Source organism: Microbacterium sp. NPDC089698 (genome assembly GCF_044749045.1).
Lineage (GTDB): Bacteria > Actinomycetota > Actinomycetes > Actinomycetales > Microbacteriaceae > Microbacterium.
Map to the genome: position 1 here is coordinate 1 of NZ_JBIVHE010000007.1, position 55,862 is coordinate 55,862.

The window sequence follows — 55,862 nt, forward strand, 5'->3', positions numbered from 1 at the left end:
CGAGAGACCTCCGTGGACTCGAGGGAACCTAGACAGCTCCACTCGACCCCGGAGGTCTCTCCTACGTCAACAACGCACCGGGTCAGTACAGCTAGTCGTCGCGGGGGAGCTTCGACAGGATCGCGATCCCGTTCCACAGGGTCCGGAGTCGCGCCACCATGTCGATCGAGCGATCGAGCAGCCACTGCTGCTGCAGGCCGTCGGCGGTGGCGATGACGAGGTCGGCGACGATATCGGCATCGACGTTCGGTCCGAACTCGCCGCTCTCCTGCGCGACTCTCACGGCTTGCTTCGTCGACGTCCGTACCCACTCGTAGCGCTCGATGAAGAACTCGTGCGCCGGGTGCTTGCCGATGCTCGCTTCGGCGGAGAACTCGACGTACAGCTGCACGAGTCCCGGAACCGTCGTGTTGTGGTCGATCACCGCGAGGAAGCCCTCGAAGTTCGGCTCGCCGACCCAATGCGCCTCGGTGTCGCGCTCATCGCGTGCGCGGAGCACGGCCATGTACAGCTCCTCGCGGGAGCCGAAGTGGTGCATGAGCCCCGCCTGCGTCAGCCCGACCCTGCGAGCGATCTCGACGTTGGGCGCGTTGCGGCATCCCATCTCGGCGACCACTTCGAGGGCGACCTCGAGGATCTCCTGCCGCTTGGCGATGCCCTTGGCATATGAGCCGCGAATCATGGGCGCCCTCCACTACGACCTTCATCCGTGCAGCGGTGCCTTCGACACGGAACTGCCCTGGTCGGAGTCTAGGCGATGCCGCAGCCGGCGCCGGGGAGGGGAGCGGGAGCGACGACCACCGAATCGGGTGGGTTCGTCGCCCCGCGCCCCTTCGCCCGCTGCCTACCGGACCTTCTTGATGGGGAAGATCACCAGAGCGCCGATCAACGCCGCCACGCCGAGCACGGAGAACCACAGGGCGTAGTTGTTGCCCGTCGGATCGCCCACGTAGACGAGGATGCCGCCCACCATGGGGGCGATCGTCTGGGGGAGCGCGTTCGCGATGTTGAACACGCCCAGGTCCTTCCCGGAGTCATCGGGGTTCGGGAGCACGTCGACGACCAGAGCCAGATCGACGCCGACGTAGATGCCGTAGGCGATGCCCATCAAGGCTTCGAGGATGTAGAACGAGGGCACGTCCTTGATGAAGATCAGGGACACCGTGCCGATCGCGAACAGGACGGTCGAGCTCCACACGAAGATCTTGCGCCGGTTGAGCCTGTCCGAGAGCTTCCCCGCGGCAAAGGCGGCCACGACGAGGGTGCCGGTGAAGATCAGTGTGCTGAGCGAGATGACCCCCACGACGTCCGCGGGGTTCTTGATGCCGATGTGGTTCTGCAGGTAGAAGAACCGGAACGCGGTGAAGCCGAAGCTGGCGAAGGTGATGAGGAAGCGGGACCACCAGGCCAGCGCGTAGTCGGGGTACTTCCGCGGGCTCACCCAGAAGGTCTCCCACCAGTCCCGGAAGGTCGCTGCCGGCGGCTTCACGGGAAGCACCTTGTCGGGAAGGATCCAGGCGAAGAGCACCATGGCGACGATCGAGAGCAGCGCCGGGCCGACGAACATGATCACGAGATTGTTCAAGAACCATTGGGCGACGTAGACGCCGCCGACGACACCGGCGTTCTGAGCGATGCCCAGCCAGGCGGCGACGGATCCGCGCTGCACGCGAGGAACCTGGTCCGCGAGGGTCGCGATGAACGGCGCGAGAGTCATGTTCGCGCCGAGCTGGGCGATCGACCAGCCGATGGTCGCCCACAGTAGGTCCGGAGCCACCGCCATCACGCCGAGACCGGCCGTCATGATGAGCGTTCCGCCCACGATCCAGATGCGCCGACGGCCCCAGCGACTCGTCGTGCGGTCGGACAAGCGGCCGAAGACGACGTTCGCCGCGGTGGCGAACAGGGCGCCGAATCCGCCGAGGACGGCGGCGGCGCCGGTGGCGCCGTTCTCGGCGATCGCGCCGCTGGCCACGAGCGACGAGATCTTGATGCCGACACCCACGATCGCGGGTCCGAGGAGCGCGACGAAGAACACGAACTGCGCGATGAACAGCCACGCGACGTATTTCTTCGGGGCCGGATCCGTCGGCTCCTTGAACCAGTGATGCTCATGGGAAACGACGGTGCTCGCCGCCGTCATCCCCGACGGATTGCCTGCGGCTGACCCGCTGACTGAACTCATCTCTGCCTCCATTGGCTCCAGCGGTGTCCGCTGTGCTCACCGTTGAGCACGAGCCGGTGGCACCGTTGTCGCCTGAAAACCTAGATGACTCAGGTTTTCCGTGCAAGGGTTGTTACGTCGGCGTCGCCGATGAGGCGTGAAGAGGCCCGGAACCGCGGGCGCAACTCCGGGCCTCCTCCGCAGAGGCGCCTTCAGCCGGCGTTCTGTTCCGTCGCGACGTCGAGGATCCAGGTCACGCCGAAGCCGTCGGTCAGCATGCCGAAGCCGGGGCTCCACGCCGAGGCGGCCAGCGGCTCGATGATCGACGCACCTGCGGAGAGCTTGTCCCAGTGCTGCACCGCCTCCTCCAGGGTCGTGCTGCGCACGGAGACGAAGAACGGCTGGTCGGTGAGGGTCACGCCGTTCTCGCGCCGCGTCGTCCCGCCGGGAACGGAGTCGGCGGGAGCGCCGGGGATGTCGTAGGCCATGACCCGGAAGCCGCCCTCGGATTCGAGCTGCCCGAAGACGACCTTGTCGGCGCCGGGGGCGTCCTTCGGCATCCCGACGTCGCCGTAGGTGGCGATGCTGACCAGGCCGCCGAACGCGGCCTGGTAGAACTCCAGCGCCTGACGCGCGTCGCCGCGGAAGTTGAGGTGGGTGGTGGTCGTGATGCTCATGAGTGCTCCTTGATGAGGCGTTTCCCCGGCTCTTCCGGGCGCGATCCAGCCTCACAGCTGTATAGGTCAGTTCCTGTCCTAGATGGAAAGTAGTCTGCATTCATGACCGCTCCCACCTCGCGTCTGCTCACGCTGCTGTCGCTCCTGCAGTCGAGGCGCGACTGGCCGGGTTCGACGCTGGCTGAGCGCCTGGATGTCAGCCACCGCACGGTCCGTCGCGACATCGACCGGCTCCGGGAGATGGGGTATCGGATCCGGGCGACGAGGGGTCCGGACGGCGGATACCGCCTGGACGCCGGCGCCGAGCTCCCGCCGTTGCTGTTCGACGACGAGCAGGTCGTCGCGCTCGCCGTGGCGCTGCAATCGGCGACGGCCTCCGGCGCCGGCATCGAAGAGGCTTCGCTGCGCGCGTTGACCACGATCCGTCAGGTGATGCCGTCCCGGCTTCGGCACCGACTCGATGCGCTGACCTTCACCACCCTCCGGCCGGGTCCCGGAGACGACGCAGAGTATGCTGTCCCGACGGGCGTCCTGATCGCCATCTCCGCCGCGGTCCGCGCTCGCGAAGTGCTCCGCTTCGACTACGCGAGCCCGGCTCCTCACGCGGGCGAGGCCCCGGTGCCGCCGCGGCGGGCGGAGCCGCATCACCTCGTGACCTCCCACGGGCGCTGGTATCTCGTCGCATGGGATCTCGACAGGGGCGAGTGGCGTCTCTTCCGTGCCGACCGCATGATGCCGCGCACGCCGACGGGACCGCGATTCGCGCCCCGGGAGGTCCCCGGCGGCGACGTCGCCGCCTACGTCTCTGCGCGGTTCAAGGGCTCTGACCGGTCCGACCGCTGGCCGTGCTCCGGCAAGGTCATCCTGTCGCTGCCCGCGCGTGACGTACTGCCTTTCGCGGGGGACGGGCTCGTCGAGGACCTCGGCCCGGAACGCTGCTCGCTCGAGGCCGGCTCCTGGTCCTGGGTCGCGCTCGCCGCATCCCTCAATCGGTTCGACACCGAGATCGAGGTCGTCCGCCCGCCCGCGTTGCTCCACGCGTTCGGCGTCCTGGCCAAGAGGAATGCGGCGACGGCCAGGGGAGAGGGGGCGCCATGAGCACGCTGCGGGGTACCCCTCCGTCGAGGCCCCCTCGCAGCATCGAGGCCCCCTCGTAGTTACGCAACTGCGAGGGGGCCTCGGCGCTCAGAGGGGGCGTCGATGTCTTTGGGCGGTCGCGAGACCTTTGATCGGATCGTCCACGTCCCGCGCTCCGATGAAACGCTCAGCCAGCAACCAATATTCTGGTTGTTCACTGTGGCGCAGCGCTGGGGAGTGCTGTGCCCGCTGGAGGTGCAGAGGGGTCATCGTTCTGGTTCGGGAATCAGAACGATGAACTCTTCTCCATACCTCCGTCTCAGCCGTTGCGAAGGCGGCCGCTGGTAGCGTCACGTGACGGCCGAGAGGGGAGACACGTGACGGACGATCACACCCTCGGGCTGACGCTGAGCGGCGGCGGCGCGTACGGCGCCGCCCAGGCAGGAGTCCTGCAGGTGCTCGCCGAGCGCGGCATCCGCCCCGGGATCGTCGCCGGCACGAGCGCCGGCGGGCTCCTCGGCGCTGCCTATGCGGCCGGTTTCGACGCCGACGCGATCGAGCGCGCGGTGCGCGGCTTCCGCTGGAGCGCGATCGCCCGCTGGTCCCTGCGCCCGCGCTGGGGGCTGCTCGACACGCATGCCGTGACCGACGCCATCCGTCGCATCCTCGGCCACGACCCCCTCATCGAGGACCTGCCCCGTCGCTTCGGCGCCTACGCGACGGATCTGCGCACGCGCCGAGGCGTGATCCTCGACCGCGGCCCGCTCAGCACGGCCCTCCGCGCCACCGTCGCCGTCCCCGGCGTGCTGCCTCCGGTCCGCCGCGACGGCGCCCTGCTCGCCGATGGCGGCATGATCGACAACGTCCCGGACTCGGTGACCCGCGCCCTCGGCGCGGAGCGGACCATCGTCGTCCGGCTGCACGCCAAGTGGGAGAACGTGCGGATGATGCGCACCGTCACCGCGACGGCCGACCTCGTCGCCGACCCGACCGTGATCCTCATCCAGCCGGAGATGGAGCGCATGGCGCAATGGGTGATGAAGGACGTCCCCCGCCTCATCGCAGAGGGGCGCCGGGCGGCCGAGGAGGCCTTGGACGCCGCCGCGCGCGACGGCCGGCTCCTGTCGATCGCGTAGACGTCGCTCCGCCCCGGTTCGGAGCGTCGCGAGGGCGCTTTCGCGGTGGATGCACAGCGGCCCATGCCCTTCCGCGCATATGCCGACGCGTAGCGTGGGAACCAGCGATCGGCGACCGCCCTTGGCTCCAGCTCCGGCCCTCCTCCGGACCCAGGGAAAGCGCTCATCGATGTCATCCGTACACACAGGAATCCCTTCGCGTCTGGGCCCCGTCCGGCAGACCTATGCTCGCAGAGAGGACTTCCCGCACGTCGCCCGCGCCTTCGTCGAGGTCTCGCGGGTGGTGCGCGAGACCGGGCTGATGCAACGCACTCCGCGGTTCTACACCCTCATCGCGGCAGGGCTCGCCGTCGCGTTCGGTGGTGCGATCACGGGATTCATCCTCTTGGGGGACAGCTGGTTCCAGCTGCTCATCGCCGCCGTCTTCGGGATCCTCTTCACGCAGGTCGCCTTCCTCGCGCATGAGGCCGCGCACCGGCAGATCCTCGCCTCCGGGCCCGGGAACGACCGGCTCGCCCGCGTGTTGGCCGCCGTGGTGGGCATGAGCTACTCCTGGTGGGATTCCAAGCACAGCCGCCACCACGCGAACCCGAATCGGGTCGGCAAGGATCCTGACATCGAGGTCGACACGATCTCGTTCCTCGACGAGGATGCCGCTCAGGCGCCGGACGCCCGTCTCGACTTCTTCTCCAAGCAGGTGCACACCTCGCGCAACATCTGCGGGGGTTGGTGGGCGACCTGGCTCATGGGCGGTCTGAATTACCAGGTCGAGCATCACCTGTTCCCGAACATGTCTCGCATGCACCTCGCGCAAGCCAGTGAGATCGTGCGGGAGTTCTGCGCCACGCATGGCGTCCCCTACACGGAGACGTCCCTGTGGCGTTCGTACGCGATCGTCATCGACTACCTCAACCGCGTGGGTCTCGCTGCGCGCGACCCGTTCGACTGCCCCTTGGTCGGGCAGTACCGACGCGCCTGACCGCTCGGTGCGGCCGGCTCAGGCGAGATCCGCGAAGAGCGCCATCATCTCGGCGCCCATCTCGACCTGGGCGAGGATCACCCGGAACGAGCCGTCAGGATCGACGTACAGGTCGGTGCCCAGCCCTCCGGACCACCCGTATCGGCCCTCGTGCGGCCCTTCGGTCTGCACGGCGACGCCGAATCCCCAGCCCATGCCGTCCCAGAACCCGGGGAAGAAGCTGTCGGGCGTCTTGATCCGCGCGGGGACCTGATCGATCCGCATCTGATCGAGCAGGGCGGGCTGCACGATGATCCGGTCGCCCGCGTGGCCCCCGGAGGCCAGCATGCGCGCGAAAGCCGCGTAGTCCGAGGCGGTCGAGACCAGCTCCGCGTGACTCAGATCGAAGGGCGCCGGGGCCACGTAGAAGCCGTCCCCGGCGGGTTCGATCTCGACGAGCGCGCCGGCGTCATCACGGCGGTAGGCGGCGGGGTGCCGGTGCGCCTGCGACCGCGGGACCGTGTAGCCGGTGTCGATCATGCCGAGCGGGTGGAAGACCTCGTCGGCGAGATGATCCTGGAGCGGACGACCGGCGATGCGGCCGAGCAGGATCCCCAGGATTCCGAAGGAGTGGTGATAGCGCCATCCCGCGCCGGGCTGGAACATCAGCGGCAGGTCGGCGAGGGCGTCGAGCCAGTCCTGAGCGCCGAGCTCGACAGGCTCCTGACCCGCCTGCGTGCGGTTCTGCACCATCGCATCCTGCAGCGGGCCGGGAGCCGTCGTCATGCCGTAGCCCGAGGTGTTCGTGAGCAGATGACGGACCGAGATCGGCGATTCCGCGGGCACGACGTCGTCCAGATCCGACGCCGGAGTCCGCAGGACGCGGCGATCCGCGAGTTCCGGGAGCCACTGCTGCACCGGTGCGTCCAGGTCGAGGCGTCCATCCTGCACCATGCGGAGGGCCGCGACGGCGAGGACGGGCTTCGTCATCGACTGGATGCGCACGATGGCGTCGGGGGTGACGTCTCCGGCGGCGACGATGTCGAGTCGTCCGCCGGCATCGCCGTCCGCGACCACGATCCCCGGAGCGGTGCCACTCTCGATGTGCCTGTCGAGGATCTCCTGCAGCTCTGTCATCCGCCGGCTCCTTCACGTGCGCGCGTCGCGGTACGGGGTGGTCCCGGCCCACTCTAGGCGGACGGCCCGCGCGATGGTGCTCTCGGCGGCCCGATCAGTCTCGCCGACCGGTTGTCAAGCCCCCTGACGGGCCGCGGGATCCGGCCTAGCGTCGGCGCGGACGGCATCCAGCTGCGGAACGGAGAAGCTCCTCATGGGCATCGGAACCGGCATCGTCCTCTTCGTCATCGGCGCGATCCTCGAGTTCGCGCTCAACATCCAGGTCTCCTGGGTCGACCTTCACCTCGTCGGCTACATCCTGATGATCGCCGGCGCGGTCGTCTTCCTGCTGAGCCTGATCCTGATGCTCACGCGGCGTGGCCGTCGCACCGGTCCCGCGAACGACGAGGACCTCCTCTGAGCGCCCGCCGGCGTCAGCGGCGCTGCTCGCGATAGTAGGCGAGCAGCGCGCGGGTGGAGGGATCCTGCGCGGCGATCGCATCCTGGTCCCCCTCGATCGCGGGCGCGATCTGCAGCGCGAGCTGCTTGCCGAGTTCGACGCCCCACTGGTCGAACGAGTTGATCCCCCAGATCACGCCCTGGGTGAAGGTGATGTGCTCGTACAGGGCGATCAGCTGGCCGAGCACCGCCGGGGTGAGCGCGGGGGCGAAGATCGAGGTCGTCGGGCGGTTGCCCGCGAAGGTCCTGGCGGCGACGAGCGCCCCGGTCGTCCCCTCGGCCTCGACCTCCTCCGTGGTCTTGCCGAATGCGAGCGCCTTGGTCTGGGCGAGGAAGTTCGCGAGGAACAGGCCGTGCACGTCGCGACCATCGTCGGCGAGCGGGTAGGCGGGGTTCGCGACCGCGATGAAGTCGGCCGGGATCAGGCGGGTGCCCTGGTGGATCAGCTGGTAGAAGGCGTGCTGGCCGTTCGTGCCGGGCTCGCCCCAGAAGACCTCGCCGGTGTCGGTCGTCACCGGCGACCCGTCCCAGCGCACGGACTTGCCGTTGGACTCCATCGTGAGCTGCTGCAGGTAGGCCGGGAAGCGGCTCAGCTGCTGGGCGTAGGGGAGCACCGCGTGCGACTGCGCCCCGAGGAAGTTCGTGTACCAGACGTTGAGCAGGCCCATCAGCACCGGGACGTTGCGCTCCAGCGGCGTGGTGCGCACATGCTCGTCGACGGCGTGGAACCCGGCGAGCAGCTCGCGGAACGCCTCGGGCCCGAACACGATCGCGAGCGACAGCCCGATCGCGCTGTCGACCGAGTAGCGTCCGCCGACCCAGTCCCAGAAGCCGAACGCGTTGGCCGGGTCGATGCCGAAGGCCGCCACCTTGTCGAGCGCGGTGGATACGGCGACGAAGTGGTGGGCGACGGCGTCGCTGCGCGCCTCTTCGGTCGCGACGTCGACGCCGGCCGCCCCGATGCGCTCCCACAGCCAGTCCCGGGCGAGGCGCGCATTGGTCAGCGTCTCGAGCGTCGTGAAGGTCTTCGAGGCGACGACGAACAGCGTGGTCTCCGGATCCAGATCCGCGGTCTTCTGCGCGATGTCGGTCGGGTCGATGTTGGAGACGAAGCGGGCCTGGATCCCCGCATCGGCGTAGGGCTTGAGCGCCTCGTAGACCATGACGGGGCCGAGGTCGGAACCGCCGATCCCGATGTTGACCACGTGCGTGACCTTCTTGCCGGTCACGCCCCGCCACTCGCCGGAGCGCACGCGGTCGGCGAAGGCGCTCAGCGCATCGAGCACCTCGTGCACGTCGTGGTCGACCTCCTGGCCGTCGACGACCAGCGCGGGGGATGCGTCGGCGGGGCGGCGGAGGGCCGTGTGCAGCACGGCGCGGTCTTCCGTGGTGTTGATGTGCTCACCGGCCAGCATCGCGGCGAACCGCTCGGCGACACCGGTCTGCTCGGCGAGGCGTACGAGTGCGCTGCGGACCTCCGCCGTCACGAGGTTCTTGGACAGATCGACGCGGAGGTCGGCGAGATCGAACGTCAGACTCTCCACGCGCTCGGCGTCGGCGGCGAACCAGCCGCGCAGATCGGGCGAGAATGACTGCCGCAGTGCGGTGAGATCGGTCCAGGCGGGCGTCGTGGTGGCGTCGATCGGGGAGGTCATGGGTCAACGCTAGCGCGGGATGACCCGCCTGCGCCGACGATGTCCGGCCGACCGGATGAAGCGCCGGGACAGGGTGCGCGCGGCACCCCGCCCCGGCCTCGGATCAGGCCTGTTCGCTGCGGTCCGGCAGCTCCTGCAGGGTCCAGCGGTTGCCGTCGGGATCGGCGAACGTGACGAACCGGCCCCAGGCCTGGTCGTCGACGTCCGTCGCCTCGGCCCCGACGCTGCGCAGGTGGGCGAGCGCCTCGTCGGCGTCGGGCACGACCACCTGGATCGTGTTCTGCTGACCCGGCTCGAGCTCGATCCCGAGATTGGTGCCGAAAGCGATCGAGCAGGCGGATCCGGGAGGGGTCATCTGCACGAAGCGGAGCCCGTCGAACGGCGTCTGGTCGTGGTCGGCGTGGAAGCCGATCCGCTCGTAGAACTCCTTCGCCCGATCGACGTCCGAAACCGGCACGAAGATGAGCTCGATCTTCCAGTCCATGCTGCACGCTCCTTGAGTGGGGAAAATCCGTGGCGGTGGATCCGCCGTCGGTCCCGACGCTACGCCGGGGCTCGGACATTCGGGGGTCTCCCGTTGACGAGAGCTCGACGCCCCCTCTGAGCGTCCGCGCCCCTCCAGAGGAGCGGACCTGCGGGGAGGCGTGGATCCTGCGAGGGGGCGTCGACGGAACCCCGCCCGGCGGAACCCCGCCCGGCGGAACCCCGCCCGACGCAGACCCGCCCGACGCGAACTCCACCCGATACGAGGGGCGCGCTGGACGGGGCGTGGGGAGAGAATGGGCCATGACCGAAACCAACCTCGTCGGCGACACGATGCTCTCGCGCGCGGAAGGGCTCGCAGCGGGGAGGGCGGCCCGCGACCGCGTGCCCCGCACCGCCCTGGCCACGATCACCACGACGGGGCGCGACCCGCTCGGGATCCTGGACCGGCAGAACAGCACCCGGGTGCCGGATCTCGTGCCGCTGCGCACCGAGCGCATGGGCGCCGACCTGTTCGCCTTCTACCGCGGCACGGCCGCGATCATGGCGGCCGACTTCGCCCGGGAGCCGCACACGGGCATCCTCGTGCCGTCCTGCGGCGACGCGCACATCGGCAATTTCGGCTTCTTCGCCTCCCCGCAGCGCACCCTCATGTTCGACCTGAACGACTTCGACGAGGCCGCATGGGCGCCCTGGGAATGGGACCTCAAGCGGCTCGTCGCGAGTGTGGTCATCGGCGCCCGCGGGAGTCGCGGGCAGAGACTCGCGGATGATGCGGCGCGGCAGTGCGTCCTCGCCTACGCCCGGGCGCTGCGCGCGGCGGCGTCGGCGGATCCGCTGCAGCGCTATTTCGCCCACTTCGACGCGACCGCGGCGCGGGACGGGCTCGACGTCGATTCGCAGCAGACCCTGCAGAAGGCGATCGCCGCCGCCGAGAAGCGCACCGGGGCGCGCGCGGCGCGCAAGCTCACCGTGCGCGGCGACGACGGCCACCTGCGCTTCGTTGAGCAGCCGCCCGTCATGACGCACGCAGACCCCGAGATCCAGGAGGTCAGCGACACCGCCTTCGCGCAGTACGCGGCCTCTGCGAACATCGACATCCAGCTCCTCCTGCGCCAGTACCGGGTGCGCGACGTGGCGCGTCGCGTGGTCGGGGTGGGGAGCGTCGGCACGCGCTGCTTCCTCGCGGTGCTCGGCACTCCCGACGCCGAGCCCCTGCTCCTGCAGGTGAAGCAGGCGGTGCGCAGCGTGCTCGCGGAGTACGGCGGGATCGCGCAGCCCGCCGACCTCGAGGACCGGATCCGCACTGGGGGAGAGGGAGCGAGGGTCGTGGGCGTGCAGCGGGTCCTGCAGGCGTTCTCGGATCCGTTCCTCGGGCACATCAAGGGATCGCGCGACGACTACTACGTGCGCCAGTTCCATGACATGAAGGGCTCGATCGACACCGACGAGGTCGAGGACGAGGGCTATCGCGAGTACGCGGTTGCCTGCGCGATCACGCTCGCGCGCGCCCATGCGCAGGCGCCCGCGGCGGCCCAGATCGCCGGATACGCCGGGAAAGGCGTGCAGCTCGCCGATATCCTGGTGAGCTGGGCCAACGCCTACGCCGATCTGGCCGAGCAGGACTACCGGTCGTTCACGGCGCGGGCGGCCGAGCAGGGGGCGGCGAACGCCGCTCCGCACGCAGCGCAGCAGACTGCGCAGGAGGAGAGCAGGGCATGAAGCAGGTCCGATTCGGATCCGGATCCGCCCCGGCGGTCGTCGCAGGCATGATGCGCATCGACGGCCGCACGGACGCGCAGATCCGCGAGCTGTACGACACCGCCCGCACGAACGGGATCGACTTCTTCGACCACGCCGACATCTACGGCGGGGCGATGCACGTCTGCGAGGACCGCTTCGGGGCCGCGCTCGCGCTGTCCGCGGCCGAGCGCGACGAGATCACGCTGCAGACCAAGTGCGGCATCGTGCCCTCGGAGGGGATGTTCGACTTCTCCTACGACCACATCATGCGGCAGGCCGAGGGGTCGCTCAAGGCCTTGCGCACCGACCGCATCGATGTGCTGCTGCTGCACCGTCCCGACGCCCTCGTGGAGCCGGAGGAGGTCGCGCGCGCCTTCGACGAGCTGCACGCCTCGGGCAAGGTGCGCTCCTTCGGCGTCTCCAACCACACCCCGCGACAGATCGACCTGCTGAAGACCGCGGTGACCCAGCCGCTCGTCGCGAACCAGCTGCAGCTGTCGATCACGCACGCCCCGATCATCGCGCAGCCGCTCGCGGCGAACATGGCAGGCCTCGACCAGAGCATCGTCCGCGACGGCGGCGGGATCGTGGAGTACTGCCGCATCGAGGGCATCACGATTCAGGCGTGGTCGCCGTATCAGGCCGGCTTCTTCACGGGCGTCTTCCTGGACAACCCGGCCTATCCCGAGCTCAACGCGGCGATCGACCGGATCGCGGCCGCACACGGCGTCACCCCGACCGGCATCGCCACGGCGTGGATCACGCGGCACCCGGCAGGCATGCAGGTGGTGCTCGGCACGACCACGCCCTCGCGCGTGCAGGAGGCGGCCGAGGGCGCCGACGTCGAGCTCAGCCGCGCGGAGTGGTACGAACTGTTCCGCGCCGCCGGACACACCCTGCCATAGGGGGCGCCCGGCGCGCTCGCGTGATCTCCTAGGCTGTCGGCATGGGCCTGGTGTTCACGATCCTCCTGCTGGTGCTGATGATCGGCGCGCTCATCGACATCATCACGCGGCGCGACGACCAGGTTAAGCACCTGCCCAAGGTGTTCTGGATCGTCCTGGTCATCATCGTCCCGCTCGCCGGATCCCTGATCTGGTTCCTGGTCGGACGCGAGTACGACAGCGAGGGGATCCGGCTGCCGCGGCCCCGAGAGCGCCGCTCCGGGCCGGCGGCGCCCACCGCGCCGTCCCGGCCCGGTGACACGCGCAGCACCGAGCAGCAGATCGCCGACCTGGACCGCGAGATCGAGGAATGGCGGCTGCGCGCCGAGATCGAGAAGCGCAAGAAGCAGCAGGGCGAGACGGGTGCAGAATGAGCGCCGCGCCTCCTGCTCCCCGTGCCGTGATCGGCGGCGGCAGCGGTTATCTCGGCACGGCGCTGCGCGACGCGCTGAGGCTCGACGGCTATGACGTGCGCACGATCGGACGCGGCGGCGATGCGGACGCGCGCTGGGACGATGAGGCGGGGATCCTGCGCCTCGTCGACGGCGCCGAGCTCGTGATCGGCCTGGCCGGGCGGCGCATCGACTGCCGCTACACCGACCGCAACCGCGATGAGATCCTGCGCTCCCGGGTGCGCACCACCGAGGCCCTGCACCACGCGATCGCGATGGTGGCGCGCCCGCCCGCCGTCTGGATGAACGGCAGCTCCGCGACCGCCTATCGGTACTCGCTCGACACGCCCCGCACGGAGTCGGATCCCCTCGACGAGCGGGGCTTCTCACCGGACGTGACACGCGAGTGGGAGGCGGCGCTCTTCGCCGGGGAGCTGCCCGGCACCCGCAGGATCGCCCTGCGCACCTCACTCGTGCTCGGCAGCGGCGCGCCCGTCATGACGATGCTGCTGCGCCTGGCGCGGCTGGGGCTCGGCGGGCCGCAGTACGACGGCTGGTGGTTCCCGCACCGGCGCTACCGGGGGATCGGCGCGCATCCGACCGAGCCTCCGCGGCCCGACGGCGAGCATTCGCGGGGTCGGCAGCGGCTCAGCTGGATGCACGAGCAGGACTTCGTGCAGGCCGTCCGGTTCCTCCGCGACCACGACGACATCGCGGGACCCGTGAACATGGCGTCGCCGAACGCGGTGACGAACATCGAGCTCATGCGGATCCTGCGCCGGGCCGTGCGCGCGCCGTTCGGACTGCCTGCGCCGCGCTTCGTGCTGGAGCCGGGGATGGCGGTGCTGCGCACCGAGTCCGAGCTGATCCTGAAGAGCCGGTGGGTGCTGCCGCAGGTGCTCGAGGACGCCGGATACGTGTTCCGGTTCCCCGAGCTCGACGGTGCGGTGCGGCAGATCCGCGGGCGCTGAATCCGGACCTCTTCCGGTGGTCAGCGACGTCCGAAGGATGCCTCGACCGCCTCCTCGAGGTCGGGGTGCGCGAAGGCGTATCCGGCGCCGAGCAGACGTTCCGGTGCGACCCAGCGGCTCTTCAGGATCAGCTCCGTCTCGGTGCGGATCCCGAGCGCGCCGAGTTCGAGCATCCCGCGCGGCTGCGGCAGGCCGAACGGGATCCCGAGTGCGCGCCGGATCGTCGCCATGAGGGTGCGGTTGTCGCTCGCCCCCGGTGCGACGGCGTTCACGGGGCCGTCCAGCTCGGGATGGCGCTCGAGGAAGGCGATGATCCCCGCCACGTCGTCGAGGTGCACCCAGCTGAACCGCTGCCGGCCGCCGCGGGTGCGGAAGTCGTGCGCGGTCCCCGCTTCGCGCCGGGCGCGGCCGACGGGCCAGCGCCCGTCGTACTGGGTGCCGCCGAGCCCGAACCGCGCGAGCGTCCGCAAGGTGCCCAGCACGCCGCCGTCGCCCAGCACGATCGCGGTGCGCAGCGCCACGCGGCGCGTGCCGGGCAGGTCGCCCGCGAACAGCTCGCGCTCCCAGGCCTTCGCGACCTCGACCGAGAACCCGGTGCCGAGCTCGCCGGCGGACTCCGTCTGCGGGTGATCCTCAGCGTGCCGGTAGATCGTCGCCGTCGAGGAGTTCACCCAGAGCGGGGGCGGCGTCGCCGCGCGTCCGACGGCGGTGCGCAGGGCCGCCGTGGTGCGCTCGCGGGAGCCGACGATCTCGGCCCGGTTCGGCGGTGTGTAGCGGCAGTTCACGCTCTTGCCGGCGAGCCCGACGACGAGGCTCGCGCCGTCGACGGCCGCATCGATCCCGGCCTGATCCTCCCAGGTCAGATCGGCGTCGTGGCGTGAGATCGTGACGACCTCGCGCCCGGCGGCGCGCCAGCGCCGTGCGAGGTCCTGGCCGATGAACCCCGTGGATCCGCCCAGCACCACCCTGCCGCGGACGTCCTCGTGCTCGCTCATGCGTCCTCCTCGATGTCGTAGCGGAACGTCCCGGCGTACTCGTGGATGCGACCGAGCAGCGGGACGTCCACGGTCAGGGCGACCCGCTGCAGGCCGGAGCCGTCGCCGACGCTCTCGATCAGGCGGATCCGGGGAGCGATGCATCGGGGGAATCGGATCCGCCGGCTGCCCAGCCTCAGGCCCACCCGGGTGCTGTGCAGCGCGAGGGCGCCTTCGGAGGCCTTCACCTCGAAGACGGCGGCGAGCACTCCGTCGCGCCCGAGCCGGTCCACGATCCGGCCGTGCGGCAGGGGGCGCACGCGATCGCGCATGGTCCAGTTCCCGTCGGGGAGGTGAAGCGTGCGCTCCGCCGATCGGCCCCCGTCGTCGCGGTTGCGCACCGTGAACGGAACGCCCTCCGCCCAGCCGGCGTAGACCGCACCGCGGCGCTCGAGCACGCGGAGCACCGGGCCGAGCAGCACGCGGACCACGCGGTTCCGGCAGCCGACCCGCTCGAACACGCCGTGTCCGACGCCGACCTGTCCTCGGGGCACCGCCCGGAAGTACGCCTCGAGCGCCGGGTGCAGTTCGGCCAGGTGCGCGCCGAGAGCCGCGGCGTACGGCGAGAGCGGATCCGTGGTCATTCCTCCACATTATCGAACACGTTCAAAAAATGCGAGCGCATCGCGCGACCCTGTCTCTGTCCCCTCGGAGGCCTGGCCCGCGAGACTCCAACTGGGCGACGAGACAGCGGCTCTGGGGCGCAGTCTCGTCGCCCAGTTGGAGTCTCGCGGATGAAGTGAGCGCGGCGAGGCGGGCGCGCGGCGAGGCGGGGCGAGGCGGGCGCGGCGAGGCGGGCGCGAGGCGGGCGCGAGGCGGGCGCGGGGCGAGGCGGAGGCGGGGTCAGGACGTGGTGCCGGCGCGGGGCGTTGCTTGCGCCAGGTAGGCGTCGACGTTGGCCGAGGAGAGGATGTGGCGGGCCACCATGATCGCCGCACCGAGCACGGCCGCCTTCTCGCCGGTGTGCGTCTGCACGATCGCGAGGTGCTGCGTCGCGAGGGGGATGGACCGGCGGTAGACGACCTCACGGACGCCCGCGAGGAGATGCTCCCCGGCGCGCGCGATGCTGCCTCCGAGCACGATCACCGACGGGTTGAGCAGGTTCACGAACATCGCGAGGACCTCGCCGACGTCACGGCCCGCCTGCCGGGTGGCCTCGATCGCCGCTGGGTTGCCGTTGCGGACGAGCTCGACGACGTCCGAGCTCGTGACGGCGTCGAGCCCCTGCGCCCGCAGCGCCGTGGCGATCGCGGTGCCGCTCGCGAGCTCCTCGAGATCGCGGTCCTCGCCCGGGGCGTGCGAGGACTCGGGGGAGTAGGGCACCTTGACGTGCCCCATGTCGCCGGCCGAGCCCTGGGCACCGCGCTGCAGTCGTCCGCCCGCGATGATCCCGGCGCCGATGCCCGTGGCGACCTTCACGAACACGAGGTCCTCGACGTCGGGGAAGCTCGTGGCCTGCTCGCCGAGGGCGAGCACGTTGACGTCGTTGTCGACGAGCACGGGCACGTCGAAGGTGCGCTGCACGTACCCCGGCACGTCGAAGCGGTCCCAGCCCGGCATGATCGGCGGGTTGTACGGCCGGCCGGTCGAGTGCTCGACGGGTCCCGGCACGCCGATCCCGATCCCGACGAGGGGGATGCCGCGCAGGCCCTCCGCCTCGAGCAGCGCACGGCCGTCGGTGAGCACGCCGTCGAGCACGGCGGCGGGGCCGTCCGCGATGCGCAGCGGTCGCGTCGTCGTCTCCAGGATCCGGCCGCCGAGGTCGGAGACGGCGACGGTCGCATGCGAGGCGCCGAGGTCGGCGGCGAGGATCAGGCCCACCCGAGGGTTGAACGCGACCCGCGACGGCGGGCGCCCGCCGGTCGACAGGCCTTCGCCGGCCGGCACCACGAGGCCGGAGGCGAGGAGGGCGTCGACGCGCGCCGAGACCGTCGATCGGGCGAGTCCGGTGAGGTGCGCGAGGTCGGCCTTGGTGCGCGCCTGGCCGTTCAGGAGCAGCTGCAGCATGTCGCCCGCACCCGGCGAGGCGCCGCCGTTCAGCCGGTCGGGGTCGCTCATAGGGTCAGTAAACCACACGGCAATTGCTTACCCCGCGAGCGACATCTGTCGGTCATAAAAAGACTTTTGACTAACGCTTGACAAAAGGGTGTCGATCCATGTCAGAATCGTCGGCATGACAACGGAGGTCACTCACACCGGCATCGGGACGATCCGATCCGGCTTCCTCGGCGGAGGATTCATGGCGCAGGCGCACACCAGGGCGGCTCGCGCTGCGGGGGCGATCCTCGCGGACATCGCCAGCTCCTCACCGGAGCGCGCGGCCGTCGCCGCCGCCGAACTCGGCGTCGAGAACGCGGGCACGATCGACGAGCTCCTGGCGGGAGGGAGCGAGGTCGTGCACGTCTGCACGCCGAACTCGACGCACGCGCCGCTGGCGCTGCGGGTGATCGAGGCCGGCAAGCACGTGATCTGCGAGAAGCCGCTGGCCACATCCCTCGCCGACGCGAGGGCGCTCGCCTCCGCCGCCCGCGAGCGCGGCGTCGTCGCCGCGGTGCCCTTCGTCTACCGTTACCACCCGATGGTGCGCGAGGCGCGTGCTCGCGTCCTCGCGGGGGAGCTCGGCACGCTGCTCACCGTGGACTGCGGCTACCTGCAGGACTGGATGCTGCTGCCGACCGACGACGACTGGCGGGCGACGTCCGACGAGGGCGGGCCCTCGCGCGCGTTCGCCGACATCGGCTCGCATCTGTGCGACCTCCTCGAGTTCGTCGCCGGGGAGCGCATCGTGCGGCTCACCGCCCGCACGCGGCGGGCGTTCGCGGAGCGCGGCGGGCATGCGGTGCAGAACGAGGACGCGGTCGCGATCCTCGTCGAGACGGCGTCGGGGGCGATCGGCACGCTGCTCGTCTCGCAGATGGCGGCGGGACGCAAGAACGCCCTCACGCTCGAACTGCACGGCACCACGGAGAGCATCCGCTTCGACCAGGAGCGCCCGGAGGAGCTCTGGATCGGCCGCAGGGAGGGCAACGGACAGCTGTTCCGGGATCCGCAGAACGCGCATCCCGGCGTCGCCCGCTTCTCCCGGCTGCCGGTCGGCCACGCGCAGGGGTACCAGGATGCGTTCAACGGCTTCGTCGCCGACGTCTACGCGGCGATCGGCGGGGAGCAGCCCGACGGTCTGCCGGTCTTCGACGACGGCGTGCGCGCCGCACAGCTGACCGAGGCCGTGCTCCTCGCCGCCCGCGAGGAGCGCTGGGTCGAGGTCCCCGTCGAGACGCCCTGACCTTCGTCGCCCACCCCCCGAGCTCCAGAACCGAAGAAGAGGAAGAGCAATGTCAGAGGAATACGATCTCGTCATCGTCGGATCCGGTCCGAACGGCGCGATCATCGCCCGTCGGGTGCACGAGCAGAACCCGGAGGCGTCGATCCTCGTGATCGAGGCAGGGTCGCGGATCACCGGTGTCGACGGCGAGCACCTCGTCGAGGTCGACGAGAACGCGATGAACGCCTCCTACGAGGACCTGATGCGCCGGGCGCGGCAGATCGAGTACGTGCGCGGCGCGGCCTCGATGAACGAGCTCGACGGAGACGGCTGGACGGCCGACTCGACCGGCATCTTCCCCGCCGCGTTCCTCGGCCACAACTTCGCCGAGTTCCCCGGGGCCTCCGTCGCCTGGAACATCGGCGGCATGGGCGTGCACTGGACCGCGGCCACGCCGTGGCCCTACGCCGAGGAGATCCCCGAGTTCCTGCCGCGCGACCAGTGGGACGAGGATCTCGAGAGCGCGCGGGGGCTGCTGCGCACCTACGTCGGTCCGCTCGTGGACAACCCGTTCACCGAGCCGATGTTCGCCGCTCTCCGCGACGCCGTGCCGAGCCCGGATCCGGAGCGCCAGTTCGGGTACATGCCGATGGCCGGCGTCCCGCACCGGGACCGCCCGTTCGCCCGCACCGGCCCCCGCGACATCGCCCCGTACCTGTTCGACGGCAGCGAGCCGAACGTGACGCTGCGCACCGGGCTGCTGGTCACGCGCGTCGAGCACGACGGCACCAGGGCGACGGGGCTCGTCGGCAGAGACCTCGTGACAGGGGCCGAGGAGTCCTTCCGCGGGCGGGTCGTGCTCGTCGCCGCGGACGCGCTGCGCACGCCTCAGCTGCTCTGGGCCTCGGGCATCCGGCCGGAGGCGCTCGGCGTGCGGCTCAACGAGCACGCCTCGATCGACGGCGACGTCGTGATCGACGCGGACCGCTTCGGCCTCACCGCCGCCGACATCCCCGTGCCGCCGGCCGGCGAGCCGTTCATCGGCTCGTACTGGAGTCCGTCGATCGGCGCCGCCCGTCCTGCGCACGGACAGCTCATGGAGCGCGAGTTCGACGGCCAGCACGTGCTGGGCGTCGGCTGGTACTGCGCGACCGAGATCCGTCCGGAGAACCGGATCGAGTTCTCGGACGACCGCACCGACGCCCTCGGCCTGCCGCACATGACCGTGCGGTTCTCGTACTCCGAGGCCGACCTGGCGGAGATCCGCCGGACCATGGACGTGCAGCGCGCGGCCGCGAACGCGATCGGCGTCTTCCCCGCGCAGGACTCCGAGATCCTCCCTGCCGGCGCCTCGCTGCACTACACGGGCACCGTGCGCATGGGCCCCGTCGACGACGGCACCTCCGTGGTCGACACGGACGGGCGCGTCTGGGGCTTCGACAACCTCTATCTCGCGGGCAACGGCGTCATCCCGACCGCCCTCACCTGCAACGCCACCCTCACGGGCGCCACGATCTCGGTGCGCATCGCGCGCGCCGTCTCGGCCGCGCTCTGACCGGATGCCCGCGAGGGCGATCCACGACCCCGACTCACACCCGACCCCGAACACCACCCGAACCCGATACAGAGGAGAATGCGATGCACCTCACCACCCGACGGTCGCGTCGAGCAATGCTGCTCGGCACCGCCGTTCTCACCGCCGGCGCGCTGCTGCTGACCGGCTGCGGCCGCAGCGGCGACGCCGGATCCACCGGCGGCAGCGGCGCCGCGATCGACGACAAGCCCGCGAAGGGCACGGTCCAGCTCTGGGCGGAGGGCGCCGACGGCGACAAGCTGCCCGACATGATCGCGGAGTTCAAGAAGGCGAACCCCGACGTCGACATCAAGCTGACCAAGGTCCCCTCGGACCAGTTCGCGTCGAAGATGACGGCCGCGATCACCGCCGGCACCGTGCCGGATCTGCTCTTCGCCTTCACCGAGGACCAGCCGGCCCTGCTGAACACCGGCGGGTTCGACGCGGTGCCGGACGGGCTGGCGAAGAAGGACGACTTCTTCCCGGCCATCTGGAACAACTCGGTCGTGAAGGACGTGCAGTACGGGGTGCCCTGGTACACGTACGCGAACATGCTCATCTACCGCAGCGACCTCGCGGAGAAGGCCGGCGTCACCGCCGCGCCGAAGACCTGGGACGAGCAGAAGGCGTTCGGCGAGAAGCTCAAGGCCGCCGGATCCGAGTTCCCGTTCGCGCTCGCCGTCAACTACGACAAGTACAGCGCGGGGCAGCTGCAGGTCATGGCCGTGCAGAACGGCGGCGCCTTCCTGAACAAGGACCACACGAAGTGGACCCTGAACGACCCGAAGAACGTCGAGGCGCTCGACTACTGGGCCGGCCTCATCAAGAGCGGTCTGTCCTCGCCCGACGGTCCGCAGTTCCTGGACACCGTGCCGTGGTCCTCACAGGGCAAGAACGGTGCGATCGTGGACGGCGGGCCGTGGTTCAAGGCCTGGTTCAACGACGCCAACGGCGCGGACTGGTCGAAGGACCACCTCGCCTTCGCCCAGAACCCCACGGGTCCGAACGGCGGCAAGGGCGCGACGACGGGCGGCGGCAGCTGGCTCGTGCCGAAGGACGCGAAGAACAAGGACGCGTCCTGGAAGTTCGTGCGCTGGATGTCCGAGTCCGCGCAGCAGGTGAAGTGGTACCAGATCTTCGGTAACATGCCGGCGCTCAAGGCCGCATGGGACGACTCGGCGATGAAGGGCGACCCGATGCTGGAGACCGTGCGCTCCGCGCTCGACAACGGCGTCGCCCAGCCGAACGTGCCGACGTGGTCGCAGGTCGGCGACGTGATCGGCAAGCAGATGGAGCGTGTCGTCCGCGGCGGGGTCTCCGCCAAGGACGCACTCGACGCCGCGCAGCAGCAGGCGGAGTCGATCGGGCTGGGCGGGAAGTAGTCGCCCATGTCCACCGCCACGCGTGCACTGGTCACCCCGGGGGCGTCCGCTCGACGCCCCCGGGGCACCACCCGGGCCGCCTCCGCGCATGAGGGATCCCGCGCGGAGGCGGCCACCGGATGGATCTTCCTGATCCCGTTCCTGCTCATCTTCGTCGTCTTCACCGCCGTGCCCACCGTGCTGGCGGTCGGCGCGAGCCTCACCGACATGACGGCGCGCGACATCCGCGATCCGTTCAACGTGAACTTCACCGGGTTCGAGGCCTACTCCAAGGTCCTGGGCTCGCCGGCCTTCCAGGGCGCGTTCCTGAACACCGTGATGTTCGTGGTGCTCTGCGTGCCGCTCAGCATGGCGCTCGGGTTCGCACTGGCGCTCATGCTCAACAACGGCATCCGGCGGTTGCGCACGTTCTTCCGCGCCGCCGTGTACGTGCCGGTGATCACGAACATCGTGGCCGCCGCCGTGATCTGGCAGTACGCCTTCTCGATCTCCGGCCCGGTCAACAGCGCCTTCTCAAATCTGGGCGTCCCGGTCGTGAACTGGCTGGGCAAGCCGGAGTGGGCGATCGCGACCGTGGTCATGATGGGTGTCTGGCGCAACGCCGGAACCTGCATGATCCTCTTCCTCGCCGGTCTCCAGGCCGTTCCGGAGGAGATCTACGAGGCCGCCGCGACCGACGGCGCGTCGACGATGCGCCGGCTCTGGTCGATCACGCTGCCCCTGCTGCGACCCACGACCCTCCTCGTCACCGTCCTGATGACGGTGTCGTTCCTGAACATCTTCGAGGAGCCGTTCCTGCTGACCAAGGGCGGGCCGCTCGGATCCACCCGGCCGATGGCGCTCTGGGTCTACGAGCAGTTCGGATTCGGCAACATCGCGTCGTCGATGGCGGGATCCGTGATCCTGCTGATCCTCGTCGGCATCGTCGCCTTCATCCAGTTCCGAATGCTGAGGCCGAAGCATTGAACAAGACAACCCCGATCCGCTCCACGCTGACCTACATCGCCCTCGCGGTGATCACGGTCCTGATGCTGCTGCCCTTCGTCTGGGTGTTCTTCGGATCCTTCAAGACGCAGGCCGAGTTCTTCTCCGATCCCGGTGCCTGGTTCCCGAAGTCGTTCCAGGTGCAGAACTACGTCGGCCTGTTCACGGACGGCGGGTTCGGCGGCTACATGATGAACAGCATCGTCGTCTCGGCGATCGTCGTGGTCTGCAACGTGCTGTTCAGCTCGATGGCCGGGTATGCGCTGGCGAAGCTGCGCTTCCGCGGTCGCGCCGTGATCTTCCCGCTCGTGATCGCGTCGATGATCGTGCCCTACGTCGCGCTGTTCGTGCCGCAGTTCGTGATCGTCGTCCAGCTGGGGCTGGTGAACACGCTCATGGCGATCGCCCTGCCGCTGCTGGTGATGCCGCTCAGCGTGTTCATCATGCGCCAGTTCGCGCACGGGGTCCCCTTCGAGCTGCTCGAGGCGGCGCGCCTGGACGGAGCGGGGGAGCCGCGGATCTTCTTCCGGATCTTCCTGCCGCTGACCGGCCCCGGACTCGCGACCGTCGCGATCCTGTCGTTCCTCTCCTCGTGGAACAACTTCCTCTGGCCGCTCGTCGTCGCGCAGTCCCAGGACGTCTACACCGCCCCGGTCGGGCTCGCGGTCGCCTCGCAGGCGTCCAACACGATCGCCTTCGGCGTGCTGCTCGCCGGCGCGATGGTGGTCCTGCTGCCGATCCTCATCCTGTTCCTCTTCCTGCAGAAGTACTTCATCCAGGGCGTCGCCGCCACGGGTCTGAAGTAGCCGCACCTCTCGAAAGGCATCGACATGGCATCCCTCTCCTCGCTGACGTTCTCCCTCAACGCGATCCAGTGGATCAACGTGCTGTCCGACCCCTCCGACCCGGACAGCCCGGGGCTCTGGCGCTTCGCGGACCCGACCTTCGTGGCCGAGTACCCGGATGTGCTCGCGCAGATCCGCGAGGCGGGTTTCGACACGACCATGATGGAGGTGCTCGACACCCAGACGCTGCAGAGCTACGCGCGCATGATCGCCGACGCCGGGCTGCGGGTCTCGCCGGGCTATGCGCAGGTGCCCGTGGGCTCCGCGCACGGCGGGCACCTGGAGAAGGGGTCCTTCGAGCGCGCCCACTGGTTCGACGGCGTGCGCCGCAAGGCCGAGGAGTCCAACTACATGGGACTCTCCCGGATCTTCCTCGCCGCCGAGGTCGACTACACGGCTCCGCGCTGGGTGCACCCCGCGGTCGGCCACGGCTTCGACCAGGACCTCCTCGACGAGCAGCTGGAACTTCTCGACGAGGCCGTCGACGTGCTCAACGCCGAGGGCGTGCGTCCCGGCCTGCACAACCACGTCGGCACCCTGATCGAGACCGAGCGGGAGTACGAGTACGTCCTGGAGAACATCGACGCGTCGCGCCTCGGCGCCGCCTTCGACATCGGTCACCTGGAGTGGGCCGGGATCGACGCCAGGGCGGTGCTGGAGAAGTGGGGCGACCGGGTGCAGGACCTGCACATCAAGGACATCGATCTCGGCGTCGCCCGGCGCACCCGCGAGGAGGGCCTGAGCTACGAGAAGGCCACCAACCTCGGCCTGTACCGCGAGCCTGGTCTGGGAGATCTCGATCTGGTCGGAATCCTCGGGGCCCTCCCTGACAGCTTCGACGGCACCGTCCTCATCGAGGTCGACCGTGCGAGCATGGATCCGGGGGAGAGCGCGCTCTACACGGCGGGCTGGCTGGCCGAGGCGACGAAGTCCTGAGGAGAGGTTCATGAGCACCCATCCCGTCACCCTGTTCACCGGCCAGTGGGCGGATCTGCCGTTCGAGGAGGTGGCGCGCCTCGCCGCCTCCTGGGGCTATGACGGGCTGGAGATCGCGGCGTCCGGCGATCATCTCGATCTGAAGCGCGCCGATGAGGACGACGCCTACGTCGCCTCGCGGCTCGAGATCCTGGACCGTCACGGCCTGAAGACGTTCGCGATCTCGAACCATCTCGCGGGCCAGGCCGTGTGCGACGCCCCGATCGACTTCCGCCACCAGGCGATCCTGCGCGACTACGTGTGGGGCGACGGCGACGCCGAGGGCGTGCGCCGGCGTGCGGCCGAAGACATGAAGCGGGCGGCCCGCGTGGCCCGCCGGCTCGGCGTCGACACGGTCGTCGGGTTCACGGGCTCATCGATCTGGCCGTACGTGGCGATGTTCCCGCCGGTCGGGGAGGACGTGATCGCGGCGGGTTTCGAGGACTTCGCCGATCGCTGGAACCCGATCCTGGACGTGTTCGACGGGGAGGGGGTGCGGTTCGCGCACGAGGTGCATCCCTCGGAGATCGCCTACGACTACTGGAGCTCGGTCCGGGCTCTCGAGGCCGTGGAGCATCGCGAGGCGTTCGGGTTCAACTGGGATCCCTCGCACATGATGTGGCAGAACATCGATCCGGTGGGCTTCATCTGGGACTTCCAGGACCGGATCTACCACGTCGACTGCAAGGACACCCGGATGCGCCCGCAGAACGGTCGCGCGGGCGTGCTCGGCTCGCACCTGCCCTGGGGCGACCCGCGCCGCGGCTGGGACTTCGTCTCGACGGGGCACGGCGACGTGCCGTGGGAGGACTCGTTCCGCGCGCTGGACGCGATCGGCTACTCCGGGCCGATCTCGATCGAGTGGGAGGACGCGGGCATGGACCGTCTGCACGGCGCGGCCCAGGCCCTGCAGTACGTGCGCTCCCTGCTCTGGCCGAAGCCCACGGCGTCCTTCGACGCCGCCTTCCGCAACCAGTGAGGACGGCGCCTCCGGTGCGGAGTGCGGCTCAGCTCTCGCGCAGGCGCACGAGCCGCTCGTGGCCCGATTCCTCGAGTTCGGCGATGTCGGCCCGCGACTTCAGGAAGGCGTTGAACGAGCGGTAGCCGAGCGCCTTCTCGCTGAACGAGGGATCCATCCGTCGGATCTGCGTCTTCACCGCCGAGCTGTGCAGCCACTCGTCGCCGTCGCTCTTGTCGTGACCGAGCCGCAGCGCGCGCACGAGCGTGGCGGTCGCCTGCTCCTGATCGGACGTGCTGGGCTCGTCCTTCTCCGCGGTCGCGCGGGACTGCTTGCGCGCTCCCTGGGGCTGCTTCGCGGTCGTCTTCTTCGGCGCCGCCTCGGCCTGGGGCGCCGGTGCGGCCGCGCGCTCGACGCCGGGCAGCGAGTCGTACGCCTCGAACTCGTCGCACGCGGCGGCGAGCGACTTCGCGGTGGAGCCCGCGACGCCCACGCCGATCACGTACCGGCCGAGCCGCTTGCAGCGCTGGGCGAGCGGCACGTAATCGCTGTCGCCCGCGACGATGACGACGTGGGTGAGGTCGGGCAGGCGGAACATGTCCTCGACCGTGTCGACGGCGAGGCGGATGTCCGCGCCGTTCTTCGCATACGCCGCCGCCGGGAAGAGCTGCACGAGATCGACGGCCCGCGCCACCAGCTGGGAGCGGTACTCGGCGTTGACCGGGGAGGACCAGTCCGCGTACGCCCGGGTGAGCACGAGCGTGCCGAACGAGGAGGCGTAGTCGATGATCGCGCCGACGTCGATCATCGCGCCCTTGAGCCGCTCCGCGACCTCGGCGTCGGCGGGGTTGTCCTGGATCCGCTGGCGGTCCTTGCTGTACGCGTTGCGTCCGTGCACGCGGTCGTACCAGGAGATGACGATGTTGTCGAAGTCCAGGTAGACGGCGACGCGGGTGTCCTGCGGCTCGGCCATGGGTTCTCCTCCGGAGTCGGTCAGTCGGTCAGACGGTCTCGTTCGGGTAGCGGACCCCGATCTGCGCGCGGATCTCATCGAGCACGCCCATGATCGCGACCGACTCCGCCACCGGGAGCAGATCGCTGTCCAGGGATCCGTCGGCGACGTAGCGCTCGGCCGCGATCGCCTCGTACTGCATCCCTCGCCCCTCGCCCTCGGCGGGCCGCGCGGAGAACTCCTCCAGGACGACGCCCTCGGGGTCGATCACCCGCAGCACGGAGGGCGACCACCACCAGCGTTCGATCTCCACGCGCGCCTTCGTGCCGAGCACCACCGCGGTGTTCGGCCCGGCGGTGCGGGAGGAGGAGAACGTGGTCGAGATCGCCCCGCTCTCGTGCGTCATGACGGTCGCGACCTCGGCGTCGGCCCCGGTCTCGAGGAGGCGGGCGACCGCCTTGACCTCGGTCGGCACGCCCAGCACGCCGATGACGAAGGAGATCGGGTAGATGGCCAGATCCAGCAGCGCTCCGCCGCCCAGTTCGAGCGCGTTCAGACGGTGGGCGGGATCCGTCGGCAGCGTCTGCGTGTGATCCGCGGAGACGGTGCGGATCTCGCCCAGGGTGCCGGCCGCGATGATCTCGCGCAGCCGTGCCATGTGCGGCAGGTAGCGCGTCCACATCGCCTCCATGACGAGCAGGCCCTTCTCGCGGCCGAGCTCGGCGAGGTCTTGCGCCTCGGCGCGGTTGAGCGTGAACGCCTTCTCCACGAGCACGTGCTTGCCGTGCTCGAGAGCGAGACGCGCGTCGGCGTGATGCATCGGGTGCGGGGTGGCGACGTACACGATGTCGACCTCGGGATCCGCCACGAGCGCCTCGTACGAGCCGTGCGCCCGGGCGATGCCGTAGCGCGCGGCGAACGCGTCGGCGGAGTCCTGGGACCGGGATCCGACGGCGACGAGGTCGAGACCCGCGGTGCGCAGGTCGGCGGCGAAGGCGGCGGCGATGCCGCCCGTGGCGAGGATGCCCCAGCGAAGTCCGGTCATGGGATCCAGCGTACGGGCTTCCACCCCTCGAGTCGTCCCCGCCAGCGGACGCCAGGGGGTGCGGTGGCGGGGACGAGGCGAAGGTGGAGTGACCACAGGGTGGGGCGAGTTGAGAGGATGGGGGCATGGCTGACCTCATCACCGCTGCCGAGCTCGGCGCCCTCCTCGATGCGGGGGCGGATCTGCGCATCCTCGACGTGCGCTATCGCCTCGGATTCACCGACGGGCACGAGAACTACCTCGCCGGTCACCTCCCCGGCGCCGTCTTCGCCGACCTGGAGGCCGAGCTCGCCGGCCACGGCGCGCCCTCGGCCGGGCGCCACCCGCTTCCCTCCGACGAGGACCTCGAGCAGGCCGCCCGGCGATGGGGGATCCACCAGGGGCAGGGCGTCGTGGTCTACGACGACTCGCGCTCACTGCCGGCCTCGCGCGCCTGGTGGGCGCTGCGCCGCGCCGGCGTGGCAGAGGTGCGGGTCCTCGACGGCGGGCTCGGCGCCTGGCGCGAGGCCGGGGGAGCCGTCGAACAGGGCGAGATCGTGCCGCCTCTCGGCGACGTCGTGCTCGGCCGCCCAGGGACGGCCGACGTGCTCAGCACCGACGAGGTGGCCGACTGGACCGGGGTCCTGCTGGACGCGCGGGCGCCGGAGCGGTTCCGCGGCGAGACGGAGCCCATCGACCCGGTCGCCGGGCACATCCCCGGCGCACGCAACCTGCCGATCGTGGATCTGCTCACGGCGGACGGGCGCTTCCGCAGCCCCTCCGAGATCGTGGCCGCCTTCGAGGCCGTCGGCGCCGGCGAGGAGGTGCCGATCGCGGCGTACTGCGGATCGGGGGTGACCGCCGCGCAGCTCGCGCTGGCCGGCTCGCTCATCGGCCGCGAGGTGACCGTGTACCCCGGATCCTGGAGCGCCTGGTCGAACACCCCGGGCCGCCCGATCGAGGTCGGACCGGTGCCCGAGGAGGCGGATCCGCTGGAGGATTGATCCCGGGGCGTGCGGCACGAGGCCCGAGGTCAGAGCGCCTCGATGACCTCGCGGAGCACGTCGGGGTCGTACCAGGCGATCTCGCCGCCGGCGAGGGCGTGATAGCGCTCGTGGCCCTTGCCGAGGATCACCACGGTGTCCTCCGGACGCGCCATCCGCACGGCCGCGGCCATCGCCTCGCGGCGGTCGGCGATCTCCGTGATCTCGACCGTGCTCGAGCGCGCGCCGTCGATGAGCGAGGCGCGGATCTCGGCGGGGTCGTCGTCGTAGGGGTTGTCGTCCGTGATGACCAGCACGTCGGCGAACATCGCGGCGAAGCGCCCCATCATGCGGCGCTTGGCCGTGTCGCGGTGGCCGTTCGCGCCGAGAACCGCGATCAGGCGGCCCTCGGGCGTCGTGGTCCTGATGGCCCGGAGCGCGGCATTGATGGCCTCGGGCTTGTGCGCGGAGTCGACGATCGCGGTGAAGGGCTGCCCGAAGTCGAAGCGCTGCAGGCGCCCCTCGACGCTCGGCAGGGCGGCGACGCCGGGGGCGAGGCCGGCGAGGTCGCGGCCCGACTCGGTGAGCGCGGCGACGGCGGCCAGGATGTTGTTCACGTTGAACGCGCCGGTCAGCTGGGTCGTGAACCGCACGCGCTCGCCGTCGGGGGAGCGGACCGTGAACGAGGATCCGTGCGCCCGCAACTCGACGTCCTCCGCGCGCCAGTCGGCGGACTCGGATCCGCTCGCCGACGTCGTGCGCACGGGCACCGTCGCCTGGGCGGCGAGGACGCGGCCCCAGTGCGAGTCGATGTCGACGATGCCGATCTTCGCGTGCTCCGGCGTGAGCAGCAGCGCCTTGGCGGCGAAGTAGTCGGCCTGCGTCGGGTGGTAGTCGCGGTGATCGTGACCGAGGTTCAGGAAGATTCCCGCATCGAAGGCGAAGCCGTCCACGCGGCCCAGGGTGAGGGCGTGGCTGGAGGCCTCGACGGCGACCGTGCCGAGCTTCTGCTCGCGCATGACCGCGAAGAGCGCCTGCAGCTCGGGAGCCTCCGGCGTCGTCAGCACGGGCGGGAAGAAGTCGTCGCCCACGGTGGTGCCGATGGATCCGATCGTGCCGGACTGCTGCATGCCCGCGGCGGCCGCCACGTAGAACGCGGTCGTGGTCTTGCCCTGCGTGCCGGTGATGCCGATCGAGGTCATCGACGCCACCGGGTCGCGGTACAGGAACGCGGAGGCGGGGCCTGCGGCGAGGCGCGGATCCTCGACGACGACCGTCGGCACGTCCGAGGGCACGAGGGCGGCGCCCTCGGCATCGGTGAGGACGGCGGTCGCGCCGGCCTCCACGGCCTTCGCGGCGAAGCGGGCGCCGTGCGAGTTCGCCCCGCGGACGCCGAGGAACAGGTCGCCGGCGCGGACGTGGTCGGTGCCCAGCGCGACGCCGGTGATCGCGACGTCGGCGCGCTCGGGAGCGGCGACGTCGAGGCGTGCCGCGAGGTCGCCGAGGGTGGCGCGGAAGGTCTCGACAGGGCGGGAATCCAGGCGCGGGGCGGGGTAGTTCGACACGGAGGGCATGACCGTCCGAGTCTACCGGGGCGCGGGACGGATCCCTTCGAGAGCCGGGACCGCGATGCGCTACGGCGCCCGCATGAACTCCTCGGCCGCGCGCACCTGCTCGTCGCTCGGACGGATCCCCGTGTACAGCACGAACTGCTCGAGCGCCTGCAGGGTCGCCACGGCGGAGCCCGTGATCACGGTCTTGCCCGCGTCACGACCCGCACGCACGAGCGGCGTCTCGGCGGGGAGGGCCACGACGTCGAAGACCACGGCGGCGTCGTCGATCGCCGCGGGAGGGAAGGACAGCGCCTCCGCCTCGGCGCCGCCGGCCATGCCGATCGGGGTCACGTTCACGAGCACGTCCGCGGTGCGCTCCGCCACGTCCGCGGCCCAGGCGAAGCCGTAGAGCCCGGCGAGCGCTCGGCCGACCTCCTCATTGCGGGCCACGATCGTGACGTCTGCGAAGCCCGCATCCCGGAACGCGGCCGCGGTCGCCTTGGCCATCCCGCCGGATCCGCGCAGCAGCACGGACGACGCCGGATCCAGCGCGTGGCGCGCGATGAGCTGCGCGATCGCCGAGTAGTCGGTGTTGTAGGCGGTGAGCACGCCGTCGTCGTTCACGATCGTGTTGACCGAGTCGATCGCGGTGGCCGACGGATCCATCCGGTCGACGAGCGCGATCACGTCCTCCTTGTAGGGCATCGAGATCGCGCAGCCGCGGATCCCGAGACCCCGCACCCCGGCGATCGCTTGGGCGAGATCCGTCGGGGCGAAGGCCTTGTAGATCCAGTTCAGTCCGAGCGCCTCATAGAGGTGGTTGTGGAAGCGGGTGCCGTTGTTGCTCGGTCGCGCGGAGAGCGAGATGCACAGCGTCATGTCTTTGTTCAGGATCGGCACCGGATCAGATTACCGAGCGCACCTGTCTCGAACTCAGACCGCGGCGAACTCCGGCGCCGCGGCGGTCTCCGTGGCCGCGGTCGCGAGGGCGAGGGCCTGTTCGAGGTCGGCGAGGACGTCGGCGGGGTCCTCGATGCCGATCGACAGGCGGACCGTCGTCGCGCCGATGCCGGCGGCGGCACGCTGCGCGGAGTTCAGGTGCGAGTGCGTCATCGATGCGGGGTGCGAGACGAGCGACCGGGCGTCGCCGATGTTCGCGACGAGGCGCACGACCCTCAAGCCGTCCACGAACCGCTCCACGCGCTCCTGATCCCGGGTTTCGTCGCCGGTGGAGACCAGGTCGATCGAGAAGACCGAGGGGATCCCGCGGGGGAGATAGCGCGCGGCGAGGTCGTGCCACGGGTTGCCGGCGAGGCCGGGGTGGTGCACGGCGGAGACCGCGGGGTGCGCGGCGAGGGCCTCGGCGATCGCCTGGGCCGACGCGCTCTGCCGGGAGACGCGCAGATCGAGCGTCTCGATGCCCTGCAGGATCTGGTGCGCGTTGAACGGCGAGAGGGAGGGGCCGAGGTCGTGCACGTACTTGGCCTTCACGAGTGCCCCGAATGCGAAGCCCTGCCCGAACCGCTCCCAGAGCGACTGCGGGCCGAACCGGTCGTGCACGGCGGTGAACTGCGGCCAGCGCGCGGGGTCGGCGCCGAAATCGAAGGATCCGAGGTCGACCGCGACGCCGCCGAGAGAGGTGCCATGGCCGCTCAGGAACTTCGTGGCGGAGTGCACGACGAAGTCGGCGCCGTGCTCGCCGGGGCGGATCAGGTACGGGGTGCCGACCGTGCTGTCGATCACGAGGGGGACGCCCGCGGCGTGCGCGATGTCGGCGACCGTGCGGATGTCGAGAACCTGGGCGAGCGGGTTCGCGACGGACTCCGCGAAGAACAGCCGGGTGCGCTCGTTCGCCGCCGCGCGCCAGGCCTTTGGGTCGTCCTGGTCGACGAAGGTCACTGTGATGCCGAAGTCGTCGAGGGTGTCCTGCAGCAGGTCGACCGTGCCGCCGTAGAGCCGGTCGGCGGCGACGACATGACCGCCACGGCCTGCGAGCGCGAGGATCGTGACGGCGACCGCGGCCTGACCGCTGGCGACGGCGACCGCGGAGACACCGCCCTCGAGCGCGGTGACGCGCTCCTCGAGAAGCTGCTGCGTGGGGCTGGCGTTGCGGCTGTAGATGTTGCCCGCGCGGCGCAGTGCGAACAGGTCGCGCGCCTCGGCCAGCGAGCCGAACTCGTAGGCGGCGGACTGGTACAGCGGGGGCACCGCCGTGTTCTGCGGCGTTCCCGCGACATACGCCGCCTGCACCTGCTTCGTCGCGAAACGGGTGTCGGGGGCGGAGGCGGCGGGAACGGTCACGCACCCATCCTCGGGCGCGCGGGCCCGATCCGCCGGGATGTTTCCGTCTGTTGCGGATCCGGCCGGGTCAGGGGCGCAGGACGATCTTGCCGCGCGCGGCGTGCGTCTCGATGAGGCGGTGCGCCTCGGCGGCCTCGGCGAGGGGCAGCTCGGGACCGAACTCGATCGAGAAGCGGCCCCCGGCGATGAGCCCGAGCGCCACGGGCACGGCCTCGGCGCGCCAGGCGAGCTCCTGTACCGTCAGAGGCACGGGGCTTCCGCCGCTGAAGGCGCGGATGCCGAACGACGCCGCATCGGGGCCGCGCACGATCGTGGCGATCCGGTCGCGGTCGGCGACGAGCGCGAGGGAGGCCGCGATGGCCTCGTCGGTGCCGGCGCCGTCGAGCGCCGCAGTGATCTCGCGATCGCCGGCGGCGTCACGGATCCGCTGCTCGAGGCCCTCGCCGTAGACGACGGGGTTCGCGCCCAGCGCGCGCAGGCGCTCCTGCGACGACGCCCCGCCGGTGGCGATGACCTCGGCGCCCCACGCGACGGCGAACTGGATCGCCGCCTGTCCGACGGCCCCGGATCCGGCGTGCAGGAGCAGCAGGTCGCCCTCGCCGACGCCGAGCGAGCGCAGTGACTGGTAGGCGGTGCCGGCGGGGATCCCGAGCGCGGCGCCCTGGGCGGCGTCGACCTCTTCCGGCATGACGGAGGCGTGCGCGGCCGGCACCGCGAGCGCGGTCGCATACGTGCCGCGGGTGTCCCGGATGGCGACGCGATCGCCGACCCGCAGGTCGGTGACGCCGGATCCGATCGCGGTCACGACGCCCGCTCCGTCGAAGCCCTGGTGCCGCGGCTCCGTGATCGGAGGGAGCGGGCGGAAGCCGCTGCGCTGCTTGACGTCGATCGGGTTCACGCCGGCCGCCTCGATGCGCACGACGACCTCGCCGGCCGCGGGGACCGGATCCGGCACCTCCACGAGGGTGAGGACCTCGGGTCCGCCGGTCTCGGTCTGCACGATCGCCTGAGCCATGGCACCAGGCTACGTCGGGTCGGAGGGGGTGAGGCCTGTGTGCGGCTCGGCACGGGGTGGGGTGGGGCGTGTGGGGCGGGGCTTGCGGGGTGGGGCCGTGGCCGTGTCCCAGTTCTGGCTCTGCCTGGAGGACCGTGTCCCACATCTGGCTCTGGATCGGGGGATTCGGGGCCAGAAATGGGACATGAGACAGCCCGATGTGGGACATGGCATGGCCCAACGCGGTACACGGCGCTGGTTGGAGGGGCGTGTCCCCGTTCTGGGCCGCCCGGTGTGGGACACGGCACGGCCCGAAGTGGGACACGGCAAGGCTGGAGGGCCGTGTCCCGTTTCTGGCTCGGCGCTCTGGCATGTGCCGACGCCGTGTCCCACTTCTGGCCCTGGATCCGGGGATTTCGGGGCCGAAAGTGGGACACGGTACTGCCGGAACCGGGACAGGGTACTGCCGGAACCGGGACAGGGCACGGCCGGACCGGGACACGGCGTGGGCGGGCCGCCCCGCCAGGGCAGCGACGGAGACTCGCGTGGGACTACTTCTCGGCGAGGGCCTTCAGGATGCGCTGGGGGGAGACGGGCTGTGCGGTGCCGAGGCGCTGGGCGAACAGGCTCACGCGGTACTCCTCGAGCAGCCAGCGCACCTCGACGAGCCGGGCGTCGGATCCGGCGGGCAGCGGGATCGTGCCCCCGGCATCGGCGTAGGCCTGGGCCATGCGCTCGTACTCGCTCTGCCGGGTGCGGTCCTTGCCCGGGGCGTCGGTGAGGGTGCGCAGACGATCCAGGATGCCGTCGAGGTAGCGCGGGAACTGGGCCAGGCGCTCGGCGCCCGCGCCCGAGATGAAGCCGTTCGGCAGCAGGCCGGCGAGCTGGCCGCGGATGTCGCCCAGGGGTGCGAGCAGCGCGAGCGAGTTCTGGCCCTTCATCCCGCGCTCGACCTCGCGCGCCTTCGTGAGGATCTTCGCGACGAGCGAAACGAGCGCGAACAGCTCGTCCACGACGATCGCGGAGACGCCGTCGCGCACGCGGGCGAACTCGGCCTCGGTGCGCACGATCCCCAGGGCCGTCGAACTCGTCGAAGGGCCGGTCAGACGGTCGATCGCCGCCCGCGCCACGGCCCTGCGCGCATCCTCGATGAGGGCGGCGACGTTCGGATAGGGCGAGGCGGCGAGCGCCAGCTTCTCCGGGCTCGTCAGATGCTGCTGCACGTACGACGCGGGGGAGGGGATCCCGAGCAGCACCAGCCGCAGCACGCCGTCGCGGGTCGCCGCGAGGGCCGCCTCGGCCGTCGCCTCGACCCGGAGTGCGACGGACTTGCCCTGGTCCACGAGCGCGGGATAGCCGCGCACCACGCCGCCGGCCACCCGGGTGTCCAGCACCTCCGGCAGCTCGCCGAGGTCCCAGGTCGTGATGCCGTCGCGCTGAGCGAGGGCAGGGGCAGGGGAGGCCGCCGCCACCGCCGCGGCGCCGCGCCCTCGCGCGGGACGGGCGGGTTCCGGGCCGCGCTCGATCGAGCGGGCGACGCTCGCGCGCGAGCGATCCGCGAGCTCGCGCTGCAACAGCACGAGATCCCGGCCGGATCCGACCACGCGCCCGCGCTCGTCGACCGCGCGGAAGTTCATCCGCAGATGGGGGGACACGCGCTCCAGGTCGAAGTCGGCGGCGGACATGGGCTGGTTCGCGAGGGGCTGGATGAGGCGGGCGAGCGCCTCGCGCAGGCTCCGTCCGGGCAGGCCCTGATGCGCCTCCGGCCCCTCGGCGGAGAGCTCCGCGCCGAACTTCTCGGCCCAGTCCGCGGCGGGCACCACATGCCGGCGGATCGCCTTCGGCAGCGCGCGCAGCAGCGCGGTCACCAGTTCGGCGCGAAGACCCGGCACCTGCCAGTCGAACCCGGCGTCCTGCACCTGCTGCAGCAGGGCGAGCGGGATCACGACGCTCACGCCGTCGTCCGAGGCGCCCGGCTCGAAGCGGTACGCGAGGCCGAGCACCTGATCCGCCTGCGTCCAGCGCGTGGGGAAGTCCTGCTGATCCGCGCGCTCGTCATCGTCGATCAGATCCGCTTCGCGCATCACCAGCAGCTTCGGCGTCGTCGCGAGAGCGTCGCGCCACCACGCCTCGAAGGAGCGCACGTCGAACACGTCTTTCGGGATGCGCTGATCGTAGAACCGGAACACGGCCTCGTCGCCGACGAGGATGTCCCGGCGGCGCTCGCGCTCCTCGAGCTTCTCCAGACGGCGGCGCAGCTCGGCGTTGCTGCGCCAGAACGCGGAGACGCGCTTGTCGATCCGGCCCGGATCCCACTCACCCTCGACGAGCGCATGCCGCAGGAAGAGCTCGCGCGCGGCGGGGCGGTCGATGCGGGCGAACTGCACGCGTCGGCGCGTCACGATCTCGACGCCGAACAGCGTGACCTTCTCGAAGGCGACGGCTGCCCCGGACTCCTTGGACCAGTGCGGTTCGGAGATCTGACGCTTGGCGAGGTCTCCCGCGAGCGCCTCCGCCCAGGCCGGGTCGATCGCCGCGGCCGTGCGTGCGAACGTGCGCGAGGTCTCCACGATCTCCGCCGCCATGACGGCGCGCGGCGCCCCGGTCCCTGAGCCCCTCGAAGGGCGCAGCGCGGAGCCGGGGAAGAGCGAGAACCGGATCCCGCGGGCCCCGCGGTACTCCGCGATGCGGCGCTTCTGGTCCTTCTGTCCGCCCTTCGTCGGTGGGCCCTTCGTGAGGTTGCGCTCGTCGAGGATCCCGATCTGGCTGAGCAGCCCCGCGAGGAGAGCCCGGTGCACCGCATCCGGATCCGCGGCCTCCGTCGAAGCGTCGCGACCCGTCTTCACGAGCGTGCGCAGCTGCCGGTGCACGTCGAACCACTCGCGCACCCGCACGTAGTTCAGGTGCTCCGAGCGGCAGAGCCGGCGGAACGCGCTGGACCCGAGCTCCTTCTGCTGCTCGCGGAGGTGGTTCCACAGGTTCAGGATCGACAGGAAGTCGCTCGTCGGATCCGCGAACCGCGCGTGCATCCGCTCCGCCTCGTCGCGTACGCCCTGCGGCGCATCGGCCGACGGGCGCTCGCGCACATCCTGGATCGACAGCCCCGCCACGATCGCGAGAACCGGTCCGATGACGCCGGCGGCAGAGCCCGCCGCGGTCCCCGAGCCCGTCGAAGGGCGGCTCGCCTCGACGAGCATGCGGGCGAAGCGCGGGTCGATCGGCATCCGCGCGATGTCGCGCCCGATCCGGGTGAGGCGCGGGGCCTCTGAGCCGGTCCCCGCGGAAGGGCGGCCCGGCTGCACGGCGCCGAGCTCGACCAGCAAGTCGATCGCCGACTTCACGTCGCGGGACTCCGGGGGAGTGAGGAACGGGAACTCGGCGATGTCGCCGAAGCCCAGGCTCAGCATCTGCAGCACGACCGACGCGAGCGAGGTGCGCAGGATCTCGGGTTCGGTGAACTCGGGCCGCTTCTCGAAGTCGTCCTCGCCGTAGAGGCGGATCGCGATGCCGGCGCTCGTGCGGCCGGCGCGGCCGGAGCGCTGGTTCGCGGACGCCTGCGACACCGCCTCGATCGGCAGCTGCTGCACCTTGGAGCGGTTGCTGTAGCGCGAGATGCGGGCCGTGCCCGTGTCGATCACGTACTTGATGCCGGGGACGGTGAGGCTCGTCTCGGCGACGTTCGTCGCGAGGATCACCCGACGCCGCAGCCCCGCCACGGTCGACGGCTCGAACACCCGGTGCTGCTCGGCGGCGGAGAGGCGCCCGTACAGCGGCAGCACCTCGACCGGCGCCGTCTGGGAGCGGTAGGCGCCGCGGATCGCGTCGGCGGCGTCCCGGATCTCGGCCTCGCCCGGCAAGAACACCAGCACGTCGCCGCGCTCCTCGCGGTCGAGCTCGCGCAGCGCGGTCACGATCGCCGTGACCTCGTCCTCGGGCTCGGCCTTCGCACCCCGGGCGGGCTTCGCCGCCGTGGCCTCTGCCTCCTCCTCGACGAGGGGCCGGTACCGGATCTCGACCGGATAGGTCCGTCCCGAGACCTCGATCACGGGCGCGGGCTCGCCATCGGCATCCGCGAAGTGCTTCGCGAAGCTGTGCGGATCGATGGTCGCCGAAGTGATGACGACCTTGAGGTCGGGGCGCTCGGGGAGGATCCGGTGCAGGTAGCCGAGGAGGAAGTCGACGTTGAGGGAGCGCTCGTGCGCCTCGTCGATGATGATGGCGTCGTAGCGGCGCAGCAGCTGGTCGCGGTGGATCTCGTTGAGCAGGATGCCATCGGTCATGAGCGCGATCCTGGTCTCCTCGGAGACCTGATCCGTGAAGCGCACCTTGTAGCCGACGAGTCCGCCGAGGGGCACCCGCAGCTCCTCGGCCACGCGCTCGGCGATCGTGCGGGCCGCGAGCCGGCGCGGCTGGGTGTGCGCGATGCGCTCCCGGCCGAGCTCGAGCAGGATCTTCGGAAGCTGGGTGGTCTTCCCGGATCCGGTCGCGCCCGCGACGACGACGACCTGATGGTCGCGGATCGCCGCGGCGATCTCGTCGCGCGCGGCACTGACCGGGAGTTCCGGCGGATAGGAGATCACGGGCGCAGACATAGCCCTCCAGCCTATCGCGGGAGCGGCGCCCGTATCGGGTCTTCGTCTCGTCTCGATGAGCCGCGATACTGGGGCATCATGAGCACACCCGTCATCCTCGACTGCGATCCCGGCCACGACGACGTCTTCGCGATCTGGCTCGCCGCCGCGAACCCCGCGATCGATCTGCGGGCCCTCACCACCGTGGGCGGGAACGGACTGCTCGAGTTCACCACGCGCAACGCCCGGATCGCCTGCACGGCCGCGGGCATCGAGGGCGTGCCGATCTCGGCGGGGGCCGCGGGGCCGATCCACGGACGTCTGCACCCCGCGGAGCAGATCCACGGCGCGAACGCGCTCGGCGGTCCTGCGCTGCCGGAGCCGACCGTCCCGGAGGATCCGCGCGATGCGCTGACGCTCATGCGCGCCGTGCTCGAGGAGTCCGAGGAGCCGGTCACGATCGTCGCCACCGGGCCTCTCACCAATGTCGGTCTGCTCGCGCGCGACCACGCGGATCTGCTGCCGCGCATCGCCCGCATCGTCTGGATGGGCGGATCGACCGGTCGCGGCAATGCGACCCCCTACGCCGAGTTCAACGCCTGGACCGATCCCGAGGCGATCGCCCTCGTGCTGGAGAGCGGCGTGGACTTCACGATGGTCGGGCTGAACATCTCCCACCAGGCGCTCATCACGCGAGAGGTGCGGGAGCGGATCCGTCGCATCGGCACCCGCACCGCGGCGTTCGGTGCCGAGCTGCTCGAGTTCTTCTGCGCCACCTACGAGATCGCCGAGCACATGCCGGACGGCCCGCTGCACGACCCGATCACGGTCGCGATGCTCATCGACCCGTCCGTGGCGACGACCGTGAGCGCCCGGCTCGACGTCGAGACCGAGGGCGTCTTCACCCGCGGCGCCACGAGCGTGGATCTCCTCGGCGTGCTCGGCACCGCGCCCAACGCCACGATCGCGATGGATCTCGACGTCGACCGGTTCTGGGCCCTCATCGACGAGGCGGTCGGCACCCTCGCCTGAGAGCTGCCGACCGCCTCGCGCGGTTCCCAGGAGGGGAGCCTGCGACTCAGAAGTGGGTGCCGCCGTCGATGCGCACCTCGGTGCCGGTGATGAAGGCGCCGTCGGCGCTCGCGAGCATGGCGACCACGCCCGCCACGGACTCGGGGCCCGCGAAGCCCTGGCCGATGGCCGGAGCGAGCTTCATGAACAGGCTCATGTCGGCGTCCTCAGGAAGGCCGGGGCCGCGGCTCTGCCCGCTCTGGCCGGATCCGTCGGTCATCCCCGAGGAGATGGACCCCGGCTGCACGGCGGTGAAGCGGATGCCCTGCTTGGCGTACTCCGCGGCCAGCGCGTGGGTCATCGACTGCACGCCGCCCTTGCTCGCGGCATAGGCGGCCATGTACGGGTGCGCGAACATCGCGGAGGTGGAGCTGAAGTTCACCACGGCGGCGTCGCGGCCCTCGAGCAGCGCGGGGATCGCCTCGCGGATCATCAGGAAGGTGCCGACGAGGTTCACCTGGATGACCTGCTGGAACTGGTCGAGCGTGGTCTCGGCGGTGTGCGAGGAGCGCAGGATGCCCGCGGCGTTCACGAGCACGTCCAGGCCGCCGAGAGCCTCGACGGCCGCGGCGACGCCCGCGGTCACGGAGGCCTCGTCGCCGATGTTGACCTCGATCGCGGTGAGGCGATCAGCGGCGTCTCCCGCCTTCGCGACGGTGTCCGCGAGACCGGCGGCGCTCACGTCGGCCGCCACGACGCGCCCGCCTTCGGCGAGCATGCGCAGCACGGTGGCCTGACCGATGCCGGATCCGCCGCCGGTGACCAGAGCGCGGCGACCTTCATAGCGGTTCATGTCGAATCCTTCTTCCTTGGAAGTCCTGTCGTGCCTGAGTGGCACAACGTGTCATATTGACACATAACACCATGAAACGGAAGATATTCCCGTACCCTCGGAGCATGCAGACCCGCACCGGACTCATGTCGCGACGCAAGGCGGCGACGGCCGGCGAGATCGCGACGGAGGCGGCGCGCCTGTTCTCCGAGCGCGGTGTCGCCCAGGTGACCGCGGCGGAGATCGCGGAAGCCTCCGGGGTCTCGCTGCGCACCTTCTACCGCTACTTCCCGACCAAGGAGGATGCGGTCGCGCCGGTGCTCGAGATCGGCGCCGCACGCTGGCGGGCCGCACTCCAGGAGGCCGAGGACGAGCCCGAGGTCGCGATCCCCGTGGTGCTCGCCGCGCAGCTCACCCCGGAGACGCCGGAGGACGCCGAGGAACTGGCCCGCATGCGCCCCCTGCTGCGCGCGCTCGCCGAGGACCGCGAGCTCAGGGCCGTCTGGCATCGCGTGAACCACGAGTCCGAGGAGCGTCTCGTCGCGCTGATCACCGAGCGCGGCGAGCGCGACCGACTCGCCGCCCGCGTGCTCGCAGCCGCGGCGACCGAGGCGATCCGGATCGGGCTGGAGGAGTGGTCGCGCTCGACGTCCGGGGTGCGCGGGGCGGGATCCCCGGCCGCGCTCGCCGCCCGCGCGTATGAGGCGCTTGCGCCGCGGCGCTGAGCGCTTGTCCTGCGCGGACGATCACGAAGGCGCCGGCCCGCGGCCGCGCGCGGGATCCTAGGCTGGAGTCATGACGATCCCCGGAATCCTGCTCAACGACGGCCACACGATCCCTCAGCTCGGATACGGAGTCTTCAAGGTCGATCCCGCCGACACCGAACGCGCGGTCAGCGAGGCCCTCGAGATCGGCTACCGCCACATCGACACGGCGGCCATCTACGGCAACGAGTCCGGCGTCGGTGCGGCCATCGCGAAGAGCGGCATCCCCCGTGACGAGCTGTTCGTGACCACCAAGCTGTGGAACGACCGTCACGACGGCGATGCGCCGGACGCCGCCATCGCGGAGAGCCTGGAGAAGCTCGGCCTCGACCACGTCGACCTGTACCTCGTGCACTGGCCGACCCCCGCCAAGGACAACTACGTGCACGCCTGGGAGAAGGTCGTCGAGATCCGCGACCGGGGACTCGCCCGCTCCGCCGGCGTCTCCAACTTCCTCGTGCCCCACCTGGAGCGCATCGTCGCCGAGACCGGCGTGACGCCCGCGGTCGACCAGATCGAGCTGCACCCCGCGTACCAGCAGCGCGATGTCGGCTCCTGGGCGCGCGACCACGACGTGAAGATCGAGGCCTGGGGTCCGCTCGGCCAGGGCAAGTACGACCTGTTCGGGATCCCCGCGGTCGCGGACGCCGCGGCGGCGCACGGCAAGACCCCGGCGCAGGTCGTGCTGCGCTGGCACCTGCAGAAGGGCAACATCGTCTTCCCGAAGTCGGTGCGCGCCGAGCGCCTGAGGGAGAACCTCGACGTGTTCGACTTCGCGCTGAGCGACGTCGAGTTCGCGGCGATCTCGGCGCTCGACCCGGGCGATGGATCCGGTCGCGTCGCCTCGCACCCCGACGAGGTCAACTGACCCTGACCAAGGTGGACCCCGCCCGGCGTAGCGTGAAGTCATGAGCAATCGCCTCGCCGGCACCGGCAGCCCCTACCTGCGCGCGCACGCCGACAACCCGGTGGACTGGTATCCCTGGGGCGAGGAGGCGTTCGCCGAGGCTCGCCGTCGCGACGTGCCCGTGCTGATCTCGATCGGGTACTCGACCTGTCACTGGTGCCATGTCATGGCGCGCGAGTCGTTCCAGGATCCGGCCACGGCCGAGGCGCTGAACCGCGGCTTCGTGTCGATCAAGGTCGACCGCGAGGAGCATCCCGAGGTCGATGCCGCCTACATGGCGGCGGCCTCGGCGTTCACGCCCGATCTGGGCTGGCCGCTGACCGTCTTCGCCACGCCGTCGGGTCGCGCCTTCCACGCCGGCACGTACTTCCCGCCCGTGGCACGAGGGCAGATGCCGGCGTTCGGCACCGTGCTCGCGGCCGTCCGCGAGGCGTGGACCGACCGGCGCACCGAGGTCGAGGATCTGGCCGGCGCGGTGGCCGACGCCCTGGAGTCCTCGGGGGCGGCGGAGCCCTCGCCGCTGCCGGACGAGGCCGCGCTCACTGCCGCGGCGGACGAGATCGCCGGCCGGGAGGATCGGCGATACGGCGGTTTCGGCACGGCGCCGAAGTTCCCCGTCGCCACGACCCTGCGATTCCTGCAGGCGGAAGGGCGCACCGACGTCGTGCAGCGTGCTCTCGACGCGATGGCCGCGTCGGAGCTCCGCGACGAGGACGGCGGCTTCTTCCGCTACGCCACGCAGCAGGACTGGGCCGTGCCGCACTACGAGCGCATGCTCATCGACAACGCCCAGCTGCTCGAGGTGGCGATCGATGCGGAGCGCCCCGAGGTGGCGCGCGGCATCGCGCACTTCCTGATCACCGTGCTGCAGCGCCCCGACGGCGGGTTCGGCGCGGCGCAGGACTCCGAGTCGGTGATCGACGGGCAGCGCAGCGAGGGCGGCTACTACCGTCGCCCGGTGGCGGCACGGGAGGGCCTGCAGCCGCCCGCGGTCGACGGCAAGGTCATCACCGGCTGGAACGGGCTCGCGATCGGCGCGCTGGCCCGCGCCGGCTCCGTCCTCGGTGAGCAGGCCTGGATCGACGCGGCCGCGCGCGCCGCGGAGACCGTGCTGCGCGTGAACCGCGATGCGGCGGGGCGTCTCGTGCGCACGTCCCTGGACGGCGAGCCCTCCGCCGCCGTGGCGACGGACGCCGACCTCGGACTGCTCGCGGACGGCCTGTTCGCCGTCGCGCTGGCCACGGGCGATGCGCGCTGGGCGAACCGTGCGCTCGAGGTGCTCGCTGCGGAGGCGGACGCCGATCCGGTGCTCGCCGCCTTCGCGATCCCCACGGCCGCAGACGGCGGCGACGGCGACCTTCCCTCCGGGGCGTCCGCGCGGGCGGCCGCCGAACTCACCGCGTGGCGGCTCGGGGCGGGGGAGGAGCATCGCGAGCGCGCTGCCTCCCTCGTTGCAGCCCGCGCGGGCCAGGCGTTGCGCCACCCGTTCGGATCCGGCGCGCTGCTGCGTGTTGCGGCGGGGCTCGCCCGCCCGCCACGGCAGATCGTCGCCGTGACCTCGGAACCGCGCGGACCGCTCGCGACCGCGGCGCGCGCCGCCGACGCCGACCTCACCGCGGTGCTGAACCCGCGGCAGGTGCGCGCCTTCGCCGATGCGGGCTTCGCGCTCTTCGAGGCGCGGGACGGCGTCGACGGGGTGGTGCACGACTGCCGGGGCTTCGTCTGCCTGCTGCCGGTCGCGGATCCCGCGCTGGTCGCTGTCGCGCGCTGACGGCAAGATCGGCGACTGCTGTACATTCTGACCAGGCAGATCGCGCGACAAGGCGGCAGGCTGTGCGAGATGCGCAGGCCTCGCTGATCCGTTTGTCCAGCGATCCCGGCCGCGGATACAGTGGCCGGATCCCCGGCGACGTCGCCGCTCCGGCCCTGCCGCCCGACGCGCCTCCCCGGCCAGAACGAACGCAGCAAGGACGCCTCGACGATGACCCTCCCTGTCACCACGCCCCCGGCCACCCCGCCGACCAACGCGCGCCTGGACGCCGTTCCGGCCTACAAGCAGGGGCGCTCCGCTCCGGCCGGCGCCTCGAAGCTCTCCTCGAACGAGTCCCCGCACCCGCCGCTGCCGTCCGTCGTCACGGCGATCGCCGAGCGGCTCGGATCCATCCACCGCTACCCGCAGATGGCGGCGCCCGAGATCATCGGCCGCCTCGCCGAGCGCTACGGCGTCGACCCCGCGCTCGTCACCGTCGGCGCCGGATCCGTCGAGCTCGCCTCCCAGCTCATCCACGCGACGGCGGGCGAGGGCGACGAGGTCATGTTCGCCTGGCGCTCCTTCGAGGCCTACCCGTCGCTCGTGCGCATCGCGGGCGCGACCCCGGTCATGGTGCCGCTCGACGCCGAGCACCGGCACGACCTCGACGCGATGCTCGCGGCCATCACGGAGCGCACGCGCCTCATCTTCGTGTGCAACCCGAACAACCCCACCGGCACGGTCGTGGGTCCCGAGGAGCTCGAGCGGTTCGTGGCGGCGGTGCCGCGCGATGTGCTGGTCGTGATCGACGAGGCCTACGTGCACTTCGACGGTTCGCCCTACTTCGCCGACGCGCCCGGCGCGACCGATCCGGAGCGCGGCGCGGGCCTCGAGCTGTTCCGCCGCTACCCGCACGTGGCCGTGCTGCACACGTTCTCCAAGGCCTACGGGCTCGCGGGCCTGCGGATCGGCTACGCGATCGCGCCCGCCGAGATCGCGACCGCTCAGCGCAAGGTCGCCGTTCCCTTCGGCGTCACGGACCTGGCTCAGGCGGCCGCTGTCGCGTCCCTCGATGCCCAGGACGAACTCGCCGTGCGCATCGCCGAGGTCACCGCCGAGCGCGACCGTCTGCACGACGTGCTCGTCGCCGCGGGCTGGCCCGCGGTGCCCTCCGAGGCCAACTTCGTGTGGGTTCCGGCGGGGGAGCGCTCCGTCGAGCTCGACGAGCTCCTGCACGGAGGCGCCGTCGTCGCCCGCACCTTCCCCGGCGAGGGCGTGCGGATCTCCGCCGGATCCGCCGAGGACATCGACCGTGTCGCGGCGGCCCTCGCCGCGGGCGTGACCCCGAGCTCCGCTCACCCCACTGCTGCCGTTCGCAAGGAGGCGACCGCATGACCACCGAAGTCCCGCTGACCACGACCACCACGAAGGGCCTGCATCCCGGGCTCACCCGCCGGCAGATCTCCATGATGGGGCTCGGCGGCGCGATCGGCGCCGGCCTGTTCGTCGGATCCGGCCAGGCGATCGGCATCGCCGGACCCGCCGTGATCGTGTCCTACCTCGTGGCCGGCACGATCGTCGTTCTCGTCATGGCGATGCTCGCCGAGATGGTGGCCGCGAACCCCTCGTCGGGCGCGTTCAGCTCCTATGCGCAGAAGGCCATGGGCCGCAGCGTCGGCAGCGCGGTCGGCTGGCTGTACTGGATCCAGCTCGTCGTCGTGATCGCGGCCGAGGCCACCGGCGCGGCCGGCATCGTCGCGCACCGCTTCCCCGGGCTCCCCGAATGGGCGTGGGTGCTGCTCTTCGTGCTCGCCCTCACGGTCGTGAACCTGCTCGGCGTGCGCAACTACGGCCGTTTCGAGTTCTGGTTCGCCGCGATCAAGGTCGCCGCGATCATCGCGTTCCTCGTCGTCGGCGTGCTCGCGATCGTCGGCCTGATCCCCGGCACCCCCGCCACCGGAATCGGCAACCTCGTCGACCAGGGCGGCTTCGTGCCCAACGGGATCGCCGGCATCGCCGGAGCACTGCTGATCGTCGTCTTCGCGTTCGGCGGCACCGAGGTCGTCGCGATCGCGGCGGCCGAGTCCGACGACCCGTCGCGCAACATCAGCCGGATCGTGCGCCAGGTGATGGTGCGGATCCTGGTGTTCTACGTCGGATCCATCTTCGTGATCGTCGCCGTGCTGCCGTGGAACTCCGAATCCGTGCTCGCCGGCCCCTTCTCCGCCGTGCTGGACACGCTGAAGATCCCCGGCGTGGGGCTGGTGATGGACCTCATCGTCATCGTGGCGCTGCTGTCCGCCATGAACGCCAACATCTACGGCGCCTCGCGCATGGCGTTCTCGCTCGGCGAGCGCGGCCTCGCGCCGCTCGCGCTCACCCGCACGAGCGCCGCCGGCGTGCCCCGCGTGGCCGTGCTGAGCTCGGTCGCGTTCGGGTTCGTCACCGTGATCCTGAACTGGATGTTCCCGAACCAGGTGCTGCCCGCGCTGCTGAACGTGGTCGGATCCACGCTGCTGATCATGTGGACGGCGACAGCGCTCGCGCAGTTCATCCTGCGCCGGCGCGCCGACGCCGAGGGCACGCCGCTGCCGATGCGCATGTGGGGCTTCCCGTGGCTCTCGATCGTCACGCTCGTGCTTCTGGCCGCCATCATCGTGCTCACGATGTTCGACGCCAGCGCACGCACGCAGCTGCTGCTCACGATCGGCCTCACGGTGGTGCTCCTCGTCGTGGCGCGCCTCACCCGCGGCCTGTCCCGTCCCGGAGTGCTCAAGGACTCCGCCGACGAGGTGTTCCGGAGCTGACGATGCGCATCGATGCCCTCGACGCGGCCCTGATCCGGCTGCTCACGGACGCGCCGCAGCTGCCCGTGCTGGAATGCGCACGGCGGCTCGGCGTGGCCCGCGGCACCGTCACCAGCCGTCTCGCGCGGCTGCACGAGCACGGCGTGATCGAGGGCATCGTGCCCCGCATCGACCCGCGAGGGTTCGGATACGCGCTCACCGCGTTCTGCCAGGTCGAGATCGACCAGAAGGTGGGCCACGACGACGTCGCAGAGGCGCTGGCGTCGGCGATCCCCGAGGTCGTGGACATGTACACGGTCACCGGGGCGAGCGACATGCAGCTGCGTCTGGTCGCGCACAGCGCCGAGCAGCTGCAGGAGGTGCTCGACCGGATCGCCCTGGTGCCCGGCGTCGCGCGCACCGCGAGCTCGATCGCGATGCGCACGCACCTCAGCGGCCGGGTGCTGCCGCTCGTGGAGCACGCGGCCCGGGGGTGATCTCCGGGCGGGGGTGAGCGGGATGCCGTTCCGGCATCGGCCTATTCGTCGTTCCCGGTCCAGCCCTTGTGCCGGAACCACCACCACATGATCGCGCCCGAGATCACCATGGATCCGATGCCGAGCAGGAAGAAGGACCACGGCCCGGACAGCACGTGCGCGATCGACCAGTCGAAGTTCATGCCGAAGAAGCCCGTGAGGAAGCTCAGGGGCAGGAAGATCGACGCGATGATCGCGAGCTGCTTCGACGTCTCTCCCTGACGGTTCGCGACCGTGGAGAGGTAGAGGTCGGTGCATCCCGAGACCATCTCGTGATAGCCGTCGATCTCGTCCGTGATCCGGATCAGGTGGTCGTAGATGTCACGGAAGTAGTCGTGGCTGTCGGCCTCGAGCCCCGCCAGATCCGTGATGACCTCGGCCTGCCGGGCGAACAGGTCCCGCATTGGGACGACGGCCCGGCGCAGCTTCAGCAGTAGGCGCTTGAGGCCGAACGTCTGCTGCAGCTCCTTGCGGCCGCCGCCGGCGACGATCGCGTCCTCGAGGCCGTTGATCTCCTCGTCCAGGTCGCTGAGGATCGGGAAGTAGCTGTCCACGATCACGTCGATGATCTTGTAGACGTAGTACCGCTCGGTCTTGGGCGCTGTGGAGTTCTCCAGCAGGGCGCGCACCTGGCGCAGATCCTGGAAGCGCTCGGAGTGCACCGTGACGATGAACTCGCCGCTGAGGTGGCAGTGCACCTCTTCCAGCGGGTGGTCGTTCTCGTCCTCGGGGTGCAATTCCACCGCGCCCTGCAGCACGAGCAGCGCTCCCTCGCCGTAGACGTCGAGCTTGGGGCGCTGCCCCATGCGCTGGGTGTCCTCGATCGAGAGTGGATGCCAGCCGAGCAGCGTGCCGAGCCGCTGGATCTCGTCCGCGCGGGGGGAGACCAGGTCGAGCCAGAAGAACTCGCCCTGCCCGCGCAGCTGCGCGATGAGGGTTTCGTCGATGCTGTCGAGGATGCGCATGTCAGATCCAGGTGATCATCCAGTTGTGCGCCTGCCAGAACCACCACGGCACGGGCAGACCGATCCAGAGCGGGTAGAAGAACGCGCTCAGCAGCACGATCAGCACCAGGATCACGGCCACCGTGCGCTGCCCGGACTGCCGGCGGTGCCGCGGATCGCTCCGCTTCCCGGCGATGTCGCGCAGCGCCAGCGCGAGCGCGAGGATCAGGAACGGGGCCATCACCACCGTGTAGAACTGGAAGATCGTGCGCTCCGGGAACGCCAGCCAGGGCAGGTAGGTCGCCGCGAGCCCGACGAGCGGGATCGCGTAGCTCCACGGCATGGGCGCGCGCAGCACCAGCCCGCGCACGAACCGCACGAGCAGATAGATCGTGGCGGCGACGCCCAGGTACCAGATCAGCGGGTTCGGGATCGAGGTGATGGTGCCGATGCAGTGATCCGTGCCGAAGCACGGCGCATCCTGCCCGCCGACCCAGAACGCGGTGGGACGGATCAGCAGCGGCCACTGCCAGGCGGGGCTCGCATAGGGGTGCGAGGAGGTCAGCCCGACGTGGAAGGCCAGGATGTCCGAGTGGTATTTGAACCACGACGTGAGCACGTTGTCGGTGATGTGGCGGTCGTAGCCGCCCGCGGTGAGGAACCAGCCGCTCCACGAGGCGACGTACACGGCCGCGGCGACCGGCACGAGCAGGACGAAGCTCGCGAGGCCCTGCCGGATCACGGCGTCGGTCGGCCACAGGGCGACCCCGGCGCGTCGGCGGGCGAGCGCGTCGGTGACCACGAGGTAGATCCCCGCGGCGGCGAGCACGTACGCGCCGGACCACTTCACCGAGGTCGCGGCGCCCAGGGCGACGCCCGCGGCGATCACCCACGGGCGGCGCCAGAACACGCGGCCCCACAGCGTCGGTTCGTCGCCGCGCTCATGCGAGGCGCGGTCCTCGAGCCGGGGCATGACCCGCTGCCGGTCGTACACGAGGAACAGCATCCCGAGCACGATGAAGAACGTGAGGATCCCGTCCAGCAGGCCGATCCGGCTGAGCACGATGCCGAGTCCGTCGACGGCCATCAGCAGGGCGGCGATGCTCGCGACCGTGACCGAACGGGTGAGGGCCTTGGCCAGCAGGTAGACCACGAGCACGGTGAGCGTGCCGATGATCGCGGTCGAGATGCGCCAGCCGAAGCTGGACCCGGGTCCGAAGACGGCGATGCCGAGCGCGATCAGCCACTTGCCGAGGGGAGGATGCACGACGAAGGCCGCGGTGTCCTCGAGCGCGCTCGTGTCGCCCTTCGCGAACATCTCGTTCGCGCCGGTGCGCCAGGTCCCCTCATAGCCCTGCACCCACAGCGACCAGGCGTCCTTGACGTAGTACGTCTCGTCGAACACGATCGTGTGCGGATGCCCGAGCCCCACGATGCGCAGCACCGCGGCGAGGAGCGTGATGAGGGTCGGCGCGAGCCAGGACACGAGCCGGAGCCGGGCCGGATCCCCGAGCCAGGCGTCCCGCAGGCGCTCCCAGGCGGTGGGGCGGCCGTCGATGCGAGCGTCGAGGCCGGGCAGCAGAGGCGCGGTCACCCGCTCAGCCTATGCTGGGGCGGGTGATCATCCTCGCGGCCACTCCGATCGGAAACCTGGGCGACGCATCCCGCCGCCTCATCGAGGTGCTGGAGAACGCGACGATCATCGCCGCGGAGGACACCCGCACCACGCAGCGCCTGCTGCAGGGGCTCGGCATCGAGAACCGCCCCCGGCTCATCGCGCTGCACGACCACAACGAGAAGGCCAAGGCGGCGGAGCTGGCCGAGGCGGCGGAGACCGAGGATCTGGTCGTGCTCAGCGACGCGGGCATGCCCACGGTCAGCGACCCCGGATACGGTCTGGTCGCGGCAGCCGCCGAGCGCGGCGTGACGGTGACCGTCATCCCCGGCCCGAGCGCGGTCGTCACGGCGCTCGCCGTGTCGGGCCTGCCCACCGACCGGTTCACGTTCGAGGGCTTCCTGCCGCGCAAGCCGGGGGAGCGCCGCTCCGCGCTGACCGCGCTCGCCGGCGAACCCCGCACGATGGTCTTCTTCGAGTCCCCGTCACGCCTCGCGGCGACCCTGGGCGACATGGCGACGGCGTTCGGCGTGTCCCGCCGCGTGGCCGTGTGCCGGGAACTGACGAAGCTCTACGAGGAGGTGCGCCGAGGCGGCGCCGCCGAACTCGCCGCATGGGCCGAGCAGGGCGTCAAGGGCGAGATCGTCGTGGTGGTCGCGGGCGCCGAACCCCGTGCGGTCTCCCCGGCGGACGCCCTGGCGCAGGTGCAGGCGCTCGTCGCCTCCGGCGTGCGTCTCAAGGACGCGTGCGCCGAGGTCGCCGCGGCCACCGGCCTCGGCTCCCGCGACCTCTACCAGGCCGCGCTCGCCGCACGCTGAGGGCGGACGCGCCGCGGGGTTCCGCTCACGCCCGGGGGTCCGCGCGCCCGCCCGTGGTTCGGCGCGCTGACCGTTCGGCGCGCCGAGTGTACGGGTTGTTGCCGGGTGCACGGGGTGTTTGCGCGAGGATCCCGTGCTTTCGACAGGATCCGGTGCGCTCGAGCTGCGCCCGCTGAGTGCACGGGTTCTTGACGCGACGTTTCCCGTGCGCTCGACAGGATCCGGTGTGCTCGGGCCGCGCCAGGCGAGTGCACGGGTCGTTGATGCAGACATGGTGTGAGGCCGGGCGCAGGCGAGGCGAGGCCACGGGTTGTTGCCGGGTGCACGGGGTGTTGACGCGAGGATCCCGTGCTTTCGACAGGATCCGTTGCGCTCAAGCTGCGCCCGCTGAGTGCACGGGTTGTTGCCGGTGTGCGGCCGTTGCCCGCGAGGATGGTGTGCCGCCCGCCGGGTGCACGGCCTGTTGTCGGATGCACGGGTTGTTGGCGCGAGGATCCCGTGCGCTCGACAGGATCCGGTGCGCTCGGGGCGCACCGGATCCTGGGGCGAGGTCACCGGCGCGGCGGCGGCGCGGGGGTGACCGCAGGGACGAGCGGCACGGGCACGCCGATCGTGGGCGGCAGCGTCAGCGAGGTGGGCGTGACGGGGATCATCACGGGACCGTTTCGACGACCGTCGTGGAGATCGCGCTCACATGCTGCGGCCCCGCTTCTCCTTGGGGCATCTCGCGCGCGCCGATCAGCTGACCCGTGTCCTGGTCGACGATGATCTCGCGGCGGCTGTCGCCGCGGTTCGGCTCGGATCGGCCGATCGCGACGCCGATCCGGCCGTCGAGGTTCGCTACGCCGGGCGTCGAGGTGGTGCCGGGGACGAGAGCCAGGGCCTCGAAGAGCCGCGCCCGCAGCAGCGCCGGAAGAGGGTAGGCACCGAGCACGTCCGTGATCCGCTTCCAGTTGTCCTCATCGCGCGAGGTGGATCCGCCCTGGTACTGGGCATCGAAGAAGGCGAGGGTCTCGGCCCCCGATCCTGTGGGGATGGCCAGGATCTCCCTCAGCTGCTCGGCCTGGGTCGGTCCGTTGAAGTCCGGGTAGGCGCCCGCGGCGCCACGACGCACTGTCGTTCCCAGACCACCGCCATGGAAGATCTGCACCCACTCGTCGTCGAGGTTCGCCGGGACGTACAGGTCGGTCGTCCGGACGCGATCCTGTTCGGTCTTCGCGGTTCCTTCGTCCTTCCCGACGAGGTAGCGCGTCTCGAGCTTCAGGTACTGTCCCGGGCCGGCGACAGGGTCGGGATCGGCGAGGGCCTCGGTCGCGGCCTGTCGCAGCACGATCGCCGCCGCGCTCGCCGCCTCCGGATGCGGCGGGGCGAGCACCCCGCCCACGACGGTCGCCGCCGCTGCGGCCGCCGCGACCGAGAGCCCCGCGGCGGCCCAGCGGATCGGGTGCCGGCGGCGCGGTGGGCGGTCGGTCGTCATCGGGGCGGCCGCGTTCATCGCGGTCTCGAGCTTCGCGAATGCCGGAGCGAGTCGCTCGGCGCCGGGCTCTGCGACGTCGTCACGCAGACCGCGGAGCAAGGTCAGGTCGTCCATTTTCACCCTCCTCAGGTGTGGAGCGGAGCAGGCGTCGCGCGCGGTTGAGTCGTGACTTCACCGTGCCGACAGGGATGTGCAGGGCTTCGGCGATCTCGTCGTACGAGAGCTCGGCCCAGGCGAACAGCAGCAGGCAGTCGCGGTCCCCGGTGGAGAGGCGTCGGATCCTCCCCGCCAGCCGGGCGACTTCGCGCTGGGCGTCCAGCGCGTCGTCCGGGTCGCCGGGGACGGCCTCCGCCTCCGGCACGCTGCGCTCCATCGCCTTCAGCACCCGCGCAGCGGCGATGCGGTGGCGGTGGATGAGGTTCGTCGCGATGCCGAACAGCCAGGGTCGGGCATCCTCCCGTGCGGGATCGAATCGTGCGCGGCGCTGGAACGCGATCAGGAAGGTCTCGCTCGTGACGTCGTCCGCGACCGCGTCACCGGCCCGTCGAGCCGCGTAGCGATGCACCGGTCCTGCGTACCGGTGGAAGATCTCGCCGAAGGCCGACGGATCCGTCACCGATCTCGCGATCACCGTGTTGTCGTTGTTCACATCCTGTATTCCTCGGAGGGGCGGATCGTGTTCACGATTCTCCAGGGTTCGGGCAGGACGGAGTGGCGGGGCGACGCCGGAGGCCGTGCCGGGCAGGATGCTCGACGTGGATGACGACGAGGTGGCGGCCGCGTACGACGCGCGCGCGGCGGAGTACATCGCGCTGATCGGGAGCGTCGATCAGATGGAGCGCGCCGACGTCGCCCGCATCGGCCGGTGGCGGGACGGCACGACGGGCGCGTTGCTCGATGCCGGATGCGGCCCCGGGCTGTGGACGGCGTTCCTGGCGGGCCAGGAGTCCACGGCGGATCCGAGCGCGGACCAGGAGCCCGGCCCGATCCCGGACCTCGCCGCGGGCGAGGGAACCGGTCGCGCATCACACCGCGAGGTCGTCGGCGTCGACCTGTCGGCCGCGTTCCTCGCCGCCGCCCGCGAACGGCATCCGGCACTGCGGTTCCTGTCCGCCTCGATGCGCGAGCTGCCGTTCCCGGACGGATCCTTCGGGGGAGTGCTGGCCTGGTACTCGCTCATCCACGTGCCGCCGGCCGAGCTGGCGGAGGTCGTCGCCGAGCTCGCTCGCGTGCTCGCGGTCGGCGGCCGGATCCTGATCGGCTTCTTCGACGGCGAGCCGCGGGAGCGGTTCGCGCACGCCGTCGCCCCGGCGTACTACTGGTCGGCCGAAGCGCTGACTCCGCTGCTCGAGAACGCGGGGCTGTGCGTGATCCGCTCGGAGCGCCGCGAGCGCGAACCCGGCGCCGCCGGCAGCGTCCGCCCGCACGGCGCGCTCGAGGCGGAGCGCATCCGTTGAGGCCGGTCAGCCGTGGCGGCCGGCCTGGTAGTTGTCGGCGTAGGTCTGCGTGTCGCCGATCAGCCCATCGCAGAACGCGGCGACATCCGGTCCGATGAGATCCATCGCGCCCTTGCCGTCCGCGACGCCGCCTTCGAAGAAGTCGACGAGGTCGCTCAGCAGATCGCCCTCCACGAGGGAGACCGGCCCGACCTTGAAGAGGTACTTCTGCAGCTCGTCGTAGACGATCCGGTAGTCCGGCGGCAGCGCCCGGACACGGGCCGTGTGTGCGCGCCACTGCCGCTTGCCCTCGATGATGTCCTGAATGCTCATGTCAGGCCTCCAACCTGTTCAGCCGGCGTGCGACGTTCCGGTTCAGCTGGGCGCGCCACCGATCGCGGTAGCTCTTGGCACCGTCATCTCCGACGACCGCGGCGCAGAACGCGGGAATGTCGTCGCCCAGCACCTCTTCGGCGCTCTGACCGTCGGCCGACGTGGTCTCCAGCAGTCCCAGCACGCCGTGGGCGATCGGGGTGAGTTTGCGCCCGGTGACGTCGCCGTGCAGGAAGAGGTTCTTCGCGAACTCGTCCCAGGCTCGCCGGTAATCGTCGGGCAGCGCCTCGGCGCGGGCGGCGAAGCCCTTCCAGTCCTTGGTCAGATCGCTGCCGGTCACCTTCTCCCAGAAGTTCATGATCCGCTCTCCTTCAGTCGTTCGATCCGTGTCGAGACGAAGCGCCACTTCTCCCAGAACGTCGCGAGCTCCCGACGACCCGCTTCGTTCAGAGCGTAGAACTTGCGCGGCGGCCCGAGCTCGGACGGCTTCTTCGTCACATCGACGAGACCGCTCCGCTCCAGCCGCAGCAGGATCGTGTACACCGTCCCCTCGACGACGTCGGTGAACCCGAGATCGTTCAGGCGGCGGGTGATGGCGTAGCCGTAGGTCTCCTCGGACTGGATGACCGTGAGGACGCATCCCTCCAGCGTCCCCTTCAGCATCTCGGTCAGGCCGTCCATCGTGATCCTCGCGTTCGTGCTCCGTGGCTTACTACTACGTGTCACAAGGTACCACTACATTGTGCCACTGACTAGCGAGTGGGTCCGTCATCGTCCGAACCGGGCCCCGCATCCCGCCTAGAATCGAACGCATGCCCGCAGGCGAGTCCTTCTACATCACCACGCCGATCTACTACCCGTCGGACGTGCCCCACATCGGGCACGGCTACACCAGCGTCGCCGTGGACACCCTCGCGCGCTGGCACCGCCAGTCCGGCGACGACACCTGGATGCTCACGGGCACCGACGAGCACGGCCAGAAGATGCTGCGCGCGGCGGCGGCCAACGGCGTGACCCCGCAGGAGTGGGTGGACAAGCTCGTCAGCGAGAGCTGGTTCCCGCTGCTGACGACCCTCGACGTCGCCAACGACGACTTCATCCGCACCACGCAGGAGCGGCACGAGACCAACGTGCAGGTGTTCTTCCAGAAGCTCTACGACGCGGGCTACATCTACGCCGGCGAGTACGAGGCGCTGTACTGCGTGGGCTGCGAGGAGTTCAAGCCCGAGTCCGAGATCGTCGACGGCACCGGGCCCTTCGAGGGGCTCAAGGTCTGCGCGATCCACTCCAAGCCGCTCGAGCTGCTGCAGGAGAAGAACTACTTCTTCAAGCTCAGCGAGTTCCAGGACCGCCTGCTCGAGCTGTACAAGACCGAGCCCGACTTCGTGCGCCCGGACTCGGCGCGCAACGAGGTCGTCTCCTTCGTCTCCCAGGGCCTCAAGGACCTGTCCATCTCGCGCTCCACGTTCGACTGGGGCATCCCGCTGCCGTGGGACACCTCGCACGTCATCTACGTGTGGGTCGATGCGCTGCTGAACTACGTCACCGCGGTCGGCTACGGATCCGACGAGGCCGCGTTCGAGCGCCGCTGGCCCGCGTACCACGTCGTGGGCAAGGACATCCTGCGCTTCCACGCCGTCATCTGGCCGGCCATGCTCATGGCGGCGGGCCTCGAGGTGCCCAAGGGCGTGTTCGCGCACGGCTGGCTGCTCGTCGGCGGCGAGAAGATGTCGAAGTCGAAGCTCACCGGCATCGCGCCGACCGAGATCACCGACGTCTTCGGATCCGACGCGTACCGGTTCTACTTCCTCTCCGCGATCGCCTTCGGGCAGGACGGATCTTTCTCCTGGGAGGACCTGTCGGCGCGCTACCAGGCCGAACTCGCGAACGGCTTCGGCAACCTCGCCTCGCGCACGATCGCGATGATCGAGCGCTACTTCGACGGCGTCGTGCCGGCGGCGGGGGAGTACTCCGCGCAGGATCTCGCGATCCAGGAGCTGGTCGCGAAGGCCGCGGCCGATGCCGACGCCGCGGTCGAGCGGTTCCGCATCGACGAGGCGATCGCCGATGTGTGGACGATCGTCGACGCGCTCAACGGCTACATCACCGAGAACGAGCCGTGGGCGCTGGCCAAGGACGAGGAGCAGCGCGAGCGCCTCGGCACCGTGCTGTACACGTGCGCCGAGGGCCTTCGGGCGCTCGCCGTGCTGCTGTCGCCGGTGATGCCGCAGTCGACCGCGAAGCTCTGGGACGCTCTGGGTGCGGAGGGCGGCCTCGGCGCGCTGACCGCGCAGCCGCTGCGGGACGCCGGACGCTGGGGCCTTCTGCCGGCGGGCATCAGCGTGCACACGCTCGCGCCGCTGTTCCCGCGCATCGAGGCCACGGCCTGACCGCATGAGCGAGACGCCGGACACCTACGTGCGCGAGAGGGCGACGGAGGGGCGCAAGGACCTGCGCTACCCCGAGGCCCCCGAGCCGCTCGCGGTGCCGGTGTACGACAACCACTGCCACCTCGAGATCTCCGATGGCCCTTCGACAGGCTCAGGGACCGCGGGACTGTCGCTCGGGGAGCAGCTGGACCGGGCGGAGGCGGTCGGGATCGCCGGGGTCGTGCAGGCCTCGGGGGACATCGAGTCGTCCCGCTGGGCCGTCGACGCGGCCGAGTCGGATCCGCGCGTGCTCGCCGCCGTCGCCATCCACCCGAACGACGCTCCGACCTACGCCGAGGCGGGTCGACTGGATGAGGCGATCGCGGTGATCGACGAGCTCGCCGCCCGCCCGCGCACCAGGGCGATCGGCGAGACCGGACTGGACTACTTCCGCACGGAGGAGCCGGGACGCGCCGCCCAGCACGCGTCCTTCGAGGCGCACATCGCGCTCGCGAAGAAGCACGGCATCGCGATGCAGATCCACGACCGGGACGCCCATGACGATGTCCTGGAGACGCTGAGCCGCGTCGGCGCGCCGGAGCGCACGGTGTTCCATTGCTTCTCGGGTGACGACGCGATGGCGCGGACCTGCGCCGATGCGGGCTACTACCTGTCGTTCGCGGGGAATGTGACGTTCAAGAACGCGCAGAACCTGCGCGACGCGCTCGCGGTGACGCCGCGGGAGCGGATCCTCATCGAGACGGACGCGCCGTTCCTGACGCCGGTGCCGCTGCGGGGGCGTCCGAACGCGCCCTACCTGATCCCGATCACGCTGCGCTTCATGGCCGCCGAGCTCGGCGTCGACGTCGACGAGCTCGGCGCGCAGATCGCCGCGAACACGCTCGAGGTCTACGGCTCGTTCGCCTGAGCCTCATCGAGCACGGGGCGTGCGGAGACGATCTGGGAGATGGGGCGCCAGACGAGCAGCAGCGTGAGCGCCGCGCCCGCGAAGGCGAACCACCACGGCGCGGTGAGGCCCCACGCCTGGGCGATCACGCCGCCCAGGGCCTGGCCGATGACCATGCCGCCGAACACGCCCACGGAGTTCACCGACGCCA

The 55,862-nt window shown here is 70.8% G+C and carries 52 protein-coding genes (1 of these 52 running past the window's edge); 27 read left to right on the forward strand and 25 right to left on the reverse strand.

The window, feature by feature from the left end; translation table 11 throughout:
- Window positions 1-91: 91 nt before the first annotated feature.
- The 3 genes from ACIPY5_RS16915 to ACIPY5_RS16925 form a co-directional block, all read right to left on the reverse strand.
- Window positions 92-682 (reverse strand): TetR/AcrR family transcriptional regulator, encoded by a 591-nt coding sequence (locus ACIPY5_RS16915; RefSeq protein ID WP_309340057.1) that lies wholly within the window; start codon window positions 680-682, stop codon window positions 92-94.
- 162 nt (window positions 683-844) lie between these two features.
- Window positions 845-2,185, reverse strand: coding sequence for an MFS transporter (locus ACIPY5_RS16920; RefSeq protein WP_400972701.1), 1,341 nt, complete (start codon window positions 2,183-2,185; stop codon window positions 845-847).
- A gap of 191 nt (window positions 2,186-2,376) precedes the next feature.
- Window positions 2,377-2,841 carry a VOC family protein gene (locus ACIPY5_RS16925; RefSeq protein ID WP_400972704.1) on the reverse strand — a complete coding sequence of 155 codons (465 nt, stop codon included), beginning with the start codon at window positions 2,839-2,841 and terminating at the stop codon, window positions 2,377-2,379.
- Between the two features lie 102 nt (window positions 2,842-2,943).
- On the opposite strand from ACIPY5_RS16925, the gene ACIPY5_RS16930 reads away from it, so the two are divergent.
- The 3 genes from ACIPY5_RS16930 to ACIPY5_RS16940 all read left to right on the forward strand — a co-directional run bounded on the left by ACIPY5_RS16930 (window position 2,944) and on the right by ACIPY5_RS16940 (window position 6,033).
- The gene (locus ACIPY5_RS16930; protein ID WP_400972707.1) at window positions 2,944-3,939 is read left to right on the forward strand and encodes a helix-turn-helix transcriptional regulator; all 996 of its coding nucleotides are present in this window, start codon (window positions 2,944-2,946) and stop codon (window positions 3,937-3,939) included.
- A 356-nt stretch (window positions 3,940-4,295) separates the two neighbouring features.
- On the forward strand, window positions 4,296-5,054 hold the full coding sequence (locus ACIPY5_RS16935) for a patatin-like phospholipase family protein (RefSeq protein WP_309340053.1): 759 nt from the start codon (window positions 4,296-4,298) through the stop codon (window positions 5,052-5,054).
- Window positions 5,055-5,223: 169 nt separating this feature from the next.
- Window positions 5,224-6,033: an acyl-CoA desaturase gene (locus ACIPY5_RS16940; protein WP_400972710.1), complete on the forward strand. Its 810-nt coding sequence runs from the start codon at window positions 5,224-5,226 to the stop codon at window positions 6,031-6,033.
- An 18-nt stretch (window positions 6,034-6,051) separates the two neighbouring features.
- Here the strand turns inward: ACIPY5_RS16940 and ACIPY5_RS16945 are convergent, their stop codons facing one another.
- Complete coding sequence (locus tag ACIPY5_RS16945) at window positions 6,052-7,149, reverse strand: serine hydrolase domain-containing protein (RefSeq protein ID WP_400972713.1); 1,098 nt, start codon at window positions 7,147-7,149, stop codon at window positions 6,052-6,054.
- A gap of 193 nt (window positions 7,150-7,342) precedes the next feature.
- Between ACIPY5_RS16945 and ACIPY5_RS16950 the strand changes: the two genes are divergently transcribed.
- A complete protein-coding gene (locus ACIPY5_RS16950; RefSeq protein ID WP_400972716.1) occupies window positions 7,343-7,549 on the forward strand; it encodes a DUF6458 family protein in 207 nt (68 codons plus the stop codon).
- Window positions 7,550-7,562: 13 nt separating this feature from the next.
- Here ACIPY5_RS16950 and pgi read toward each other — a convergent pair whose 3' ends face one another.
- Entirely contained in the window at window positions 7,563-9,242 is a 1,680-nt protein-coding gene (gene pgi, locus ACIPY5_RS16955) for a glucose-6-phosphate isomerase (protein ID WP_400972719.1), read from the reverse strand.
- Window positions 9,243-9,345: 103 nt separating this feature from the next.
- Complete coding sequence (locus ACIPY5_RS16960) at window positions 9,346-9,726, reverse strand: GNAT family N-acetyltransferase (RefSeq protein WP_400972722.1); 381 nt, start codon at window positions 9,724-9,726, stop codon at window positions 9,346-9,348.
- 302 nt (window positions 9,727-10,028) lie between these two features.
- On the opposite strand from ACIPY5_RS16960, the gene ACIPY5_RS16965 reads away from it, so the two are divergent.
- The 4 genes from ACIPY5_RS16965 to ACIPY5_RS16980 are packed head-to-tail and all read left to right on the forward strand — an operon-like array spanning window position 10,029 to window position 13,775.
- Window positions 10,029-11,447 carry a DUF2252 domain-containing protein gene (locus ACIPY5_RS16965; RefSeq protein ID WP_400972724.1) on the forward strand — a complete coding sequence of 473 codons (1,419 nt, stop codon included), beginning with the start codon at window positions 10,029-10,031 and terminating at the stop codon, window positions 11,445-11,447.
- Complete coding sequence (locus ACIPY5_RS16970) at window positions 11,444-12,373, forward strand: aldo/keto reductase family oxidoreductase (protein ID WP_400972727.1); 930 nt, start codon at window positions 11,444-11,446, stop codon at window positions 12,371-12,373. The genes ACIPY5_RS16965 and ACIPY5_RS16970 overlap by 4 nt, the downstream gene beginning before the upstream one ends.
- 41 nt (window positions 12,374-12,414) lie before the next feature.
- A complete protein-coding gene (locus ACIPY5_RS16975) occupies window positions 12,415-12,786 on the forward strand; it encodes a PLD nuclease N-terminal domain-containing protein (RefSeq protein ID WP_400972730.1) in 372 nt (123 codons plus the stop codon).
- Window positions 12,783-13,775, forward strand: a complete 993-nt coding sequence (locus ACIPY5_RS16980; protein ID WP_400972733.1) for an epimerase — start codon at window positions 12,783-12,785, stop codon at window positions 13,773-13,775. Before ACIPY5_RS16975 ends, ACIPY5_RS16980 begins: the two co-directional genes overlap by 4 nt.
- A gap of 20 nt (window positions 13,776-13,795) precedes the next feature.
- On the opposite strand, the gene ACIPY5_RS16985 is transcribed toward ACIPY5_RS16980, so the two are convergent.
- From ACIPY5_RS16985 to ACIPY5_RS16995, 3 genes are all read right to left on the reverse strand, one after another.
- Window positions 13,796-14,770, reverse strand: coding sequence for an epimerase (locus ACIPY5_RS16985; RefSeq protein ID WP_400972736.1), 975 nt, complete (start codon window positions 14,768-14,770; stop codon window positions 13,796-13,798).
- Window positions 14,767-15,393 carry a DUF4166 domain-containing protein gene (locus ACIPY5_RS16990; protein ID WP_400972739.1) on the reverse strand — a complete coding sequence of 209 codons (627 nt, stop codon included), beginning with the start codon at window positions 15,391-15,393 and terminating at the stop codon, window positions 14,767-14,769. The genes ACIPY5_RS16985 and ACIPY5_RS16990 overlap by 4 nt, the downstream gene beginning before the upstream one ends.
- A gap of 259 nt (window positions 15,394-15,652) precedes the next feature.
- Complete coding sequence (locus tag ACIPY5_RS16995; protein ID WP_309342636.1) at window positions 15,653-16,867, reverse strand: ROK family transcriptional regulator; 1,215 nt, start codon at window positions 16,865-16,867, stop codon at window positions 15,653-15,655.
- Window positions 16,868-16,982: 115 nt separating this feature from the next.
- On the opposite strand from ACIPY5_RS16995, the gene ACIPY5_RS17000 reads away from it, so the two are divergent.
- The 7 genes from ACIPY5_RS17000 (at window position 16,983) to ACIPY5_RS17030 (ending at window position 24,809) form a co-directional block, all read left to right on the forward strand.
- Window positions 16,983-18,092 carry a Gfo/Idh/MocA family oxidoreductase gene (locus ACIPY5_RS17000; RefSeq protein WP_309342638.1) on the forward strand — a complete coding sequence of 370 codons (1,110 nt, stop codon included), beginning with the start codon at window positions 16,983-16,985 and terminating at the stop codon, window positions 18,090-18,092.
- Between the two features lie 49 nt (window positions 18,093-18,141).
- Window positions 18,142-19,626 (forward strand): GMC oxidoreductase, encoded by a 1,485-nt coding sequence (locus ACIPY5_RS17005; protein WP_400972743.1) that lies wholly within the window; start codon window positions 18,142-18,144, stop codon window positions 19,624-19,626.
- Window positions 19,627-19,709: 83 nt separating this feature from the next.
- On the forward strand, window positions 19,710-21,026 hold the full coding sequence (locus tag ACIPY5_RS17010) for an extracellular solute-binding protein (protein WP_309338551.1): 1,317 nt from the start codon (window positions 19,710-19,712) through the stop codon (window positions 21,024-21,026).
- Between the two features lie 6 nt (window positions 21,027-21,032).
- Window positions 21,033-21,992, forward strand: a complete 960-nt coding sequence (locus ACIPY5_RS17015; RefSeq protein ID WP_309338548.1) for a sugar ABC transporter permease — start codon at window positions 21,033-21,035, stop codon at window positions 21,990-21,992.
- Window positions 21,989-22,816: a carbohydrate ABC transporter permease gene (locus ACIPY5_RS17020; protein ID WP_309338546.1), complete on the forward strand. Its 828-nt coding sequence runs from the start codon at window positions 21,989-21,991 to the stop codon at window positions 22,814-22,816. The genes ACIPY5_RS17015 and ACIPY5_RS17020 overlap by 4 nt, the downstream gene beginning before the upstream one ends.
- Window positions 22,817-22,840: 24 nt before the next feature.
- A complete protein-coding gene (locus tag ACIPY5_RS17025; protein ID WP_400972748.1) occupies window positions 22,841-23,791 on the forward strand; it encodes a sugar phosphate isomerase/epimerase family protein in 951 nt (316 codons plus the stop codon).
- Between the two features lie 10 nt (window positions 23,792-23,801).
- Window positions 23,802-24,809 (forward strand): sugar phosphate isomerase/epimerase family protein, encoded by a 1,008-nt coding sequence (locus tag ACIPY5_RS17030; RefSeq protein ID WP_400972751.1) that lies wholly within the window; start codon window positions 23,802-23,804, stop codon window positions 24,807-24,809.
- Between the two features lie 28 nt (window positions 24,810-24,837).
- Here ACIPY5_RS17030 and ACIPY5_RS17035 read toward each other — a convergent pair whose 3' ends face one another.
- Together ACIPY5_RS17035 and ACIPY5_RS17040 are read right to left on the reverse strand one after the other, a co-directional pair.
- Window positions 24,838-25,761, reverse strand: a complete 924-nt coding sequence (locus tag ACIPY5_RS17035) for an NYN domain-containing protein (protein WP_309338537.1) — start codon at window positions 25,759-25,761, stop codon at window positions 24,838-24,840.
- A 28-nt stretch (window positions 25,762-25,789) separates the two neighbouring features.
- Window positions 25,790-26,785, reverse strand: a complete 996-nt coding sequence (locus tag ACIPY5_RS17040; protein WP_400972755.1) for a Gfo/Idh/MocA family protein — start codon at window positions 26,783-26,785, stop codon at window positions 25,790-25,792.
- Between the two features lie 125 nt (window positions 26,786-26,910).
- Between ACIPY5_RS17040 and ACIPY5_RS17045 the strand changes: the two genes are divergently transcribed.
- Window positions 26,911-27,768, forward strand: a complete 858-nt coding sequence (locus ACIPY5_RS17045) for a sulfurtransferase (RefSeq protein ID WP_400972758.1) — start codon at window positions 26,911-26,913, stop codon at window positions 27,766-27,768.
- Window positions 27,769-27,797: 29 nt separating this feature from the next.
- Here ACIPY5_RS17045 and ACIPY5_RS17050 read toward each other — a convergent pair whose 3' ends face one another.
- The 5 genes from ACIPY5_RS17050 to hrpA form a co-directional block, all read right to left on the reverse strand.
- Window positions 27,798-29,321: a UDP-N-acetylmuramoyl-L-alanyl-D-glutamate--2,6-diaminopimelate ligase gene (locus ACIPY5_RS17050; RefSeq protein WP_400972761.1), complete on the reverse strand. Its 1,524-nt coding sequence runs from the start codon at window positions 29,319-29,321 to the stop codon at window positions 27,798-27,800.
- A gap of 60 nt (window positions 29,322-29,381) precedes the next feature.
- Complete coding sequence (locus ACIPY5_RS17055) at window positions 29,382-30,200, reverse strand: shikimate 5-dehydrogenase (RefSeq protein WP_400972764.1); 819 nt, start codon at window positions 30,198-30,200, stop codon at window positions 29,382-29,384.
- A gap of 33 nt (window positions 30,201-30,233) precedes the next feature.
- Complete coding sequence (locus ACIPY5_RS17060) at window positions 30,234-31,601, reverse strand: O-acetylhomoserine aminocarboxypropyltransferase/cysteine synthase family protein (protein ID WP_400972767.1); 1,368 nt, start codon at window positions 31,599-31,601, stop codon at window positions 30,234-30,236.
- Window positions 31,602-31,668: 67 nt separating this feature from the next.
- The gene (locus ACIPY5_RS17065; RefSeq protein ID WP_400972770.1) at window positions 31,669-32,616 is read right to left on the reverse strand and encodes a zinc-binding alcohol dehydrogenase family protein; all 948 of its coding nucleotides are present in this window, start codon (window positions 32,614-32,616) and stop codon (window positions 31,669-31,671) included.
- Between the two features lie 530 nt (window positions 32,617-33,146).
- Complete coding sequence (gene hrpA, locus ACIPY5_RS17070; protein WP_400972773.1) at window positions 33,147-37,187, reverse strand: ATP-dependent RNA helicase HrpA; 4,041 nt, start codon at window positions 37,185-37,187, stop codon at window positions 33,147-33,149.
- A 78-nt stretch (window positions 37,188-37,265) separates the two neighbouring features.
- Here hrpA and ACIPY5_RS17075 point away from each other — a divergent pair, with 78 nt between their 5' ends.
- Window positions 37,266-38,198 carry a nucleoside hydrolase gene (locus ACIPY5_RS17075; RefSeq protein WP_400972776.1) on the forward strand — a complete coding sequence of 311 codons (933 nt, stop codon included), beginning with the start codon at window positions 37,266-37,268 and terminating at the stop codon, window positions 38,196-38,198.
- Between the two features lie 46 nt (window positions 38,199-38,244).
- On the opposite strand, the gene ACIPY5_RS17080 is transcribed toward ACIPY5_RS17075, so the two are convergent.
- Window positions 38,245-39,030, reverse strand: coding sequence for an SDR family NAD(P)-dependent oxidoreductase (locus ACIPY5_RS17080; protein WP_400972779.1), 786 nt, complete (start codon window positions 39,028-39,030; stop codon window positions 38,245-38,247).
- 104 nt (window positions 39,031-39,134) lie between these two features.
- On the opposite strand from ACIPY5_RS17080, the gene ACIPY5_RS17085 reads away from it, so the two are divergent.
- From ACIPY5_RS17085 to ACIPY5_RS17110, 6 genes are all read left to right on the forward strand, one after another.
- Complete coding sequence (locus ACIPY5_RS17085) at window positions 39,135-39,734, forward strand: TetR family transcriptional regulator (protein WP_400972782.1); 600 nt, start codon at window positions 39,135-39,137, stop codon at window positions 39,732-39,734.
- A gap of 70 nt (window positions 39,735-39,804) precedes the next feature.
- Window positions 39,805-40,641: an aldo/keto reductase gene (locus ACIPY5_RS17090; RefSeq protein WP_400972785.1), complete on the forward strand. Its 837-nt coding sequence runs from the start codon at window positions 39,805-39,807 to the stop codon at window positions 40,639-40,641.
- Window positions 40,642-40,681: 40 nt separating this feature from the next.
- The gene (locus ACIPY5_RS17095) at window positions 40,682-42,451 is read left to right on the forward strand and encodes a thioredoxin domain-containing protein (protein ID WP_400972788.1); all 1,770 of its coding nucleotides are present in this window, start codon (window positions 40,682-40,684) and stop codon (window positions 42,449-42,451) included.
- Between the two features lie 210 nt (window positions 42,452-42,661).
- Window positions 42,662-43,825, forward strand: a complete 1,164-nt coding sequence (locus tag ACIPY5_RS17100; protein WP_400972791.1) for a histidinol-phosphate transaminase — start codon at window positions 42,662-42,664, stop codon at window positions 43,823-43,825.
- On the forward strand, window positions 43,822-45,237 hold the full coding sequence (locus tag ACIPY5_RS17105; protein WP_400972794.1) for an amino acid permease: 1,416 nt from the start codon (window positions 43,822-43,824) through the stop codon (window positions 45,235-45,237). The genes ACIPY5_RS17100 and ACIPY5_RS17105 overlap by 4 nt, the downstream gene beginning before the upstream one ends.
- Before the next feature lie 2 nt (window positions 45,238-45,239).
- On the forward strand, window positions 45,240-45,713 hold the full coding sequence (locus ACIPY5_RS17110) for an Lrp/AsnC family transcriptional regulator (RefSeq protein ID WP_309341497.1): 474 nt from the start codon (window positions 45,240-45,242) through the stop codon (window positions 45,711-45,713).
- 41 nt (window positions 45,714-45,754) lie between these two features.
- Here the strand turns inward: ACIPY5_RS17110 and ACIPY5_RS17115 are convergent, their stop codons facing one another.
- Complete coding sequence (locus ACIPY5_RS17115) at window positions 45,755-46,717, reverse strand: magnesium transporter CorA family protein (RefSeq protein ID WP_400972797.1); 963 nt, start codon at window positions 46,715-46,717, stop codon at window positions 45,755-45,757.
- 1 nt (window position 46,718) lies between these two features.
- Window positions 46,719-48,290, reverse strand: a complete 1,572-nt coding sequence (locus ACIPY5_RS17120; RefSeq protein WP_400972799.1) for a dolichyl-phosphate-mannose--protein mannosyltransferase — start codon at window positions 48,288-48,290, stop codon at window positions 46,719-46,721.
- A 23-nt stretch (window positions 48,291-48,313) separates the two neighbouring features.
- Here ACIPY5_RS17120 and rsmI point away from each other — a divergent pair, with 23 nt between their 5' ends.
- Window positions 48,314-49,129, forward strand: a complete 816-nt coding sequence (rsmI, locus tag ACIPY5_RS17125) for a 16S rRNA (cytidine(1402)-2'-O)-methyltransferase (protein WP_400972801.1) — start codon at window positions 48,314-48,316, stop codon at window positions 49,127-49,129.
- Window positions 49,130-49,781: 652 nt separating this feature from the next.
- On the opposite strand, the gene ACIPY5_RS17130 is transcribed toward rsmI, so the two are convergent.
- Window positions 49,782-50,720 (reverse strand): CU044_5270 family protein, encoded by a 939-nt coding sequence (locus ACIPY5_RS17130; protein ID WP_400972804.1) that lies wholly within the window; start codon window positions 50,718-50,720, stop codon window positions 49,782-49,784.
- Window positions 50,686-51,255, reverse strand: coding sequence for an RNA polymerase sigma factor (locus ACIPY5_RS17135; RefSeq protein WP_400972805.1), 570 nt, complete (start codon window positions 51,253-51,255; stop codon window positions 50,686-50,688). Before ACIPY5_RS17135 ends, ACIPY5_RS17130 begins: the two co-directional genes overlap by 35 nt.
- Before the next feature lie 106 nt (window positions 51,256-51,361).
- Between ACIPY5_RS17135 and ACIPY5_RS17140 the strand changes: the two genes are divergently transcribed.
- Window positions 51,362-52,063: a class I SAM-dependent methyltransferase gene (locus ACIPY5_RS17140; protein WP_400972808.1), complete on the forward strand. Its 702-nt coding sequence runs from the start codon at window positions 51,362-51,364 to the stop codon at window positions 52,061-52,063.
- A 6-nt stretch (window positions 52,064-52,069) separates the two neighbouring features.
- Here ACIPY5_RS17140 and ACIPY5_RS17145 read toward each other — a convergent pair whose 3' ends face one another.
- The 3 genes from ACIPY5_RS17145 to ACIPY5_RS17155 are packed head-to-tail and all read right to left on the reverse strand — an operon-like array spanning window position 52,070 to window position 53,056.
- On the reverse strand, window positions 52,070-52,375 hold the full coding sequence (locus ACIPY5_RS17145) for a DUF1048 domain-containing protein (protein WP_400972811.1): 306 nt from the start codon (window positions 52,373-52,375) through the stop codon (window positions 52,070-52,072).
- 1 nt (window position 52,376) lies between these two features.
- Window positions 52,377-52,733: a DUF1048 domain-containing protein gene (locus tag ACIPY5_RS17150; RefSeq protein ID WP_400972814.1), complete on the reverse strand. Its 357-nt coding sequence runs from the start codon at window positions 52,731-52,733 to the stop codon at window positions 52,377-52,379.
- Window positions 52,730-53,056, reverse strand: coding sequence for a PadR family transcriptional regulator (locus ACIPY5_RS17155; protein WP_309341489.1), 327 nt, complete (start codon window positions 53,054-53,056; stop codon window positions 52,730-52,732). The genes ACIPY5_RS17150 and ACIPY5_RS17155 overlap by 4 nt, the downstream gene beginning before the upstream one ends.
- A 131-nt stretch (window positions 53,057-53,187) precedes the next feature.
- Here ACIPY5_RS17155 and metG point away from each other — a divergent pair, with 131 nt between their 5' ends.
- Window positions 53,188-54,765, forward strand: a complete 1,578-nt coding sequence (metG, locus tag ACIPY5_RS17160; protein ID WP_400972817.1) for a methionine--tRNA ligase — start codon at window positions 53,188-53,190, stop codon at window positions 54,763-54,765.
- A 4-nt stretch (window positions 54,766-54,769) separates the two neighbouring features.
- Window positions 54,770-55,672, forward strand: a complete 903-nt coding sequence (locus ACIPY5_RS17165; RefSeq protein WP_400972820.1) for a TatD family hydrolase — start codon at window positions 54,770-54,772, stop codon at window positions 55,670-55,672.
- Here the strand turns inward: ACIPY5_RS17165 and ACIPY5_RS17170 are convergent.
- Window positions 55,654-55,862, reverse strand: partial view of an MFS transporter gene (locus ACIPY5_RS17170; RefSeq protein ID WP_400972823.1) — the 3' portion only. 1,105 nt of this gene lie beyond the right edge of the window; 209 of the gene's 1,314 nt are visible here — the last part of the coding sequence; the start codon falls outside the window, past its right edge; the stop codon is at window positions 55,654-55,656. The two genes, ACIPY5_RS17165 and ACIPY5_RS17170, sit on opposite strands and share 19 nt — an antisense overlap.

Coding starts and splice junctions, on each gene's coding strand:
- ACIPY5_RS16915 (WP_309340057.1), bottom strand. CDS start 682: ATGATTCGCGGCTCATATGCCAAGGGCATCGCCAAGCGGCAGGAGATC.
- ACIPY5_RS16920 (WP_400972701.1), bottom strand. CDS start 2,185: ATGAGTTCAGTCAGCGGGTCAGCCGCAGGCAATCCGTCGGGGATGACG.
- ACIPY5_RS16925 (WP_400972704.1), bottom strand. CDS start 2,841: ATGAGCATCACGACCACCACCCACCTCAACTTCCGCGGCGACGCGCGT.
- ACIPY5_RS16930 (WP_400972707.1), top strand. CDS start 2,944: ATGACCGCTCCCACCTCGCGTCTGCTCACGCTGCTGTCGCTCCTGCAG.
- ACIPY5_RS16940 (WP_400972710.1), top strand. CDS start 5,224: ATGTCATCCGTACACACAGGAATCCCTTCGCGTCTGGGCCCCGTCCGG.
- ACIPY5_RS16945 (WP_400972713.1), bottom strand. CDS start 7,149: ATGACAGAGCTGCAGGAGATCCTCGACAGGCACATCGAGAGTGGCACC.
- ACIPY5_RS16950 (WP_400972716.1), top strand. CDS start 7,343: ATGGGCATCGGAACCGGCATCGTCCTCTTCGTCATCGGCGCGATCCTC.
- pgi (WP_400972719.1), bottom strand. CDS start 9,242: ATGACCTCCCCGATCGACGCCACCACGACGCCCGCCTGGACCGATCTC.
- ACIPY5_RS16960 (WP_400972722.1), bottom strand. CDS start 9,726: ATGGACTGGAAGATCGAGCTCATCTTCGTGCCGGTTTCGGACGTCGAT.
- ACIPY5_RS16965 (WP_400972724.1), top strand. CDS start 10,029: ATGACCGAAACCAACCTCGTCGGCGACACGATGCTCTCGCGCGCGGAA.
- ACIPY5_RS16970 (WP_400972727.1), top strand. CDS start 11,444: ATGAAGCAGGTCCGATTCGGATCCGGATCCGCCCCGGCGGTCGTCGCA.
- ACIPY5_RS16975 (WP_400972730.1), top strand. CDS start 12,415: ATGGGCCTGGTGTTCACGATCCTCCTGCTGGTGCTGATGATCGGCGCG.
- ACIPY5_RS16980 (WP_400972733.1), top strand. CDS start 12,783: ATGAGCGCCGCGCCTCCTGCTCCCCGTGCCGTGATCGGCGGCGGCAGC.
- ACIPY5_RS16985 (WP_400972736.1), bottom strand. CDS start 14,770: ATGAGCGAGCACGAGGACGTCCGCGGCAGGGTGGTGCTGGGCGGATCC.
- ACIPY5_RS16990 (WP_400972739.1), bottom strand. CDS start 15,393: ATGACCACGGATCCGCTCTCGCCGTACGCCGCGGCTCTCGGCGCGCAC.
- ACIPY5_RS16995 (WP_309342636.1), bottom strand. CDS start 16,867: ATGAGCGACCCCGACCGGCTGAACGGCGGCGCCTCGCCGGGTGCGGGC.
- ACIPY5_RS17000 (WP_309342638.1), top strand. CDS start 16,983: ATGACAACGGAGGTCACTCACACCGGCATCGGGACGATCCGATCCGGC.
- ACIPY5_RS17005 (WP_400972743.1), top strand. CDS start 18,142: ATGTCAGAGGAATACGATCTCGTCATCGTCGGATCCGGTCCGAACGGC.
- ACIPY5_RS17010 (WP_309338551.1), top strand. CDS start 19,710: ATGCACCTCACCACCCGACGGTCGCGTCGAGCAATGCTGCTCGGCACC.
- ACIPY5_RS17015 (WP_309338548.1), top strand. CDS start 21,033: ATGTCCACCGCCACGCGTGCACTGGTCACCCCGGGGGCGTCCGCTCGA.
- ACIPY5_RS17025 (WP_400972748.1), top strand. CDS start 22,841: ATGGCATCCCTCTCCTCGCTGACGTTCTCCCTCAACGCGATCCAGTGG.
- ACIPY5_RS17030 (WP_400972751.1), top strand. CDS start 23,802: ATGAGCACCCATCCCGTCACCCTGTTCACCGGCCAGTGGGCGGATCTG.
- ACIPY5_RS17035 (WP_309338537.1), bottom strand. CDS start 25,761: ATGGCCGAGCCGCAGGACACCCGCGTCGCCGTCTACCTGGACTTCGAC.
- ACIPY5_RS17040 (WP_400972755.1), bottom strand. CDS start 26,785: ATGACCGGACTTCGCTGGGGCATCCTCGCCACGGGCGGCATCGCCGCC.
- ACIPY5_RS17045 (WP_400972758.1), top strand. CDS start 26,911: ATGGCTGACCTCATCACCGCTGCCGAGCTCGGCGCCCTCCTCGATGCG.
- ACIPY5_RS17050 (WP_400972761.1), bottom strand. CDS start 29,321: ATGCCCTCCGTGTCGAACTACCCCGCCCCGCGCCTGGATTCCCGCCCT.
- ACIPY5_RS17065 (WP_400972770.1), bottom strand. CDS start 32,616: ATGGCTCAGGCGATCGTGCAGACCGAGACCGGCGGACCCGAGGTCCTC.
- hrpA (WP_400972773.1), bottom strand. CDS start 37,187: ATGTCTGCGCCCGTGATCTCCTATCCGCCGGAACTCCCGGTCAGTGCC.
- ACIPY5_RS17075 (WP_400972776.1), top strand. CDS start 37,266: ATGAGCACACCCGTCATCCTCGACTGCGATCCCGGCCACGACGACGTC.
- ACIPY5_RS17080 (WP_400972779.1), bottom strand. CDS start 39,030: ATGAACCGCTATGAAGGTCGCCGCGCTCTGGTCACCGGCGGCGGATCC.
- ACIPY5_RS17085 (WP_400972782.1), top strand. CDS start 39,135: ATGCAGACCCGCACCGGACTCATGTCGCGACGCAAGGCGGCGACGGCC.
- ACIPY5_RS17090 (WP_400972785.1), top strand. CDS start 39,805: ATGACGATCCCCGGAATCCTGCTCAACGACGGCCACACGATCCCTCAG.
- ACIPY5_RS17095 (WP_400972788.1), top strand. CDS start 40,682: ATGAGCAATCGCCTCGCCGGCACCGGCAGCCCCTACCTGCGCGCGCAC.
- ACIPY5_RS17100 (WP_400972791.1), top strand. CDS start 42,662: ATGACCCTCCCTGTCACCACGCCCCCGGCCACCCCGCCGACCAACGCG.
- ACIPY5_RS17105 (WP_400972794.1), top strand. CDS start 43,822: ATGACCACCGAAGTCCCGCTGACCACGACCACCACGAAGGGCCTGCAT.
- ACIPY5_RS17110 (WP_309341497.1), top strand. CDS start 45,240: ATGCGCATCGATGCCCTCGACGCGGCCCTGATCCGGCTGCTCACGGAC.
- ACIPY5_RS17115 (WP_400972797.1), bottom strand. CDS start 46,717: ATGCGCATCCTCGACAGCATCGACGAAACCCTCATCGCGCAGCTGCGC.
- ACIPY5_RS17130 (WP_400972804.1), bottom strand. CDS start 50,720: ATGGACGACCTGACCTTGCTCCGCGGTCTGCGTGACGACGTCGCAGAG.
- ACIPY5_RS17145 (WP_400972811.1), bottom strand. CDS start 52,375: ATGAGCATTCAGGACATCATCGAGGGCAAGCGGCAGTGGCGCGCACAC.
- ACIPY5_RS17150 (WP_400972814.1), bottom strand. CDS start 52,733: ATGAACTTCTGGGAGAAGGTGACCGGCAGCGATCTGACCAAGGACTGG.
- ACIPY5_RS17155 (WP_309341489.1), bottom strand. CDS start 53,056: ATGGACGGCCTGACCGAGATGCTGAAGGGGACGCTGGAGGGATGCGTC.
- metG (WP_400972817.1), top strand. CDS start 53,188: ATGCCCGCAGGCGAGTCCTTCTACATCACCACGCCGATCTACTACCCG.
- ACIPY5_RS17165 (WP_400972820.1), top strand. CDS start 54,770: ATGAGCGAGACGCCGGACACCTACGTGCGCGAGAGGGCGACGGAGGGG.